Here is a 56410-nt window from a genome sequence, read left to right as displayed (position 1 = left end):
CTGCGCCGTTTTGGCGAGGGCCAGGACGAGCACGACCACGACGAGCACGCTCATGAGCACGCCAATACCGACGGGGAACACGACCACGATCATCGCCCCGGCAGCCTGGATGCCCACCTCTGGCTGCTGCCGGCCAATGCACGGGTGATCGCTGCCCGCATGGCCGCCGATCTGAGTCAGCTGGATGCGCCCAACGCACAGCGCTACGCCGCCAACCTGCAGGCTTTCGAACAGCGTCTGGATGCGCTCGACACGCGCATTCGCCCGCAAATGACGGCCCTGCACGGCAAGCCCTACTTCGTCTTCCACGAGGCTTTCGATTACTTCGAGGCCGCCTATGGCCTCAAGCATGCCGGTGTTTTCAGCGTGCTCACCGAAGTACAGCCCGGCGCCCAGCACGTCGCCGCCATGCGTGAGCGCCTGCAACAGGCTGGCCCTAGCTGCGTATTCAGCGAGCCGCCGCTGCGCCCACGCCTGGCCGAAACCCTCACGGCCGGCCTGCCGGTCAAACTGGCCGAACTCGACGCCCTGGGCGGCACCTTGCCGGTCGACGCCAACGGCTACGAACACCTGCTGCAGAACCTTGCCAACGGCCTGAGCGAGTGCCTGAATAGCCTGTAGACGCATTGGAGAGTCCAGCGGCAGACTCTGTGTAGGAGCGAATTCATTCGCGATTGAAGCGCCCCGGATTGCATCCAGAGCACGGGCTGGCCGGGCCTTTGTGGGAGGGGCTTAACCGCTACCCGCCCAGCTACGAACTGTAACCACCGCCTCGTTGCCGCTCGCAGGCGCAAACCACTAGGCTTGCGCTTTTGCCGCGAGCGCTCGCCATGCTGCCCACCGCACCTCGCCTGTCCAACGCCACGCTGGTGCTGCTGGCCTCGCTTTATTGCGCGCAAGGCCTGCCCTCCGGTCTGATCGCCCATTCGCTGCCGGTGCTGCTGCGTCAGCACGGCGTCGACCTGGCGCTGATCGGCCTGCTCAAACTGCTGGCGCTGCCCTGGTTATTGAAAGTGTTCTGGGCGCCCTGGATCGACCGTTTGGCCTCACGGCGTCTGGGCCACCACCGTGGCTGGATCCTGCCGCTACAAGGCGGTGTAATCGCCTGCGTCGCCGTGCTGGCGCTCTTGGCGCCGCAGACCCTGTTCGGCGCCGGCCTGTGGTGGCTACTCGGCCTGTTGCTGCTGATCAATCTGCTGGCCGCCACCCAGGACGTGGCCACCGATGGTCTTACCGTGCGCCTGCTGCCCGAGCGCTGGCGCGGCCTGGGCAACAGCCTGCAGGTGGGCGGCTACAAGGTCGGAATGATCGTCAGCGGCAGCGGCCTGCTGCTGGTGATCGACCCGCTGGGGTGGAACCTGGCGCTGGGTTTGTTGGCTGGCCTGATCCTGCTGATGACCGTGCCTATATGGTTTTTCCCCGAACGCCGCGTCTTGCCCTTCCAACCCATCCAGGCGGAACGCGCCTTCGGCCCGCGTCTGCTGCTCGACCACTATCGCGGCCTGCTGGCGCAGCCCGGCATGCTGTTGTGGCTGGCGGTGGTGCTCACCTTCAAGCTCGGCGACTCGCTGGGCTCGCCGATGATCAAGCCAATGCTGGTGGATCAGGGCTGGAGCACCGCAGCGCTCGGCCAACTGACCCTGATCAGCAGCCTGGCCGGCATTGGCGGCGCCTTGCTTGGCGGCCTGCTCTACGCCCGTATCGGCGTGCTGCGTGCGCTGATCCTGTTCGGCGCCCTGCAGGCCATCGGCATCGCCGCATTGGCCTTGCTGGTAGGGCAGGGCGCCAACACCGGCCTGGTCTATGCCGTGACCCTGTTCGAGCAAGTGGCCGACGGCATGTCCACCGTCGCCCTGTTCGCCGCCATGATGCGCATGTGCCGCCCCGAACACGAAGGCGCCGACTTCACCCTGCAGGCTTCGGCGCAGGTGCTGTTGTCCGGCGTCGTTGGCGCCAGCAGCGGGGTGCTGGCGAAGGTGCTGGGGTATGAGGGGTTGTTCGTTGGGGCAGGCGTGCTGGGGTTGTTGGTACTGCTGATCGTACTGGCGCATGCCCGGCGCGAAGCAGCTAATAAAAGCGTTCGGCTCCGGCCCTGATGCTTTTCGCACCTCGGCAAATTATCTCGATGATGGGGCGTTGCCGGTCGCCCTGGCGGAAGGCTCAACTGGAACTTCATTTCGCCACCTAGGCCGGGTTCTGTCCGTCGGCAACTTTGTGCTCTCTAGCCATTACACCTCTCCGCGTAGACGCCTCTCTCGCTCTTCGCGTTGTTCGCGTCTTCTTGCTGGGCTGAAGGGCGGATCGCCAATGGTAATCATCGGCGGTATGCGGATGTGTTGTGCCGCAGGCAGTTGAGCGACTCTGTTCAAAACGGAATACACCGACTCCGCACTGCGTTTGGTGTTGATTTTCAGGTGAGGCTTTTCGCCGTATGGCACTTTCGTTTTGATGATGTAGCTACGAAACCACGTGGTGCCGTATCGGCCCATATCTCGATAATGGTCAAGAGTCATCAGCTCAGTGATCTCCCGGTAAGGAACGAAAATACTGGCATGGGCTGTCAGGTCTTGCGCTTGGCCGATGGCCAGATGAAGCCCCTCAGCGTCGAAGTGGGCCTCGTAGGTGGTGTCGGGAAATATCCAGTTTGCGATTACCAGCGCAATGAGCGGATATCCCCCCAACAAGCAGAATAATGTGACCGTAAGCCCTGCAACGTCGACCCGCCATGACGCGATAAAAGCCAGAGGAAGTACTAACCAGCCCCATCTCAACACATGGGTCATGAACGTGGCAGAGTGGCGTTCGATCATCGAAACACCACCCGCGTCATCGACGGTGAAAATGCTATCCGGGAAAACCTTTATCAGTGCATTCATAGCGCTATGTGGCCGTGTGAGGTGGGGGCCAGAAAAACGTTGTGACCGCACTGGTTGTGGCTCTGAAATCGGTGATCTCTTGCGATGCGACTCTCGGTCGCTCCCCTTTGCAACTTACGCTTTTTGCAGGCCAGTTTGCGGCGCGTTGTCCGCTGCTTGGTTGATGAGAGCATTGGCTTCCGCCAGAAAATTCTCTGTGAGAGACACATTGCTCAGAAAGAAGCGTTGATTGTCTTCCTTCATGTCGATCGTCAGTGACTTGAAGAATGGATTGCGTCGAACGCGGATTTTCTTGATGTCACTGGCACGAAGCAGTTCGTTGCGACGGTAGGATTCGGATTCGTCATCATGTTGGATTCCGTTATCCGTGAATGAGATACGAACATATTGGTCGCGACGACCTAATGTGGACGCAATAACTAGTATGACGTTTGCGGTCAGCGATAGTCCGAGAGGCCAACCCAGCACGTACTCATCCAGATTGCCAAAAGGGAAAAATACAAGAAATAGCTGCGCGCTTGTGACGGCAGCACTGAACATTGTCCAAGACAGCACGCTGAGGTATTGGGCATGATTCCAGGTGGCTTGTTGCATGGTCTTTCCTTGACTCCGTTAAGTTTATGTACGGATTTGTACGTCCAGCCCACGTTCACGCTCCAAATCGATAAGGCGCGTAGTAGGACCGTTTGGCTGTAGGCGTTCTGTGACGATCTCTGGCCAGCGATTACGGGAGCGGCGCTTGGCGATGTTGTAGGTGAGCTCCTGCAGCCAGTTCATCGGGTAGAAAAGTAGGTGCCCCAGATAGAGAATCGCATCAGTCCACTCCAGGTAGTTCTTGCCCCCGTTGGCTGTTTTTTTCTCAGTAATTTTTTGCCGCCGGAAGGCAAGAAAACCAGTGGGGTTGGTATGGGCAGAAAGCATTTCCTTTACGTATGCATCGGAGTCGCTGCGCTGGCCGTTCTCATCGAACCAGGGACCATTGTCCATATAGGCGCGTAGCCATTCCCAAAGGCCTTTCTGCATTTGCAGGGTTTCGCCCATCGGTAGGCCAAGGCTTATCAGCAACGCGTTATCGGGCTCGCCGAGGCGTCGTACGAGAATTTCCAGTGAGGCATTTCGCATACCACCGGTATGTGGGCCAACCATAACAAACTCGCCTGCCAGCGCCTGTATACCGTCCCAAGGGCTGTGGTACAGATTGCCATTGTGATCGAAATAGACCTCTCGGGTGCGGCGGTTGAAGAGTATCGGCAAGGGGAGTGGACGGCGGGTTTCCCACAGGAACGGAATAACGAAAAGAGCGGCTGCTAAGATTACTCCTGTCAAAATGCCATCTGTATTTCCGCTCAGGATGAGGATGGAGCACATGAGAAGCGCCGTTATCCCACCAACTCCCCCCAGTGCTCCAGTTAACATTCCCCTGTCGGAGTCCCCGCCATTCTTGATGGCCAGATAATGCTCGGTATGTTCATCGGTAACGAACATTTCCCACGGTTTTTCTCCAGTGGGCTCGTCGGCTCGTAAGAGCGCGCTGCGGGACTGCTCGAAGCGAGTACGGGCTTGTTGGATCAGGTCGCTTACAGCCATGCGAGCTCCTTGATTTCCGGAGGATAGTCAGTCCTTGTTCCCTTAATGCAATGGAGTGCCTGTAGTGATGCTGCGCCTGATGTGATGGGGGGATGGCATGCAGTGCTATCGGCTCCCCGATCCCCGATGAACTGCATCGAAGTCATCGGCTTTGGGAGTGGCCGCTATGCCCTTGGCTTCCTGGCTGCGGTAATAAGCTTCGATGCTCAGGCTGGGATCAATCTTTGCCTGCAGGATGCAAGGCTGTTGCTGCCACTTGTAGTCACGGTTACGGGCCATGGTCTCGGCTCTGCCACGACGCTCCCAGGCACGATAGGGCATATCACGCCAGCGACGAGATGGGCGGTCCTGCAGTTGATCATGGGCGGCGGTAACCGGATCCAGGTGGCGGAACTGTTCGAGCAGGGGCAGATCCGGCAAGGGCTGGGTGACGTCCATGTAACGCTGCAGGCTGTCCCAAAATGCCAGGGATTCTTCGAGGTTCATGCCCAGCGACTGGAGCTTGCCGCCCAGTGCGACCTGAACATCGCAGTAACGGTGATGCAACCAGATGGCGAAACCGCTGTTGCCATGAGCGCCTGGACGAAATTCCAGGGTGGCGTCGAACTCGTAGAGTGGCGCCGAGAAGGGTTTGCGCCAAAAGCGACCTATCGTGAGCATACCGGTCTGACGATTGAAGCCACTGCCATCATGGGCAAAGAGGCGCAAATAAAGATCCTGCAGGTAATCCCAGCCGATCAGCCCCATAAAAACGCTGAATGCCATGGCTGCGCAGGCCAAAAATAAATTTGCTCCATGCTGGGACGTTTGGAATGTCAGTATTGATGCAGTAAGTGCAATAAAAAAGCCGATTCCTACTTGGGCCAGATAAGCTCTGGAGTTTGGTGTGTCTCGCCACATAAGCCAACTACTCACACCTATCATGCATATGGAAAGAAAAACCAGTGTTATTTCGGCTGTGATTTTTAATGACTCATTGCTAAAACTGGGTGTTGGAATGGTAAGCATCCAAAAAAACCACGGAGCAAATAAAATCGACCACCATTTTAAATATGGGATCAAGATCATCCACTTGCTGGAGTTTTCGAATTTCCAGCGTTTATGGTTGATATAAAGATCTTCCTCTCCCTTGCCATCGAGGAAGTTACGCATACCGGGTTGAAGTTGTGCATCGATATCCTGCCAGGGCTCCAGATGGGCATAGTGTCCCCAGCTCAGTGGTGTGCGAGTAGGGCCGTTGCGGTTGGCATCCTGCGGCCACTTGTGTGGCGGCTGGGCAGGGATAGCCGTGCTGCGGTAGGCGGACGGGGCGTAGTGATCTGATGGGGCAGGCGCATTCATTGGTCGGTGAAGTCTCGTTTGCTGATCAGCCAGTAAGCGGCTTCATCACGGGTTTCCAGATCGGCAGGCAAGCCTGGGGAGTAGGGCTGCCATTGACGTGGCGTGGGTTGCGGCAGGGTGATGCGGTTATAGCCGGGGAAGGGGTCGTTGGCATAGCACATGGCTTCCCCCAGGTGGAATTGAGCGCAGACCTTCAGGCCGTATTGGATGGTTTGCAGATTACGGCGTGGATCGCGTTGGGCGATCATCTGGTGCATGGCCGGCAACACGAACAGCAGGCGATTGTCTTTCAGCAGCACCGCTCCCAGCTTCTCCCTGTCGATCTTGATGGGGCGCTGGTTGTTCCAGCCTGAAAAATGGCTACGGGTGCGCAGGCGCTCCCAGGCAAGCAGGTTGAAATCCAGGCCATTACGAAACTGGCCGAGCAGTGGGCTGGCAATCTCCACTGCCCAATCTTCTGTGCTGAGTACGACACGCTGCTCCTGCTGGCTCACTTGTAGGCGCTGGCGGTCATCTTCGCTGGCTTGTTCTAGCCACTGCGCCATGCGTTCGATACGGACGACAGGAGCGCCCATGATACCGAGCAGTTGCTGGTAGGCCTGAAGAGGGTCATTCATTTGCTCCAGACGCTGCTGGCGACCAAACGGCCCGTGCTTGATAGCCTGCTCCAGCGGGCTGGCTGCCATCAGCACAGTGCCGACTACGCCGGCCAGCAGTAGGGTTACCCCAATACCGAGCAACCAGGGACTGGCGATAATGCCAATGGTATAGAGCGCCCATACTCCTGCGCCGCTGGCGGCCACCATATTTGCGATGGCAACTTCGTTATCGCCGTCACGAAAAGTACGGTAAGCGTCCCACGCGAATAGTGTAGCGGTGACAGCCATGGCGGCAGCGGAACCGATGCGCGATAAGTTGAGCCAATGGTTGCCCGTACGTTTCATCAGGTTTTTGGCCCAGAAACCCGAGGTGTTAAGTCGTCCGCGCTCCCAGAAAACATGCCAAGGATGAGCTCCTCGTTTTGCATCCGTTAATAGTTTCAGCGCAAGATTATTGGCGGCTAAGCCAAGGTCAATGAGCGCTCCACCTGCTCCGACTCGAAATCTCCATGCTTCACTATTAATTAACTCTTTCGTCCCAACTGTATTCGCATAAAGACTATACGCTGCACACACCGTCGCCAGTATTGGGATCGTTTTGCTATTGGCCAGCGCTTTGGCCGTATCTAGTCGTGGTGCAACGCTGCGCCACTGTCTGAAATCCTCCACCAATGGATCGTTGGCTTCGGCCACTACGATCATGACCTTGCCCAGATCCTTGCTGGCGAAGCCGAGACGCTCGGCTGCCTTGGCGCTACTGGTGGCCACCGTTCTGCCTCGATTGGTCAGATTGGCGTAGTAGTAGTTGTTTCGGGTCAGGGTGAGGCGCTCGGCCGCGGTGATACCGAAGCTGACACCGCCACCGTGTACGCCTAATACCACTTTATGTTCTAGCAGTGCCTTGCCTTGAGGCAGCAATTCCAGACCCTTGGCCTGGCTATGCAAGCGTTTGAGGGCATTGAAGGTTGGCAGGAAGCTGCGGTGCAGTTCGACTTGGGTGACGCTCGGGCTTTCTGTTATGCGCTTGATCGCCAGCATAGTGGCGGTCGCCACATGGTTGAGCACTTCGTCAGTCGCCGCTGCCATGTTCTGGGCGATATAAGCGCCGTTTAGGAAGCTGAGGGCGCTGAGGCCGAGGCGCTCGGGGCGTATTGGCTGGCCGCTGGAAAGGCGCTGTTCCAGGCGCTCCAAGGCTTTGGGAAGTTTATCGGCCTGGGGTAGCAGGTCGCGTGTCAGCGCATGGGTGGCTTGCACCAGTTGTTTGCTGAGTTTTTCTACATTTTTGGCGACCTTGGTGTCCGCCGGTTCGATGCAGCGAGGATCACAGCTCTTTGGCGAGCATGTCAGTACCTCCAGTAGCTCTACAAGTTGCACATACGGCTCCAGCAGACGTTCGTCTTTGCTATGCACGTAGTCCTGCCAGGCAGGTTGTAGCTGTTGCGTCAGGGCGAGTAAGCGCTCTTGTTGGCGGTAGAGTTGTTCGCGGGCTTGTTCCCGCTCATCGTGGAGGGTGGCCTTCTTGAGTGAGGCCAAATCGACATGATCGCGGAATTCCTTGAGCGAGCCGGCAGGCGTGAGCATTTCCTGGTATAGCACTTCGGCATAACGACCAAACGACTGATGGGGAACCAGGGCATTGAGTGTTTGCAGGAGCTCTGTGCATAGCTTGGTCTGAGCGACGGCATGGCGAAGGGCGAAGATCGGATCGTGCAGCATGATGCCAACCAGGCGTGGATAGCCGCGTAGCTGATATTCACTCAGTAGATCCTTGTTCTCAGGGAGCGGCGGCAGTGGCTCTGGTGCAGGCCCTTGAGTCTTGGCGGCCAATTCCTGATGGCGTTGTTGTAATTGGTTGACCAGTGAGTTGGCCGGTAGCTCGGTTAGGCCAGAGGTGTAGATTAGTGGATCTTCGAGGAGCGTCTCGAAATGCAACTCGCGAGCACAGAGCCCTTTGCTGAGGCGGGTGAGTGGGATGATGGGCATGGCTTGTGTGGCTTTCCACTGCTCAGGGCCGACCACAGCAGCCGACCATGCCGGCGCGACATTCTGGCAGCGCTGCTTGATGCGACTACTACTGGCTTCCAACCACTCGATGTACTCCCACGTCCAGGGCAATTCGCTGTAGGCCATTTCATACTGATCACCTACAAAGCGCCCTTGCAACAACATCGGCAGCAGCAACAGGTATTGCTTGGCACCTACAGGTTTACGCTCATCTGCTTCGCCCCCTGCTTTGGCGATTTTGCGCCAGTGCGGCACGTCTACTTCGAATAGCTGACCCTGACCGTCACTTTCCAGCTCGCGCCATAGTTTGCCTCGACAAAAAACATACAACCTGCCTGAGCGCAGCACAGCGCCTTTTGGCGCCTCTCCAAGCTTGTCGTAGCCTGGCAGTCGTCCCATGGGAACAACGGCGAGAAAGGTATTCTGTTGAATGTTTTCCTCTTCCTCGTGGCTACGCATCTGCTGCTCCACGGGAATGCGCAAGGTGCCACCGTCCTGGCGTGGCACATTCAATGCCATAGAGGCACGGCGTGAATTGTCGTAGTCTGTGCGTTTGCGAACACCTTGCTCGATAGGTTGATCCTTCAACTCGCTCATGCTTCTTCCTCCGGGTCGAGCAATTCAACTTGTCCGCCTTGCTCTGGGTCACCCCAGACGTCCACGATCAATTGTTGCGGCCCCGTAGCCCCTTTTTCAGTTGGAGCCGGCAACTGGTTGATATTGGCAATGCCGGTTTTCTCGCCTACTGGTGCGGTATCGGCAGGCTTGGGCAATGTCGGGGAGATGGGAGCCGCCCCCGAGCCACTGCCCGGCGCACCACCGGAGTTGATCTTGATCACCGGCCCCACCAGGGTCACGCCGCCGCCGTCGAGTTTGATGAAGCTGCCGCCGCCCTTGAGGGTCAGTTCGCTGCCGGCTTCGAGCACAACTTTCAGGCCGCTGGAAAGGTGGATTTCCTGGCCGGCCTGGATGAACTGGCCGTTACCGAGCTTGATGTGCTGGCTGTCGCCCACCGTGAGGTGGTCGTTGGCCTTGATCTCGGTCTTGCGGTCGGCGTGGGTGGTGCGGTGTTCTTCAGCCTTGAAGTGGCTGTAGGCGTTGGCTTCGACGGTGTCGTGGCGTTCATTACCGACGCGGATCTTCTGGTCGTGTTCGATGTTTTCGTCCCAGTCGCGCTGGGCGTGGACGTAGATCTGTTCGGCGCCCTTGCGGTCTTCGATGCGCAGTTCGTTGTAGCCGCCCCCGCCGGGGCTGCTCAGGGTCTTGAATACGCTGCGGGTCTTGTTCGCCGGCAGGTCGTAGGGCACGACGTGTTCGGCGTGATAGAGGCAGCCGGTCAGCAGCGGTTGGTCGGGGTCGCCTTCGAGGAAGGTGATCAACACTTCCATGCCGATACGCGGGATGGTGATGGCGCCGTATCGGTCACCGGCCCAGCTGGAGCTGACGCGTAGCCAACAGCTGGTTTTCTCGTCGGCCTGGCCTTCGCGATCCCAGAAGAATTGCACCTTCACTCGACCGTATTGGTCGCAGTGGATTTCCTCGCCCGCCGGGCCGGTAACGACGGCGCTCTGGCTGCCGAGGATGCGCGGCTTGGGGTGCTTTAGCGGTGGGCGATAAGGCACGTCCCACGGGGTGGCGGTAAAGCGGTTGCGATAACCCTGAGTAAAACCGTCGGTGGGCTGGGTGTCGCTGGTGACGGACTCTTCCAGCACCTGTGGCTGCTTGCCTTCGTGCTGTACGTCGGTGAGCAGCCAGAGCTGGTTCCACTCGCTGCGTGGGTGTTCGGTCAGGTCGAGGAAGTGGCCGCTGACCAGAGTCGGCGAGTCGCCGTCACCCTCGGCCAGTTCGAAGTCGTGGCGGTGGCGCTCCAGGGCGCGTTTGGCCAGGTGCTTGCCACGCTCGCGGTCGGTGTAGCGGCCGGGGTAGTCGTAGTCTTCCAGTTTGGGCTGGGCATCGCCTTCGGCCTTGGCTTCCAGTTGCAGGCGCGGCTTCTCGAAGTCGTAGTCGCGGCGGGTGACCTGGCTGGTGCGGGTTTCCAGGCGGGCGCCGAAGTGCTTGATCACCGGGTCGTCGGCGACCAGGCCGGTGTCCTGCTGGTAGGCCAGCGGCGCCAGGCGCGGGAACGGGGTCTGGTCGTCGCCGAAGGTGAGGATGTGGCCATCGGTGTTGTGCTGGAAGTGGTAGTGGATGCCTTCCTCTTCGCACAGGCGCTGGACGAAGTGCAGGTCAGTCTCGTCGTACTGCACGCAATACTCGCGCTCGGGGTAGATCGAGCCGAGTTGGAATTGGTAGGCGTCGGCCTGGATGCCGTGCTCTTCGAGCACCTGGCTGATGATCTTCTCCACCGTCAGGTGCTGGAAAATGCGCTGGTTGGTGCGGTGCACCAGGTAGGCGAGTTGTGGCACCAGGGTCAGGCGGTAGCGGGTGATGCGCTTGCCGGATTCGCCCTGGGCGATGCGGTGGATGATGCCGTGAATGCCGGCGCCGTTCTGGTCGAAGGCGAGGAAGGCGCGCTGATGCAGCAGGCTCTCCAGGTCGAGGTCAGGCCGCTCGCTGATCAGTTCCACCGCGAAGGCGTAAGGCTGACTGATCGCCTCGCGCCCGCTGAATTCGAGCACCTGCAGGTCGTGTTCGACGCCTTCGATGCTCAAGCTGAAATGGGTCTGGTTGGCCTGGGCGAACATTCGTTGTTCCTCTCGATCATTCCATGATGGGCGCGGGGCGCGCTCCAGGTTGTAACCGAATCGATCGCGCCGTGCTGGCAACGGTCGAGGTTTTCGGCAACTGGCCGGCGCAAGCTATGCGCGGTTTGCCGAAACGCAACGGCCAGGACGATGCCTGGCCGCTGCGGTGACGCGGAGGCGATCCCGGCTTACGCGGAGATCGGGGTACGCCAGTCGTCGGAGCCGGAAGTACCGGAGACTTCGTGGGTCCAGACGATTTTGCGATAGGTGAAGTAGACGTCTTCCAGGTGAGTGAAGTGCGCCATGTTCGGATCCTGGCAGTTCGGCATGCGCGACTGAACGTCGACGATCACGGCGTCTTCCAGTTCGATGGTGAAGTAGTGCTCCTGGGTACCGGTGGAGGAGGTGCGGTACCACTCCAGACGGCACTTGTTCAGACGCTCACCGGAGGTCAGGGCGTTGAAGATCAGCGGCGAGGACTTGTCGAAGACCTTGGTGATCATCAGCGGCTTGTGCACGCGCTGGCCGGTCGGTTGGCCGGACTGCGGGTCACGCGGGATGATGACCTGGTGGTTGTAGGCTTGAACCAGAATCTGGTCTTCATGACCTTCCTGGAAAATGTTGCCGACCGAGTCCTCGGTGAAGGTGCCAGCGGTGATCAGACCTTGTTTGGTGCCTTCGAGGGACAGATACGCGGGTGTTGGCATGAGTGCTCTCCTTGCCTGGGTCATGGATCGTGATCGATCCGGGAGCCTGGACTAAAGCGAGGGGCATGCCAGAAATATAAAATTGTTTATAAACAGTGACTTGGTGTGACCACGAAATGGTGAGTGGTCACGCTGAGTATCCGGTCACGTTATATTGCGCAACAAGTTGCGCAGTGTTGTGCAGGTTGTTGCGCAGTCTTCCGAAGGCCCCGGCTTTACTGGGCTGGAGCCTATCAGCAGGCCCTTTTCCCGTTGTTCCGTGCGCAAGAATCTGCCAGCTGCGTTCACTCCGCCCAGTGTCGGCCATGGCGTTCCAGCAGGTGCTGCAACTGCTCCGGGCCATCGCTGCCGGCCGGGTAGGGGCGTGGGCTCTGGTAGTGCTGGTGCCAGCCCTGGAGAATCGGGTCGACCCAGCGCCAGGCTGCTTCCACTTCGTCACGGCGCATGAACAGCGTCGAGTCGCCTTCGATCACGTCCAGCAACAGGCGTTCGTAGGCGTCCCAGCGGCGTTGCTGGTTGAAGGCGTTGGCCAGGTTCAGATCCAGTTCCACGGGCTTGAGGTGCATGCCCTTGCCGGGGTTTTTGGCCATCAGTTGCAGGCTGATGCGCTCTTCCGGCTGCAGGCGAATCAGCAACTGGTTGGCTTCCCCCTCGGCGAACAGGCGATGTGGCACGGGCTTGAACTGGATGAGGATTTCCGAGGTTTTGCGTGCCAGGCGCTTGCCGGTGCGCAGGTAGAAGGGCACGCCGGCCCAGCGCCAGTTGTCGATCTCCACCTGTACGGCGACGAAGGTTTCGGTGTCGCTGTCGTTATCGACGTTCTTCTCGAAGTAGTAGGCCGGCACGTCCTGTCCGCCGATCTTGCCGGCGGTGTACTGGCCGCGCACGGTCTTGTCCTGTACGTCCAGGCCAGAGATGGGTTTGAGCGCTTCGAGGATCTTCACCTTTTCGTTGCGCACTGCTTCGGCGTCGAAGCGCACCGGCGCTTCCATCGCCACCAGGCAGAGCAGCTGCAGCAGGTGGTTCTGGATCATGTCGCGCATGGCGCCGGCATGATCGTAGTAGCCGCCGCGGTTTTCCACACCGAGGGTTTCGCACACGCTGATCTGCACGTGGTCGATGTGACCGGCGCGCCATACAGGCTCGAACAGGGCATTGGCGAAGCGCAGGGCCATGAGGTTCTGCACGGTTTCCTTGCCCAGGTAGTGGTCGATACGGAATACCCGGGACTCGTCGAACACGGCGCCGATCGCGGCGTTGATCGCTTGCGCCGATTCCAGGGAATGGCCGATCGGCTTTTCCAGCACGATGCGCGACTGTGGTCCAGCCAGGCCGGCATTGGCCAGGTGCGAGGCAATATCCTGAAACAGACTGGGCGCGGTGGCGAGGTAGTACACACGCACCCGCTCGGCATTGCCGAGGTGGCGGGCGAGACGCGAGAAATCGGCACTCTGCGCTGCATCCATGCCGAAGTAGTCGAGGCGTTCGGCGAAGCTGCGCCAGGTCTCGGTGTCGAAATCGGCGCGTGCCACCTGGGCGCGGCAGCGACGTTCGGCCAGATCCTGGTAGGCCTCACGACTGTGGGCCGTGCGGGCGAGGGCGATGATGCGTGTTTCGCGATGCAGGCGTCCGTCGCGATGCAGGTGGTAGAGCGCCGGCAGCAGCTTGTGCAGGGCCAGATCGCCCGTGCCGCCAAAAACCAGCATGTCGCAGGGAATGCTCAATGGGGGGACTCCGACTCGGTTAAAACTGTGCGTCGGCATGCGCCGTGTAGTATAACTACAAGGTCACTACAACCGTCGTTTACCGATCATAACCGAGCCTCGCTCGATCAGGGGCCTGCGGTTGACCCTTTCTTCGAAGAGCCGAATGCCGTGAATCTGTTGCAACACATCGCCCAGTCGCGCCACCTGCTGCGCAAGTCCGAGCTCAAGGTGGCCGACCATGTCCTGCTCGATCCCGCATCGGTCATGCACAGCTCCATGGCCGAGCTGGCGCACAGTGTCGGCATCAGTGAGCCGACCATCGTGCGCTTCTGCCGTGCCATCGGTTGCAGCGGTTTCCAGGATCTCAAGCTGAAGCTGGCACAGAGCCTGGCGGCGGGCGCCAGCTTCGGGCAGTTCGCCATCCATGAGGATGATTCGGTCGCCGACTTCAGTCTGAAGATCTTCGACACCACCCTGCATACCCTGATGGAAGTGCGCGAGAAGCTCGATCCCGAGGCTCTGCAGCGGGCCATCGCTGCCTGCTCCAATGCGCAGCGCGTGGAGTTCTACGGCTTCGGTGCGTCCGGTGCGGTGGCGGCCGATGCCCAGCACAAGTTCTTCCGTCTGCTGCTCAATGCCGCGGCCTACTCCGACCCGCACATGCAGGCGATGAGTGCGGTCACCCTCAAGCCGGGTGATGTGGCCGTGTGCATTTCCCAGTCCGGTCGCTCCAAGGATCTGCTGATCAGCGCCAACCTGGTCCGCGAGTCCGGTGCCAGCCTGATCACCCTGTGCCCGAGCCAGACGCCGTTGGCCGAGCTGTCGACCGTCAACCTGGCCATCGACGTGCAGGAAGACACCGAAATCTACACCCCACTGACCTCGCGTATCGCCCACCTGGTGGTGATCGATGTGCTGGCCATGGGCGTGGCCATGGCGCGCGGGCCGAGCCTGGTCAACCACCTCAAGAGCGTCAAACGCAGCCTGCGCAGCCTGCGGCTGTCGCCCAAGTCGCTGCGTAGCAGCGAGGACTGACGCGCAGGCGAGCGTCACCGAGCCTTCATAGAGTCGCCGTCAAAGCGTCATCTACCCGGAGCAAGCTGAGGCCTCCAGTCCTCGTTCCGGGAGAACCGAGATGCCTCGTATCTTCGATGACGCGCAACTGAATACCCAGGCCGACGCCAAGACGCGTCGCAAGCTGCAGGATCAACGACGCATGGCCTATCGCCGGGCCATTGAGCACTATGCCGAGCAGTGTCGTCTGCAGCGCGAACTGGCCGACTTCCCCGACCTGGTGCCGGCCGGTTATCTGGTTGGCGAGGCACGCCTCCAACGCAGCGCGGCCTGAGTGCCATGGGCGCTGCAGCCAGGGTAATTGCCTGATTCTGCGGACTTGTTGCCCGGTTCTGCCGATCTGCCCGCTTGGCCAAGACAGCCAGGCGGCGGCCCTCTAGAGTGATGGTCTGGCCCCGTCCGTGCGGGGCGAACTTCGGCCTGGGTGCCGGAAGCAACCCATACCATCAGCATAAGGTGGGCAGACCATGATTACCCTGAACCTCAATGGCACCGACCATCAATTGGACGTGGCCGATGACATGCCGCTGCTCTGGGCCTTGCGCGATGTCGCCAATCTCACCGGCACCAAGTACGGCTGCGGCATGGCGCTGTGCGGCGCCTGCACGGTGAATGTCGAAGGCCAGCCGACCCGCTCTTGCGTGACGCCGGTTTCGGCCGTTGTCGGCAAGCGCGTGACCACCATCGAGTCCGTCGGCGACGATGCCGTAGGCAAGGTCGTTCAAGAAACCTGGCGTCAGCTCGATGTGGTGCAGTGCGGCTACTGCCAGTCCGGCCAGATCATGGCCGCCACGGCGCTGCTGAGCAGCAACAAGGCGCCGAGCGACGCCGATATCGATGCGGCCATGAGCGGCAATATCTGCCGCTGCGCCACCTATGTGCGGATTCGTGCCGCTATCCATCAAGCAGCCGAACAACTGGCCTGAGGAGGCGCATCATCATGGGCAAGATCGAAACCCCCGATAGCGCCGCTCGCGGCATCCTCAACGTCAGTCGCCGTGGCCTGCTCAAGGGCGCGGGTGGCTTGGCGCTGGGCATTTTCTTCGCACCGCTGATGCGTGGCAGCGAGGCTTTGGCAGCCGGCGCACCATTGGAGCCGAACGCCTTTGTGCGCATCGACCTCGATGGCACGGTGACCGTACTGGCCAAGCATCTGGAAATGGGCCAGGGCAGTTACACCGGCCTGGCCACCTTGCTGGCCGAAGAGCTGGATGCCGACTGGGACAAGGTGCGCGTCGAAGGCGCGCCGGCTGACGTGAAGCGCTACAACAACCTCGCCTTCGGCCCGATGCAGGGCACCGGCGGCAGCACGGCCATGGCCAACTCCTGGGAGCAGATGCGCAACGCCGGAGCCACGGCCAAGGCCATGCTGGTGGCTGCGGCGGCGCAGCGTTGGGCCGTGCCGGCCAGCGAGATCAGTGTCAGCCAGGGCGTGGTCAGCCACGCCGGCTCCGGGCGCAACGCCAGCTTCGGCGAGCTGGTCGAGGCGGCGGCCGCGCTACCGGTGCCCGAGCAGGTGCAGCTCAAGGAACCCAAGAACTTCAAGCTGATCGGCAAGCGCGAATTGCGCCGCAAGGACAGCCACGACAAGACCGATGGCAGCGCCGTCTTCACCCAGGACTTCAAACTGCCGGGCATGCTGGTGGCGATGGTCGCCTACCCGCCGCGTTTCGGTGGCGTGCCGCGCTCGGTCGACAGCAGCAAGGCCAAGGCCGTGCGTGATGTGGTCGAGGTGGTGGAGTTCCGCGATCTGCCGCATGGCCGTGCCGGCGTCGCCGTACTGGCGAAGAACACCTGGGCTGCGCGCCAGGGCCGCGACGCGCTGGTGATCGACTGGGACGAAAGCCAGGCCTTCACCCTCGGTAGCGAGGAAATCTTCGCCCAATACCGGGAGAGCGCCGCCAAGCCAGGCTTGCCAGCGGCCCGCCAGGGCGACGTCGATGCGGCGCTGGCCCAGGCCGCCAAGGTGGTCGAAGCCGAATACCAGTTCCCCTATCTGGCGCATGCGGCCATGGAGCCGATGAGCTGCCTGGTCAAGCTTTCCGATGATCGCTGCGAAATCTGGAACGGCGAGCAGTTCCAGACCGTGGATCAGGCACTGATCGGCGCCTACCTGGGCCTGCCGCCGGAGAAGGTGTCGCTGACCCAGCTCTACGCCGGGGGCAGCTTCGGTCGGCGTGCCTGCTCGGTGTCGGATTACCTGCTGGAAGCCGTGGCCATCACCAAGGCCGCGCGCGGCAAGGGCGTTAACGCGCCGGTGAAGATGGTCTGGGCGCGCGAGGACGATACCCGTGGCGGTTACTTCCGGCCGTTGTACCTGCATCGTGCGCGCATTGGCCTCGATCAGGCCGGCAATCTGCAGGCCTGGCACAGTCGTGTCGTCGGCCAGTCGATCATCGCCGGCACCTCGCTGGAGCCGTTCATGGTCAAGGAAGGCATCGATCACACCTCGGTGGAGGGGCTTTCCAACCTGTCCTACAGCGTGCCCAACCTGCAGGTCGAGCTGAGCACGCCGACCAACATCAAGGTGCCCGTGTTGTGGTGGCGCTCTGTCGGTCATACCCACACCGGCTATGTGGCCGAAACCATGATCGACGAGGCGGCTGTTGCGGCGGGCCAGGATCCTTACGCCTTCCGCGATGCGCTGCTGGAGAAGCATCCGCGTCACCGTGGGGTGCTCAAGCTGGCGGCCGAACAGGCGGGTTGGGACAAGCCGCTGGCAGCGGGGGCGGACGGCGAGAAGCGTGGGCGTGGCATCGCCGTGCACGAGTCGTTCGGCTCCTTCGTGGCGCAGGTTGCCGAGGTGACGGTGAAGGCCGATGGCAGCTATCGCCTGGATCGTGTGGTGTGCGCGGTGGATTGCGGCATTGCGATCAACCCGGACGTGATCAAGGCGCAGATGGAGGGCGGCATCGGCTTCGCCCTGGCAGCGGCGCGGCACAGTGCGATCACCCTGAAGGAAGGGCGGGTGGAGCAGTCCAACTTCCATGACTTCCAGGTGCTGCGCATGAACGAGATGCCCAAGGTCGACGTGCATATCGTGCCCTCGGCCGAGAAGCCGACCGGCGTGGGCGAGCCAGGCGTGCCGCCGCTGGCGCCGGCGCTGGCCAATGCGCTGTTCGCGGCCACCGGCGTGCGTCTGCGCAAGCTGCCGTTCCCGGCTCAGATCAAGGCCTGAGGCTGGCTGTAGCAAAAAAGCGCCCAGGCAATTGCCCGGGCGTTTTGGTTTGTGGGGGGCTGTGGGAGGCGCTTTAGCGGTGAGATTGCCGTACAGGTGTCGCGGCTAAAGCCCCTCCCACAGGAGCGCAGCCATTTTCCAAGGGGCGCTTTTATGTAGGAGCCGCTTCAGCGGCGAGCTTTGGCGATTGATCGCGGCTGAAGCCGCTCCTACGGAGTCGTGTCAGCAGGGTGGGCTTTAGCCCACCAGACCAGCCGTGGTGGGCTGAAGCGGAGCGCCGCCCGGCCCAACCTACGTGCCTGTGGCCTCGATGCAGCCCGGGGATCAGGACGCACTTAGCCTGGTCGCCGGCTCGATATCGCTGCAGTCCAACGGTGTTGGCGCATGGATCGACGCCCGGCGGTGCTTGAGCATGCCGCCGTCGCGTCGATTCAGAGCGGCTGTCATTTCGGCGAGTATGGCGGTGGCCACGCTTTCCGGGGTGTCGCCGCCGATGTCCAGGCCGATGGGGTAGTGCAGGCGATCCAGCGCCGGCATGGGCGTGGCCTGTGCGCCAATCTCGCCCAGCAGGCGCTCGGTGCGTTCACGTGGGCCGAGTTGGCCGACATACAGCGGCGCGCCCTGCAGCACACCGCCGAGCCAATGGCGATCCTGGCTGTAACTGTGGGTCATCACCGCCACCAGGGCGCCGTCGGTCAACGGCAGCAGGGCATACGGCTGGCGCGTATCCACAGCCAGCACCGCATCGGCTTCGGCGAAGCGTTCGGCACGGGCGAAGTGGCTGCGACCATCGACGACCGTGACATGCCAGTCGAGCAACTTGGCCATATGCACCAATGGCTGCGCGTCGTGGCCGGCGCCGAAGATCACCAGGCGCCGTTGTGGCGGCAGGTATTCGCAGAACACCTCCACCTCGCCACGGCCGTCATGGTAGGTGCGCAGCGTCGAATGGCCCTGCGCCAGGGTGGTGACGAGATCCTCGCGCACCCGCTGCTCCAGTGCGGTGTCCGGCAGTCGAGCAGCGTCCTGGCGTTGCGGATGCAGCATCAGGCGATCACCGACCTTGACCCGGGCATTGCGGTAGCTGGCGATGACCGTGGCCATGGCGCCGGCTTGGCCGCTTTCGCGCACCAGGCGCAGCAGGTCGAGTGCGGCCAGGGGTTGCTGCGCGCTGTGGCGTTCGAGCAGGACGTAGACGGTACCGTTGCAGCCGAGGCCGAAGGTCAGGGCTGCGTCCTGATCGTCATCGTCGTCCTGGGTGGCGGTGCTGTAGCGACGGATTACCGCCTCGCCGCCATCGGTCAACCACCAGGCCTTCTGCGCCACTTCCGATTCCAGGCAGCCGCCGCTGATGGTGCCGACCGTGCCGCCGTACAGCGGGATCAGCATGCGCGCACCGGGGCGGCGATAGGCCGAGCCGGCGACCTTGACCACCGTGGCGAGCACGGCTTCGCCGCGATCGCGGTCGACGCTGGCGATGGCACTGAGCAGGGCGCTGGTTCCCGACAGCATGGGTGTTCTCCGACAGGTGGATGGCGCGCCGCTGCGAGACGGCGCCCAGACTGCTTATCCTGCCTGTCCCGGTGGATAAGGGTTAGGCCGATTCTCCGAGATTCTTGCCCGATCCTGCGCCGATATGCTGGAAGCGCTCGCCCAGTCTGACGATGGTGGCGCGTTCGCTGCGGATGAAGTCGACGAAGGCCTGTGCTACGGGCGACAGGCGCCGGCCGCGAATATTGACCACGCACCAACTGCGTTGCAGCGGCAGTTCGGCGACCGGCAGTTCGCGCAGCAGGCCCTGCTGCAATTCCAGGCGCACGGCATGGCGCGGCAGCAAGGCCAGACCGAGGCCGGCCAGCACGGCTTCACGCTGGGATTCCATCGAACCGATTTCCATGATCTGCGGGAAATGCGCACGTTTCTGGTGGCAATACTCCTCGCAGGCGCGGCGGGTGCCCGAGCCACTTTCGCGCACCAGCAGCGGGTAGGTGGTCAGATCCTGCAGCTGTAAGGCGGTGTGCTCACACAGCGGATGATCGGGCGGCGCCACGGCGATGATGGGGTTCTCGAGAAAGGGCATGAAATCCAGTGCCATGTCCTGCGGCACCTGGCTCATGATCATCAGGTCGTCGCGACTCAGGGTCAGGCGGCGTACCACCAGTGCGTGATTGACCACCGTCAGGTTGAGGCTGACTTCCGGGAAAAGACGGCGAAATTCGGCGAACAGGTGCGGTACGAAGTATTTGGCGCTGGACTCCACGCACAGGTTGAGCTGGCCTTGCAGCGAGCCCTGCAGGTCGGACAGTTGCATATCCAGGCTTTCCAGGCGGCCGAATATATCGCTGCTGGCGCGGCGCAGCGCCTCGGCGGCTTCGGTCAGGTAGAGCTTCTTGCCGACGTATTCGAACAGCGGCTGGCCGACCAGCTCTTCGAGTTGGCGAATCTGCAGACTCACGGCCGGCTGGGTCAGCGCCATCTCGTCGGCGGCGCGGCTGTAGGAGCCGTGTTCGCATACGGCGCGGAACACCTGAAGTTGGCGCAGGGTCATGCGTAGCAGGGTTTTACGCACGTTTTCATCCTCTTTCGGTCAGTGCATAAGTAATTACTTATGCACGATCAAATAATTATTCATTTTTGTTAATTCGTATAGCCGGATAGGGTTTCACCACGTTTTGCAACCAACTGTTGCAGCGGCCCTTGCAGCTCTGCGCTGAGGATTGGATCGTGATAAGAAAAATACTGATCGCCAACCGTGGTGAGATTGCCGTCCGCATCGTGCGGGCCTGCGCCGAAATGGGCATCCGCTCGGTGGCCATCTATTCCGACGCCGACCGCCATGCCCTGCACGTCAAGCGTGCCGACGAAGCGCACAGCATCGGTGATGACCCGCTGGCCGGCTATCTGAACCCGCGCAAGCTGGTCAATCTGGCCGTGGAAACCGGCTGCGATGCATTGCATCCGGGCTATGGCTTTCTCTCCGAAAACGCCGAACTGGCGGAAATCTGCGCCGAGCGCGGGATCAAGTTCATCGGCCCGAGCGCCGAAGTGATCCGTCGCATGGGCGACAAGACCGAAGCCCGCCGCAGCATGATGGCCGCCGGCGTGCCTTGCACCCCCGGCACCGAAGGCAACGTCGCCGATCTGGCCGAGGCCCTGGGAGAAGCCGAGCGCATCGGTTATCCGGTGATGCTCAAGGCCACCTCTGGTGGCGGCGGTCGCGGCATTCGTCGTTGCAACAGCCGCGAGGAGCTGGAACAGGCCTACCCGCGCGTCATCTCCGAGGCGACCAAGGCTTTCGGCAGCGCTGAAGTCTTCCTGGAAAAATGCATCGTCAATCCGAAGCACATCGAGGCACAGATCCTCGCCGACAGCTTCGGCAACACCGTGCACCTGTACGAGCGTGACTGCTCGATCCAGCGCCGCAACCAGAAACTGATCGAGATCGCCCCCAGCCCGCAGCTCACCCCTGAGCAGCGCGCCTACATCGGCGACCTGGCCGTGCGCGCCGCGCAGGCCGTGGGCTACGAGAACGCCGGCACCGTGGAGTTCCTGCTCGCCGAGGGCGAGGTGTACTTCATGGAGATGAACACCCGGGTGCAGGTAGAGCACACCATCACCGAGGAAATCACCGGCATCGACGTCGTTCGCGAGCAGATCCGCATCGCCTCGGGTTTGCCGCTGTCGGTCAAGCAGGAAGACATCATCCATCGCGGTTATGCCCTGCAGTTCCGCATCAACGCCGAGGATCCGAAGAACAACTTCCTACCCTCGTTCGGCAAGATCACCCGCTACTACGCGCCCGGCGGCCCCGGCGTGCGCACCGATACGGCGATCTACACCGGCTATACCATTCCGCCCTACTACGACTCGATGTGCCTGAAGCTGATCGTCTGGGCACTGACCTGGGAAGAAGCGCTGGATCGCGGCCTGCGCGCCCTGGATGACATGCGTGTGCAGGGCGTGAAGACCACCGCCCCGTACTACCAGGAAATCCTGCGCAACGGCGAATTCCGTAGCGGCCAGTTCAACACCAGCTTCGTCGAAAGCCATCCGGAACTGACCCAGTACTCGATCAAGCGCAACCCGTCGCACCTGGCCATCGCCATCGCTACCGCCATTGCCGCCCACGCCGGCCTGTAGGGGACACCATGAACAAGAAGATCACGATCACCGATACCATCCTGCGCGACGCGCACCAGTCCCTGCTGGCCACCCGCATGCGCACCGAGGACATGCTGCCGATCTGCGAGAAGCTCGATCGCGTCGGCTACTGGTCGCTGGAAGTCTGGGGCGGCGCTACCTTCGACGCCTGCGTGCGCTTCCTCAAGGAAGACCCGTGGGAGCGCCTGCGCCAGCTCAAGGCTGCGCTGCCCAACACCCGCCTGCAGATGCTCCTGCGCGGGCAGAACCTGCTGGGCTACCGTCACTACAGCGACGATGTGGTACGTGCCTTCGTCGCCAAGGCGGCGGTCAACGGCATCGACGTGTTCCGCATCTTCGATGCGATGAACGACGTGCGTAACCTTCGCGTGGCCATCGAAGCGGTCAAGGCCGCCGGCAAGCATGCCCAGGGCACCATCGCTTACACCACCAGCCCGGTGCACACCATCGAGGCCTTCGTCGAACAGGCCAAGCAGATGGCCGCCATGGGCGTCGACTCCATCGCCATCAAGGACATGGCTGGCCTGCTCACGCCTTACGCCACCGGCGATCTGGTCAAGGCGCTGAAGGATGCCCTGCCGCTGGACGTGGTGGTGCACTCGCACGACACCGCCGGGGTGGCCAGCATGTGCCAGCTCAAGGCTGTGGAAAACGGCGCCGACCGTATCGACACCGCCATCTCCAGCATGGCCTGGGGCACCAGCCACCCGGGTACCGAATCGATGGTCGCCGCGCTGCGCGGCACGCCGTTCGACACCGGCCTGGATCTGGAGCTGCTGCAGGAGATCGGCCTGTACTTCCATGCGGTACGCAAGAAGTACCACCAGTTCGAAAGCGAATTCACCGGCGTCGACACCCGCGTACAGGTCAACCAGGTTCCGGGCGGGATGATTTCCAACCTGGCCAACCAGTTGAAGGAGCAGGGCGCGCTTAATCGTATGAGCGAAGTGCTGGAAGAGATTCCGCGCGTGCGTGCCGACCTCGGCTTCCCGCCGCTGGTCACGCCGACCTCGCAGATCGTCGGCACCCAGGCGTTCTTCAACGTGCTGGCCGGCGAGCGCTACAAGACCATCACCAACGAGGTGAAGCTGTATCTGCAAGGCCGCTACGGCAAGGCGCCGGGCAAGGTCGACGAGGAGCTGCGCAAGCACGCCATCGGCAACGAAGAAGTCATCGACGTGCGCCCGGCCGACCTGCTCAAGCCGGAAATGGCCAAGCTGCGCGAGGAAATCGGCGCCCTGGCCAAGTCCGAAGAGGACGTGCTGACCTTCGCCATGTTTCCGGACATCGGCCGCAAATTCCTCGAGGAGCGCGCCGCCGGCACGCTGACCCCGGAGGTGCTGCTGCCGATCCCGCAGGGTGGCGCGGCAGCCCCGGTGGGTGGCGAAGGCGTGCCGACCGAGTTCGTGGTCGATGTGCACGGCGAGAGCTACCGCGTCGACATCACCGGTGTCGGCGTCAAGGGCGACGGCAAGCGCCACTTCTACCTGTCCATCGATGGCATGCCGGAAGAAGTGGTGTTCGAGGCGCTCAACGAATACGTCGCTGGCGGTGCCAGTGGTAAACGCAAGCAGGCCAGCGCGCCGGGCGATGTCTCCACCACCATGCCAGGCAACATCGTTGATGTGCTGGTCAAGGAAGGGGACGTGGTCAAGGCCGGTCAGGCCGTGCTGATAACCGAAGCGATGAAGATGGAAACCGAAGTGCAGGCGCCGATCGCCGGTACCGTCAAGGCCGTGCATGTGGCCAAGGGCGACCGTGTGAACCCAGGCGAAGTGCTGGTGGAAATCGAAGGTTAACCTCAGGAGCCCGGCCTGTTGGATGGGCAAGTTTGACGGGGCGTAATCCGGGCTCCTTTTTTATTCAGGGGCGTCTCGTACGAGGCGCTCCAGGGTTGAGACCCAGGAGCCACAAGGCTCCTTTTTTTACCCGCTTTCTACGGCCATGCCCCAGGTGCGCGAGCACAGCGCGGGCGATCAGCACCGCCTGGCGCGGGGCATGGTCTTTTCCTTCTGGTCGGCCGGAGCCTTGCGCTCCGGCCGACGCATTTCAGCTCTGCGCGAAGCGCGCGCGTGGCGTGGCCATCGGCGTCTTGTCGCCATCGAGCGGCAGGAAGCTGCCCAGCTCGGCGTCATAGGCCTTGATCTGGCTGGTTTCGATGTCATACACCCAGCCATGGATGAACAGTTGGCCGCGCGCCAGCTTGGCCGCCACCGACGGGTGGGTGCACAGGTGGTTGAGCTGAGCGACCACGTTCTCTTCGGTCAGCACGGCCAGGGCTTCCTGGTCGCTGCTGCAGTTGCAGTTCTCCGCCACCACGGTGCGTGCTACCTCGGCATGCCGCAGCCAGGCCTTGACCGTGGGCATGGTTTCCAGCGACGCCGGGTTGAGCACTGCCTTCATCGCGCCGCAGTCGGAGTGGCCGCAGACCACGATGTGCTGCACGCCCAGGGCCATCACCGCGTATTCGATGGCGGTGGAAACGCCGCCCATCATTTGCCCGTAGGCCGGCACCACGTTACCGACGTTGCGGTTGACGAACAGGTCGCCCGGCGAACTCTGCGTGATCAGCTCGGGCACCACGCGCGAGTCGGCGCAGGTGATGAACATGGCGCGGGGGTTTTGCGCGGTCGCCAGCTTCTTGAACAGCTCTTCCTGCTGCGGGAACACCTCGTTGCGAAAGCGTTTGAAGCCTTCGACGATGTTGTGCAGGGCCTGCTCGGCGGTTTCCTCGCCCTCGTGGGTCTGAAGCGGAATGACTTTGTGCTTGTAAGGCATGCGCTAAACCTCGTTGTTATCGAAAAATACGCTGCTAGAACGACAGCCGCAGCGGGGTGCGAGTCACACGCAAGTGTCGCCTTCCATACGCTGAGCGACAACCGGCGGACTCGTTTCGATGCCGCAAGGCAGACCCAGATAACCCGGCGTAGGGTCAGAGCAGGCTCAATTGCGCACCGGGCGGGCAGAACTGTGAACAATCCAGCACCACGCGCTCGCGTTTATCCAGGCCGAGCTTTCGTCGGGCCAGGCGAAAGCGCTGTTGCAGCAGATCGGCGAACTGGCCTTCGCCGCGCATGCGACTGCCGAAGCGGCTGTCGTAATTCTTGCCGCCACGGCTTTGGCGAATCAGGCTCATGACGTGCTCGGCGCGCTCGGGAAAATGCACCTGCAGCCATTCCTCGAACAGCCCGGCGATTTCCAGCGGCAGACGCAGCAGCACGTAGCCGGCCGAGTGAGCGCCGGCATCGGCAGCGGCTTCGAGCAGGGCCTCCAGTTCCATGTCGTTGATCATGGGGATCATCGGCGCGCACATCACGCTCACCGGCACGCCGGCTTCGTGCAGCGTGCGCATGGCACGCAGGCGTGCCGCTGGGGCAGCGGTGCGTGGCTCCATGATGCGTTTGAGATCGTCGTCCAGGGTCGTCAGGCTGAAGGCCACGCTGACCAGATTGTGATGGGCTAGCTCGCTGAGCAGGTCGAGGTCGCGCAGGATCAGCGAGCCCTTGGTGATGATGCTCAGCGGGTGCTTGTAGCGCAGCAGGATTTCCAGGGCCTGGCGGGTCAGGCGCTGTTCGCGCTCGATCGGCTGGTAGGCGTCGGTGTTGATGCCCAGGGCGATGGGCTGCGGCACGTAGCCGGGTTTCTGCAGTTGTTCTTCCAGGCGTTCGGCCAGGTTGGTCTTGGCGATCAGGCGGGTCTCGAAGTCGATGCCGGGCGACATGTCCCAATAGGCATGGGTCGGTCTGGCGAAGCAGTAGATGCAGCCGTGCTCGCAGCCACGGTAGGGGTTTACCGAGCGGTCGAAACCGACGTCCGGCGAGCTGTTGCGAGTGATCGCCGTCTTGGCCTGCTCCTTGCGCACCTCGGTGGCGCGGCTCGGCGGGGTTTCGTCCTGATACCAGCCGTCATCTTCCTGCTGCGAGCGGGTGGGCGCATAGCGGTTGTGCGGATTGCTGGCGGTGCCGCGACCGCGCGGTGGAATGGGTGCAGGCATGGGGTTGATCCAATAATTACTGTATATATAGACAGTATATCGGTTGCCGAGTCTGCGCCAGTGCTGGGCGTCGCTCAGTCTTCTTCTTCGACGGGAGGCGGCGGTGGTGTGAAGGGCTCGACCACGTACAGGCGGCCATGAAGGCGGCAATCCTCTAGCGTGCCGTTGGCGTCGCGTAGGGTCACGAGGAAGGTGCTGCCTTGCGAGTCATCGGCATCAATCACCCCGGTTTGCAGGTTGACCGCCTTGTTGAGGTACCACTCGAAATAGTCGTCTGCCCAGTCGCTGCCGCCATGCCAGCGCACGATCAGCCCGCCCTCGCGCCAGTGCACGGAGGCAAAGGAATGACCATCCGGCCAGCGGTAGCCGACCATGCAGAAGTGGTTGCGGGTGGTGTAGGCCTTTTGCGACTGCAGCAGAACGCGCAGTTCAGGTTCCGGGTTCTGGTAGGGCGGGGTCGTGGCGGTATCGAAGCGGGCGGTCATCCCGGCGTAGATCGAGGGGCCGAAATCAGTGGCGCTGGCGACCGGCGCGGCACCGAGCAGGGCCGCGCCGATCAGGTGTGCGAGAGGGCGCATAAACATCCTTGTGAGCGTGATTGACGCTCTGCACGCTAGCGCATCCCCGTTGGCTTCAGGAAGCAGTCTTGGCGTCGATCACTTCACATTCCGGACGACGTGCATAACGCTGCGCCAGCACCGCACAGACCATCAGCTGGATCTGATGGAACAGCATCAGCGGCAGGATCAGCACACCGATGCTGCTGCCGGCGAACAGCACCTGGGCCATGGGCACGCCGGTGGCCAGGCTCTTCTTCGAGCCGCAGAAGAGAATGGTGATGCGGTCTTCCAGGTTGAACCCCAGCCATTTGCCGAGCAGGTGGGTGAGTACCAGCGCCAGGGCCAGCAGCACGCAGCAGGCGAGTATCACAGCCAGCAGGGTGATCAGCGGCACCTGCTGCCACAGGCCGCCGATTACCGCCGCGCTGAAGGCGGTGTAGACCACCAGCAGGATCGAGCTCTGGTCGACGTACTTCAGCCAGGTCTTGTTCTTGTTCACCCAGCCGCCGATCCAGCGCTGGGCGATCTGCCCGAGCACGAAGGGCAGCAGCAGTTGCAGGCTGATCTTGCCGATGGCATCGAGGGTTGAGCCGTTGTCGCCATGCACGCCCATCAGGAAGGCCACCAGCAGCGGCGTGACGAAGATACCGAGCAGGCTGGACGCCGCCGCGCTGCAGATCGCCGCCGGGATATTGCCGCGTGCCAGCGAGGTGAAGGCGATGGCCGATTGCACCGTGGCCGGCAGGGCGCACAGGTAGAGCATGCCCATGAACAGCTCGGTGCCCAGCAGCGGCTCCAGCAGCGGGCGCAGCAGCAGGCCGAGCAGCGGGAAGACGATAAAGGTGCAGGAGAACACCAACAGGTGCAGACGCCAGTGGCCGGCACCGGCGACGATCGCCTGGCGCGACAGCTTGGCGCCGTGCAGGAAGAACAGCAGGGCGATCGCCAGGTCGGTGATCCATTCGAAGACTGTGGCGATCTGGCCGCTGGCCGGTAGCAGCGTGGCGGTCAGCACCACGGCGAGCAGGGTGAGGGTGAAGTTGTCGGGCAGCAGGCGGGAGCGGGCCATGAGCGATATCCGGTTATTGTCAGACGGGCCCGGCCACTCTAGCCTGAGCGGCATCGACCGACTAACGCCATCAGGCCAGAGAATGTCGCTTAACGGACAAAGCCCGCTCCCCGAACGCGCGGTACCGCGCCTGCCGCACCTGCCCAGGCCGCTCTATGCGCGCAACGAGTCCCTGGCCCTGGCGGTCAGCACGCCGCGCCACAGCCACCCCTGGGTGCAGCTTTCCTATGCGCTGGAAGGCGTGCTGCACGTGCACAGCGCCGCCGGTCGTTTCGTCGCGCCGCCGCAGCGGGCCATCTGGATTCCCGCCGACCTTGAGCACGAAGTGATCAGCTCGCCGGGCACCGAGATGCGTAGCCTGTACATCGACTGCGCCGTCAGTGCCTGGGCGCCATCGCGTTGCCGGGTGCTGGCCATCGACAGCCTGACCCGTGAGCTGATCCGCCGCTTTTGCGAGCTACCGGTGGAATACGACGAGCAGGGCGCCGAGGGGCGTCTGGCGCAGGTGCTGCTGGATCAGTTGCGTGCTGCCCAGGAAGTGGGGCTGTCCCTGCCGCTGCCGCAGGATGCACGCCTGCTGCGCCTGTGCCGGGCCTTGCAGGGGCAGCCGGACGACAATCGCAGCCTCACACAGTGGAGCCAGGTGCTCGGCGCTTCGGAAAAGACCCTGAGCCGCCTGTTCCTGCGCGAAACCGGCCTGACCTTCCGCGCCTGGCGCCAGCGCCTGCGCCTGCTGCACGCGCTGGAACCGCTGCAGCGCGGCGAGCGAGTCACCGACGTGGCGCTGGCCTGCGGCTACGACTCCACCTCGGCTTTTATCGCCGCCTTTCGCCAACAGTTTGGTGAGACGCCGGGGGAGTTCTTTCGTGGTTGATGTGGCTAGCGATCAGTAGGGTGGGGTTAGCCGCCTACCAGAGCGCGGGTAAAGGCTGCCGGAGTGATTGCGGCGTAACCCACCATCGGTGCAGGCAGGAAACTCCGCTTGGTGGGTTACGCGGCGCGTGGATTTCTTCACCGTTGCAAGATCAGCGCTTGGCGCCGCTAACCCACCCTACGGTTTCCGAAACCTAACGCAGCTCTACCGGCAGCGCCCGGCCGCCGTCCTGCTGCCAGGTGCCACGCAGTGAGCCGTCTGCCTGCAGATACAGATCGAAAGTAGCCGGCGTGTCGCCGCCTTCCTGTAGGCGCAGGCGGCCGTCGCGCAAGTCGTTACGGCTGAGCTCGATACGCGTGGCGTACTTGTCATAGAAGTAGCTACTGGACTGTGGGCGGCTGTTCCGGTCGGTGCCAACGACGAGGGTGATGGGATAGCGACCGCCGATCTTGCCCCAGTACACGCCGCCGGCCTTTAGGTCGCCCGGATGGCGACAGTCGCTGCGTTGCTCCAGCAGCAGGCAGCGTCCGTAGGGGGTGAGGCCTGCTTCAAGCTCGGCGTAGGGCACGCTGTTGGCGAATTCGCCGAGGTCATCCAGAGCTTGTGCTACGTGTGGGGCGCAATTTTCGCCGGTCAGCGTCAGCTTTTGTTTGTCGAGTTGCAGGCGGTTGTAGCGCAGGTCGGCTTTGCTGCGATTGGGCAAACACCGACGATACATGTCCCGCTGCTCTTCGCTACGTTCGTCGTGGTCGTCAGGGGAGAGCGACACCAGCTCGTCGGTATATCCACCGGGTACCGGTGTGCCTGCTAGATAGTCTTCGATGCGCTTGCGTCGCTCCTGCCCGAGGCGTTTGCCCAGCCGTTGCAGTCCCGCCGACGTGAGAAGTTGGCTTAGGCCAATGGGCTGGCCGCTGGCCAGGTCGAACAGGTAAGTGACATGGTGCATGCTGGTATAGGCGTTGGTGTACTCGCGGCTGATGGTCAGGGACAGAAAGCCAGGTTGCTCCGTATCGATCCGGTAATCCAGGCTGTTCGTGCCCGTGATTCCACCGTCCTCTGGCCAGATACGCTCGAAAGGCGAACGCTCGAAGCGCCCCGGCAAGCCTTCCAGTTCCATGGCGTGCAAGTAGGTGTTGATGCGCCGCACCGCCAGGCTGTCGCCTTGCAGCGCGGGGAAACGATAGTTCGCCCAGCCGCTGTGTTTGGCTTCCAGGATTTCGACGCGTAGCTCAGCGGCTACCGGCAATGCGGCGCTGAGCAGGAAGAGGAAAAGGAAACGCATAAGGCCCTCCATGGCCGGAAGTCGAATTATTCGCTCGGCTTCTTCAGCTTCGGATTGGGAAAGAACTGCACCGCCTGCACATTCGGATTGGCCACCTTGGGTTTCAGCCCACTGACGTTGACCCGAGTCGGCAATTCCTTGGGCACCGAATTGCCATTGGCATCAAGGGTGTCGGCGTAGCCACATTTGACGCATTCGCGGTGTGGCACGCCGTCGACGTTCCACATCTTGATGCTGTCGGTTTCGCTGCACGCCGGGCACACGGCACCGGCGATAAAGCGCTTGGGAGTGATGTCGCTCATGCGGCCTCCTGGCTCAGGCCGAGGTGGCGCAGCAGGGCGTCGATGCTCGGTTCGCGGCCACGGAAGTCGACGAACAGCACCATCGGTGCCTGCGAGCCGCCACGGGCCAGCACGGCTTCGCGGAAGGCGCGGCCGGTTTCCGGGTTGAGCACGCCTTCTTCCTCGAACTTGGAGAAGGCATCGGCGCTGAGCACTTCGGCCCACTTGTAGCTGTAGTAACCCGCCGCATAGCCGCCGGCGAAGATATGCGCGAAGCCGTTGGCGAAGCGGTTGTAGGCCGGCGGACGCAGCACCGACACCTCGCTGCGGATCGCCTCGATCACATCCAGCACGCTGCGGCCGTCGCCGTGGGTGGCGTGCAGTTCGAAGTCGAACAGCGAGAACTCCAGCTGGCGCACCATCATCAGGCCGGACTGGAAGTTCTTCGCCGCCAGCATCTTGTCCAGCATGGCCTGTGGCAGCGCCTCGCCGGTTTCATAGTGGCCGGAGATCAGTGCCAGGCCTTCCGGCTCCCAGCACCAGTTCTCCATGAACTGGCTGGGCAGCTCGACCGCGTCCCAGGCGACACCGTTGATGCCCGATGCGCCGGCATGCTCGACGCGGGTCAGCAGGTGGTGCAGGCCATGGCCGAATTCGTGGAACAGGGTGGTGACCTCATCGTGGGTCAGCAGCGCCGGTTTGCCGCCGACTGGCGGGGTGAAGTTGCACACCAGGTTGGCTACCGGGGCGATCAGCTTGCCATTGGCGTCGCGGCGCTTGTCGCGCGCGCCGTCCATCCACGCGCCGCCGCGCTTGTTGGCGCGGGCGTAGAGGTCGAAGAAGAAGCGGCCGACGTGCTGGCCGTTCTCCTGAATCTCGAACAGGCGCACGTCCGGGTGCCAGGTGTCGAAGTCTTTCAGCTCGCGGATCTCGATGCCGTAGAGCTTCTGCACGATGGCGAACAGGCCGGTGAGCACCTTGTCCACCGGGAACCAGGCGCGCACTTCTTCCTGGGAGATGCTGTAGCGCTGCTGGCGCAGGCGCTCGCTGTAGTAGCCGACGTCCCAGCTTTGCAGGTCATCCAGGCCTTGCTCGGCGGCGAAGGCTTTCAGCTCGGCCAGATCCTGCTCGGCGAAGGGCTTGCTGCGCACCGCCAGGTCACGCAGGAAGCTCAGCACCTGGTCGGTGGATTCGGCCATCTTGCTGGCCAGGCTCAGTTCGCTGTAGTTGGCGAAGCCGAGCAGGCGCGCCAGTTCCTGGCGCAGGTCGAGAATCTCGCTCATCAGCGGGCCGTTGTCGTTCTGCCCGGCATTCGGCCCCTGGTCGGAGGCGCGGGTGCAGTAGGCGGCGTACACCTCTTCGCGCAGGGCGCGGTCGTCGGCGTAGGTCATCACCGCGTAGTAGCTGGGGAATTCCAGGGTGATCAGCCAGCCGTCCAGGCTCTTGGCTTGGGCGGCCTGCTGCATCTGCGCCTTGGCCGAGTCGGTCAGGCCGTTCAGGCTTGCTTCGTCGCTGATGTGCTTGGTCCACGCCTGGGTCGCGTCGAGTAACTGGTTGGAGAATTTGCTGGTCAGCTCGGACAGGCGCATCTGGATTTCGCCGTAGCGCTTCTGCTGCTCGACCGGCAGGTCGATACCGCTCAGGCGGAAGTCACGCAGGGCGTGCTCGAGGATGGTCTTCTGCGCCACATCGAAGCCTTCGGCTGCCGGGCTCTTGGCCAGCGCGTCATAGGCCTCGAACAGCGGCTTGTTCTGGCCCATCTCCGTCCAGTATTCCGACAGTTTGGGCAGGCAGGCCTCATAGGCCGCGCGCAGTTCAGGGCTGTTGCACACCGCGTTGAGGTGGCTCACCGGGCTCCAGGCACGGCCCAGGCGCGCGCCGAGTTCGTCCAGCGCCAGCACCAGGCCGTCCCAGCTCGGATTGGCCTGCTGTTGTTCGAGCAGTTTGGCGATGGCGGCGCGGCTGTCGGCCAGGATCTGGTCGACGGCGGGTTCGACGTGTTCCGGTTTGATCTGCGAATAGGGCGGCAGGTCGAAGTCTTGCAGCAGGGGATTGTTCGCGGTCACGACGAGGCACCTGTGGCGAAGGAAGGAGGGCAACAGCCGGCAAATACCGGGGCGATTGCAGTCGATATGGGGGCCATCTTAATTACAATCAAGCTTTCCCGCAGCCCAGGAGCCTCTATCGTGGCGATTCGCAAATACCAGCAACACCTCCCGCAACTGGGCGCGCGCGTCTTCGTCGACGCTTCCGCCGTGGTCATCGGCGATGTGGTGCTGGGCGAGGACAGCTCGGTCTGGCCGCTGACCGTGATCCGTGGCGACATGCACCGCATCCGTATCGGTGCGCGCACCAGCGTGCAGGACGGCAGCGTGCTGCACATCACTCATGCCGGGCCGTTCAATCCGGACGGCTTCCCGCTGATCATCGGTGACGAAGTGACCGTCGGGCACAAGGTCACCCTGCATGGCTGCATCCTGGGTAACCGCATCCTGGTCGGCATGGGCAGCATCGTCATGGACGGCGCGGTCGTTGAGGATGAGGTGATCATCGGCGCCGGTTCGCTGGTGCCGCCGGGCAAGCGCCTGGAGAGCGGCTACCTGTACGTCGGCAGCCCGGTGAAACAGGCGCGCCCGCTGACCGAAAAGGAGCGCAATTTCTTCAGCTACACCGCCGGCAACTACGTGAAGCTCAAGGATCAGCATCTGGCCGAGGGTTACGACCAATGAGCGACACACTGATCATTCGTCCCATCGAGGCTGCAGATTTCGACCAGGTCTGGCCGATCATCGAAGGCGTGGTGCAGGCGCAGGAAACCTACGCCTTCGACCCGAACATGGATCGCGACACGGCCTGGAAGCTCTGGGTGGAATTGCCACGCGCCACCTTCGTCGCCGAGCAGGATGGGCAGATTCTTGGCACCTACTACATCAAGGCCAACGCCGCCGGGCCGGGCGACCATGTGTGCAACTGCGGATATATAACCGCCCCCGCTGCGCGCGGTCAGGGTATCGCTGGCAGGCTCTGCGCCCATTCGCTGGAGATTGCGCGCGAACTGGGTTTCAGCGCCATGCAGTTCAACAGCGTAGTGGCCACCAATACGGTGGCCGTGGCGCTGTGGCAGAAGCATGGCTTCGAGATAGTCGGCACCCTGCCCAAGGCCTACCGCCACGCGCGGCATGGGTTGGTGGATTGCCATGTGATGTTTCGCAGTCTAGTGGATTGAAGGGGCGGCAAACCGTGCCGATGAGTAGCCTGGCGCCGAACATCGACGCAGTACACCGTAGGGCGGGCTCAGGAGCGAAGCGAACAGCCCGCCGGCCCATGCCAATGGTTTGTACCATGCCCTTCAGGGAATAAACCCTCCCTGTTACCTCCACCATATGGGTACCCATACGGCGTACTGCTTCGCGAGTACACCCTACGGCGCTTCATATAGTCTTCAGGTGTCGTCTGCTGGCGGGCGATACCGCACAGTTCTGCCATTTCGAACTATTGCCCTGCCGGGAGGGTCGGTACTCTCGCGTTCTCGACGGATCTGAACCTCGACAAGGAGTGCCCATGAGCCAAGCCAATCCCTTCGAACCTTTGCCGACAATGGCGACGACCCCCGGTTTGCGTGAGTGGCCCGCGTTGCCCCGTCAGTTCGCATGGGTCGCCGCGCTGGTATGGCTGATCGGCATTGCCAGCACGCTGGTCACCTGGTCTCTATACGACGACCTCGATTACGCCGACCTGTTGCGCCAGATGGCACCGTTCTGGCTGGGACATTTGCTGCTGTCGACGTTGGCCGCATATTGGGCGACATCGATCTACCTGGAGCGGCAGGGCTTGGCGGGCTACCCGCAACCCGCGTTGCTGATGCTGGCTTATGGTTTGGCCTGGCTCGTGGTTTCCTGGGCTCTGGGTTATGCCCTGAGCTTTCTATATATGTGGCTGTACGAGAAAACCGGTTCTTACGGTGCCGGACGCGTGCTCAGTGATGCTCTGTGGTGGCTGGTCGGCCTGGTGCGTTTCGCCGTCGAGGCGCTGTTGACGTTATGGCTGGTGCTGCATCTGTTTCGTCGTAAAGCCAGGCCGGCAGAGGCTGCTTTGCGGGTGTCGGCGACGACCCTGGCCCGGTGTTTCGCCTTGGGCCTGGTGGTGATCAGCCTGCAGTTGAATGCGCTGGTGGTGCGTCTGTTCGGGGGCATGCTGGCGAGCGAGCTGGCCGATGGCTGGTCATTGTTGAGTGCTCTGGTCAGCACCGGCTTGTTCATGCTGGTGACATTCTTCGCGGCGCGTTCGGCGTTACCGGTGCAGGTGCGGGGCTTCAACGGTGGGCGGCTGGCGCTGGCTTGTCTGATCACCTTTGCCCTGTGGTTCGGCAGCGCCGTGCCGGGCGCGATCATCGTACTGGCCACGCTTTGGTTTGGCTTCGCCGGTAGCCTCGTGTTGCTGGGGCTGTTCGCCGTGCTGCAACTGGCGCTGCTTTGGCCGTTCACGCGCCTGGGGTTGCGCTGGGCTTATCGGGCGCAGGCCGCCTGAGCGTGAAGCAGGTGGCAAAGGCGGGTATCCTGCGCGACCGTTCCGGTTACGAATAGGCGCCCGTCATGCAGCATTCCACCCTCCTTTTCGACCTCGATGGCACGCTCACCGACCCGCGTGAGGGCATCACTCGCTCGGTGCAGTACGCCCTGGCCAAGTTGGGCATCGATGAGCCGGATCTGACCGCGCTGGAGCACTTCATCGGCCCGCCCTTGCTGCAGTGCTTCATGAGCACCTACGGGCTGGATGAGGCCACGGGGTGGCAGGCGGTCAATCACTACCGCGAGCGTTTCCGCGTGACCGGGCTGTATGAGAATCGCGTGTTCGAGGGCGTGCCGGCCTTGCTCGACGCGCTGCAGGCGCAGGGTCGCACGCTGTATATCGCCACCAGCAAGCCGACGGTGTTCGCCGCGGAGATCGCCCGGCACTTCGGCTTCGACCGTTACTTCACGCGGATCTACGGCAGTGAGCTGGACGGCACGCGCACCAACAAGGTGGAGTTGCTGGCGCATCTGCTGGAATCAGAAGGGCTGGCGCCCGAGGCGACCTTGATGATCGGTGACCGCAAGCACGATCTGATCGGTGCGCGCAGCAACGGTTTGCAGGCGGTGGCGGTGGGCTATGGCTTTGGCAGCCGCGAGGAGTTGCTCGGCGAGGCGCCGGCCTATCACGTCGAGACGCTGGCAGAACTGCACCAGGCACTGGCCGGTTGAAGGCGCTGTAGGAGCGAGGAGATAAACCTTGTGGGAGGCGCTTCAGCGGCGAGCTTTTGTCGCGGCTAAAGCCCCTCCTACAGGTGGCGGATTTCAGTCGTTCTTCTGGTAGACGATCTTTTTGCTGCCGCCTTCGCAGCTGCCGACCACCATGCTCGGGTCGGTGACTTCGTCTTTGGACACGATCTCCAGGGTGTAGCTGGGGACGTTGTTGGCCTGGATCTTCACTTCGATTTCCTGCTTGAGTTCTTCGCAGGGTTTGGTCGCGGCCAGTGCGCTACCGGCGAGTAGCATCAGGGCCAGGGCGGGGATCAGTCGTTGCATCGCTTGTACCTCCGGTGTTGGGCGAAACCTGAGTAGGTTGGACTGGCAATCTGCCCAGCAGTTCTAGTCGTTTTGCAGCAGGCTTTCCAACCTGGCCTGACGATCTGCGTCCGGGAGCCGACCAAGCTGCGTTACGGCAGCGTAGAACGCGTTCCAATCCCGTCCGTGCTTCTCGAACAACGCAGCAAAAGCCGGCACCCACTGGTCGTACAGGCCGAAGGGCAGCAGCTTGGCGTTGTTCAGCGGGCTGTCGATCCAGGCGTCATAACGGCCCTGGCCGCCCCATTCACGCTGACGCAGCGCCCGATAGTCACGGCGCAGGCGCTCGAATTCGGCCCGCTTGGCCGCGCGCATGTCCTGTTCTGGCAGGCCACTGGCATAGAGTTGGCGCAAGCGCTCGCGGCTGGCCAGTACCAGCTCGACGAACTGCTGGCGCTGGCGATCATCGCTGGCCGGAGGTGTTTCACCTCGCGCCACATGCCACTGACGCAGCCCCTCGCGCTCGACGAAGGTGGCGAAGGATTCGTTGAAGGCGGTGTCGCCGGCCAGGTAGTACTGCTGGTGTGCCAGCTCATGGAAGATCACCGCCACCAGGCGCTCGTCGTTCCAGCGCAGCATGCTGCTGAGCAGCGGGTCGTCGAACCAGCCCAGCGTGGAATAGGCTTCCACGCCGCCGATATAGGTATCCAGGCCCTGTTGACGCAATAGCGCCGCCGCGCCTCGTGCCCGCCCTTGCTGGTAGTAGCCGCGATAGGCGACGCAGCCGGCGATCGGGAAGCAGTGCAGCTTGGGGTCGAGGGAGAACTCCGGGGTGGCGAAGACGTTCCAGACCACGAAGGGTCGATGCAGGTCGGCGTAGAGGCGATAGCTGCGGTTGTCCGGCAGGTGCAGGTGGGCGCTGGCGAAGTCCCGCGCGGTTTGCGACAGGCGCAGTCGTTCGGCCAGCTTCGGGTCGGTGGCAGGGTCGGCGAGCAGGCGCTCGACAGGTTCGCGCGCATGCAGCAGTTGCCACTGGCCCTGGCCGAGATGGGCGTAATAATCCAGGGTCGAGCAGCCGCTTAACAGCAGGGCCAGCAGGGGAACCGCCAGGCGGCGCAGGAAGTCGATAGGGGAGACGTCAGGCATGCACTCACGCTAGCCGATCCGCTCGGCTCGCGCATCGTCTTTTGCGTGCTTCGTCTCGGTTTCGCCGGCCTCCCGGTGTAGGCTGGTGTCTGAACCCTGATCGGAGGTCGCCATGCGCGCCCTGCTATTCGCTCCTGCCCTGATGGTGCTCACTGCCTGCGCTTCGCCCCTGCCCAAACCCGACCCGCAGCAGGCCTGGGTCGAGCTGTATTCCACCGCCGATACCTTGCTGATGGCTGACCGCCTGGATGACAAGCGCTGGCCGGATGGTCGCTACTTCCAGGTCACCCCTGGCGAGCATGAATTGCAGACGCGTTTCCAGTTCGAGGTGCGCAGCGGCGCTACTTTGGGCATGCAGAGCGAGCCGCTGCGCATGACCTGCGAGATCACTCTGCATTACAAGGACTTCGCCCCCGGCCAGCGTTATCGCATCGAGGCCCGGCCGTGGCTGATGAAGGCGCAGGCCTGGCTCTACGATGAACAGCGCAACGTGCTGGCGCGGGGTGAAGTGGAGCGCTGCGGCACGGCGATCTGAGTCACGCGCCGTCGTCATTGATTCAGCTGTCGAGCACGACTTCCAGGGTGATCTTGGCGTTGAGCAGCTTGGAGACCGGGCAGCCGGTCTTGGCGGTTTCCACGGCCTGCTCGAAGGCAGTGCGGTCGGCGCCGGGAATTTTCGCCTGCAGTGACAGGTGCACGGCGCTGATTTCGAAACCGCCGTCGACCTTGTCCAGAGTCACTTCGGCCTTGGTGTCGATGCTTTCGGCGGTCATGCCGGCCTCGCCCAGTTCCTTCGACAGGGCCATGGAGAAGCAGCCTGCGTGAGCCGCGCCGATCAGCTCCTCGGGATTGGTGCCGGGGGCGTTCTCGAAGCGTGTGTTGAAGCCGTAAGGATTGTCCTTGAGGGCGCCGCTCTGGGTGGAGATGGTGCCCTTGCCGTCCTTGATGCCGCCTTGCCAGTGGGCCGATGCTGTCTTCTTCATGCGCGTTCTCCCATTGCTTGATGGCGGGCCGCCCGGCTGGCAGCCCTTGTGCATTGAGAGGGTGCTGGCGCGCACAAGTTCGACGGTTTAGGCGTTTTGCAGCTCGGCGAGGATGTCGAAGGCGTGTAGGCGGTCGGCGAAATCGTACATGTCGCAGGTGAATATCAGCTCGTCCGCTTCGGTCTGCTCCAGCAGCTGTTCCAGACGGCTGCGCACGGTCTGTGGCCCGCCGATGGCGGCCAGGCCGAGGAACTCGCTGACCGCCTGGCGCTCGTGTGGCAGCCACAGGCCTTCCATGCTCGCCACCGGCTTGCGTTGCACCAGGCTCTGGCCACGGATCAGCGCCAGGTCGAGGGTGGAGAGCTTGATGGAGGCCAATCGGCTCATGGGGAGTCTCCTCGTTGCGGGCCGTCCACTGTACGGTTTTGTGCCTTGGGCACCAAGTCGAACGGCTGAAAAGCCCATTGCAGAGCTGTTTTAGCTGGCAGCGCAGGGCGGCCTTACACAAGCGGTTACCAGCCGTTGGCCGCATCAGGGGTGCATTCTCGTCTTGAGCGGTTAGACTTCACGGTTCCCGTCATGTGCCCACGAGGTGCAGGTCGGCTCCACAAAAACAGAAAAAGGAGATTCCCCCATGAAAGGCAAATCCTTGGCATGGGCTCTGTCTGCCGTACTCGCAGGCACCACCCTCGGTGGTATGGCACAGGCTGACGAGAAGTTCGTCACCATCGGCACCGGCGGTCAGACCGGCGTCTATTACGTCGCTGGCCAGTCCATCTGCCGTTTCCTCAACCGTGGCTCGGCTGAGCACGGCATCAAGTGCAACGCACCAGCCAGTGGCGGTGGCGTGGCCAACGTGAATGGCATTCGCAGCGGCGAATTCAACTTCGGCATCATGCAGTCCGACCACCAGTTCAAGGCACTCAAGGGTGCGGCGCCGTTCGAGGCCGAAGGCCCGATGGAGGACATCCGCGCGGTGTTCTCGCTGCAGAGCGAGGTGTTCACCATCCTGTCTCGCCGCGATGCCAACATCAAAAGCTTCGATGACCTCAAGGGCAAGCGCGTCAACATCGGCAACCCCGGTTCCGGTCAGCGTGACACCCTGGAAGAGATCATGGCCGTCAAAGGCTGGGATCGTTCCGCCTTCGCCCTGGCTGCCGAGCTGAAGCCGGCCGAGCAGGCCAGCGCCCTGGGTGACAACAACATCGACGCCATGACCTACTTCGTCGGTCATCCCAACGGTGCGATTCAGGAAGCCACCACCACCACCGACGCCGTTCTGGTACCGGTAACCGGCGCCGAGATCGACAAGCTGCTGGCCGAGAAGACCTACTACACCAAGGCGGACATCCCTGGTGGCCTGTACAAGGGTAACGACCAGCCGACTCCGTCCATCGGCGGCAAGGCCGTGCTGTCCACCAGCGCCAAGGCTGACCCGGAAGTGGTCTACCAACTGGTCAAGTCGGTCTTCGACAACATCGACCGCTTCAAGCGTCTGCACCCGGCATTCGCTGATCTGAAGGAAACCGACATGATCAAGGTCGGTCTGACCGCGCCGCTGCATGAAGGCGCCGTGCGTTACTACAAGGAACGCGGCTGGATGTAAGCCGTGCGGCCCGCCAGCCCCGGTTGGCGGGCACATTGTCCGATTCGCTTCTAGCGTTAGAGAAACCCGCGTGGCGCAGGCCTGCGGGTTTCGCCGTTTTCCGATTCATTCGAATGCAGGTTTCACTCCATGCATGACAAGCAACTGTCCACCGAAGATCTGATCGCCCAGGATGTCGGCGCCCGTATGCCTGCGGGGCCGATGGCGCGTGTCATCGCCGGGCTGGCGCTGCTCTGGTCGCTGTTCCAGTTGTGGATTGCGTCGCCGCTGCCCTTCATCTTCGGCTTCGGCGTGCTCAACGATACCCAGACCCGTGCCATTCACCTGGCCTTCGCCTTGCTGCTGGCGTTTCTCGCCTATCCGGCGTTCAAGCGCTCGCCACGTGACCGCGTGCCGCTGCTGGACATCGCCCTCGGCCTGGTCGCCGCAGCCAGCGCTGCCTATCTGTTCATCTTCTATCAGCAACTGGCGCTACGCCCTGGCAGCCTGACCACGGAAGACCTGATCACCGCCTGTATCGGCATCCCGCTGTTGCTCGAAGCGACCCGCCGCGCGCTTGGTCCGCCGCTGGCGATCATCGCCCTGGTGTTCCTCATCTACAGCCTGGCCGGCCCCTACATGCCGGGCCTGCTGGCGCATCGCGGGGTGAGTTTCCACGCGTTGGCCAACCACCAATGGATCACCACCGAAGGGGTATTCGGTATCGCCCTCGGCGTATCGACCAGCTTCGTGTTCCTCTTCGTGCTGTTCGGTGCGCTGCTCGAGCGCGCTGGCGCCGGGCATTACTTCATCCAGCTGGCTTTCAGCCTGCTCGGCCATTTCCGTGGTGGCCCGGCCAAGGCGGCGGTGCTGGCCTCCGGTCTGACCGGGATGATTTCCGGCTCGTCCATCGCCAACGTGGTGACTACCGGCACCTTCACCATCCCGATGATGAAGCGCACCGGGTTTTCCTCGGAGAAGGCCGGCGCGGTCGAGGTGGCCTCGTCGGTCAACGGTCAGATCATGCCGCCAGTGATGGGCGCTGCGGCCTTCCTGATGGTCGAGTACATCGGCATGCCCTATGTCGAGATCATCAAGCACGCCTTCCTGCCGGCTGCGATTTCCTATATCGCACTGCTCTACATCGTCCATCTGGAAGCGCTCAAGCTCGGCCTGCAACCCATCGGCAGCGCCCAGCCCAAGCCCTGGCTGCGCCGCCTGACCGGCTTCGCCTTCGGTGCGGCGCTGATCAGCGGTATTTCCCTGGCGGTGTATTACGGCCTGGGTTGGCTCAAGCCGGCGCTGGGCGACTATGCCTTGCCGGGCATCGGCGCCTTGCTGGCCGTGGTCTATCTCGGTCTGCTGAAAATCGCCGCCAGCGTGCCGGTGCTGCCAGCCGAAGACCCCAATGCGCCGCTCGAAGAGTTGCCCGAGACGCGCGCCGTGCTGCTTTCCGGCCTGCACTTTCTGCTGCCGGTGGTGGTGCTGGTCTGGTGCCTGATGATCGAGCGCCTGTCGCCCGGTCTGTCGGCGTTCTGGGGCAGCGTGATGCTGGTGATCATTCTGCTCACCCAGCGCCCGCTGCTGAGCTGGATGCGCCAGGATGGCAGCCACGACCACGGCACCTTCAAGGATGGCGTGGTCGACCTGCGTGAAGGCCTGATCGCCGGTGCGCGCAACATGATCGGTATCGGCATCGCCACGGCGGCGGCCGGCATCATCGTCGGTGCGGTGTCGCAGACTGGCGTCGGCCTGGTGCTGGCCGATCTGGTCGAGCTGCTGTCGATGGGCAACCTGCTGCTGATGTTGATGCTGGTGGCGGTGTTCAGCCTGATCCTCGGCATGGGCCTGCCCACCACCGCCAACTACATTGTGGTATCCAGCCTGCTGGCGCCGGTAGTGGTGGCGTTGGGGCAGCAGAACGGGTTGATCGTGCCGTTGATCGCAGTGCACCTGTTCGTCTTCTACTTCGGCATCATGGCCGACGTCACCCCGCCGGTGGGGCTGGCCTCGTTCGCTGCGGCGGCGGTGTCCAAGGGCGACCCGATCAAGACCGGTCTGGTGGCGTTCTTCTACAGCCTGCGTACCGCCGCGCTGCCGTTCCTGTTCATCTTCAACACCGACCTGCTGCTGATCGACGTGGACTTCTGGCACGGCGTGCTGATCTTCATCGTGGCGACCGTCGCCATGCTGATCTTCGCTGCCGGCACCCAGGGCTTCTTCCTGGTGCGCAGCCGCTGGTACGAAAGTGTGCTGTTGCTGTTGGTGGCCTTCAGCCTGTTCCGTCCGGGCTTCTGGATGGACATACTCCACGACCCCTACCGCGACATCCCGCCGGCGCAACTGGCGCAGGCGCTCGACAGCGTCGAGGATGGCAGCTCATTGCGCGTGTGGGTGCGCGGTGAAGACAAGGTGGGCGATCCGCGCGAGTTCGTCGTGCTGCTGCCGGTACCGGCGGGGGTCGATGGCCAGGCGCGCCTCGACAAGCTGGGGCTGATGACCTACGAAGACGGCGACAAGATCCTGATCGACAGCGTTGCCTTTGGCAGCCCGGCCGCCGAAGCCGGCCTTGAGTTCGATCAGCAGATCCTCAGCGTTCGCGCGCCGACCGAGCGTTGGCCCAAGGAGTGGATGTGGCTGCCAGCCTTGCTGCTGTTCTGCCTGATCGTCTGGCTGCAGCGTCGTCGCAAGGAGAGCTGACGCGCCGCGTGTCACTGACAAGGCAGCCTTCGGGCTGCCTTGTTCGTTTCTGCGCTCAGCTCAGCCGTCGCGTAGCACTTTCATCTCGGCATCGTCGGCGGCGAAGCCGCGTTCGAGTTTGAACTTGAGGCTCAGGTCGGTGCGCGAGTCGGCGAACTTCAAGGCTTCGGCCAGGCTGATGCGCCCGGCTTCGAGCAGGCTGAACAGGTGCTGGTCGAAGGTCTGCAGGCCTTGTTCGGCGGCGCGGGCGATGGCTTCGCGTAGTTCCTCCAGCTCGTCGCGCTGGATCAGGTCGCGGATATAGGGCGTGCCGAGCATCAGCTCCACGGCCACCACGCGCTTCTGCGCGATGCCCGGCACCAGGCGCTGACCGACCACGGCCAGCAGGTTGTGCGCGACATCGGCCAGCACCTGTTTGCGCGCCTCGTCGGGGAAGAAGCGGGCGATGCGTTCGATGGCGTGGCTGCTGCTGGTGGCGTGCAGCGTGGCCACGCACAGGTGACCGGTCTCGGCGTAATGCAGGGCGTGCTGCATGGTGGCGGCGTCGCGGATCTCGCCGAGCATGATCACGTCCGGTGCCTCGCGCAGCACGTTACGCAGGGCATCGGCGAAGCTGTGGGTATCCAGGCCCACTTCGCGCTGGTCGATGATCGAGCGCTGGTGGCTGTGGAGAAATTCGATGGGGTCTTCGATGCAGACGATATGCCCGCTGCGGTGGCGGTTACGGAAGTCCAGCATCGCCGCCAGGGTGGTGGACTTGCCCGAACCGGCGGCACCGGTGACCAGAATCAGCCCGCGATCCTGCAGTGCCAGCTTCTCCAGCATCTTCGGCAGGCCGAGCGCCTCGAAGCCGGGAATCTGGCTCTTGATCAGGCGCACCACCATGGCCACTTCGCCGCGCTGGTAGTAGACGTTGACCCGATAACGCCCGGCGCCCTGCAGGCTGACAGCCAGGTTCATTTCCAGATCGCGCTCGAACTCGGCGATCTGCTTCTGGCTCATCAGTTGGTAGGCCAATTGCTGCACTTCACCGGCCTTGAGCACACGCTGGCCGACCGGCTGGCTGTGGCCTTCGACCTTCATGTGTGGCGGCGCGCCGACGCTGAAGAACAGGTCGGAGCCGCCGTGCTGGTGCATCAGTTGCAGATAGGGGAAGACGTCGAGGGTGTCACTGGCATCGCTCATCGGCATGACCCTGTTGAAGATCGAATGCCGGCAAGCATAGTCATCGCCAAGGGCCTTCGTGCTGAGCGTGATCAATGGTCAGCGCGGTACCTACGAAAACGGGGCCTCATGGGCCCCGTTGTCTGGTCAGCTATCGGCCTTACTGGCCGGGAATGTCCTTGCGCAGCTTGACCGGGTCTTCCTTGCGCCCGCGCAGCACGCGCATGCGGATGTTCAGCGCTTCCACGCCGAGCGAGAAGGCCATGGCGAAGTAGACGTAACCCTTGGGCACGTGCACCTCGAAGGCTTCGGCGATGAGCACGGTGCCGACCACCACCAGGAAGGACAGCGCCAGCATCTTCAGCGACGGGTGCTTGTCGATGAAACTGCTGATGGTGCCGGCCGCCAGCATCATCACCAGTACGGCGACGATGATCGCCGCGACCATCACCGGTACGTGGGAGACCATGCCGACGGCGGTGATCACCGAGTCCAGGCTGAACACGATGTCGATGATGGCGATCTGGATGATGGTGCCGATGAAGTTGCGCGCAGCGCCGTTGCCTGCGGTTTGCTCGGCTTCTTCTTCGCCTTCGAGGCTGTGGTACATCTCGGTGCTGCTCTTCCACAGTAGGAACAGGCCGCCGAAGAAGAGGATCAGGTCACGCCCGGAAATGCCCTGGCCGAACAGATTGAACAGGTCGTTGGTCAGGCGCATGATCCAGGTGATCGACAGCAGCAGGCCGATGCGCGTGACCATCGCCAGGGCCAGGCCGAAGAAGCGCGTGCGCGCCTGCATGTGCGGCGGCATACGCCCGACCAGAATGGCGATCATGATGATGTTGTCGATGCCGAGGACGATCTCCAGGGCTGCCAGGGTGAAGAAGGCGACCCAGATTTCCGGGTTGGTGAGCCATTCCATATTCGATTCTCGTAAACGCTGAGGGGAGCCACGCACGGCTGGGCGGCGCATGTTACACGGCTGCTGACGGTTCTTGAATTTTGCGGGTTGGCGGCAGCGACGAGCGGCCGCACGCCAGCGGGGATGAGTGTCAGAAGCGCCTGGGCGTGACCTGTCTTGTTGTTGTCGGTTGCCGCTGCGTTGTGGCGCAGGGCCGCATCATCCTAGATGTGGCCGCTTTCGCACAGCTTTCAGTCGCGGCGCCGTATCAGGGCGCCAGAGCGGCCATCACCAGCAGCAGGCTGCCCGCCGCCAGCAGGGTCTGCAGGGTGATGATGCCGGCCATCAACTGGCTGTCGCCGCCGAGCTGGCGGGTTAGCACGTAGGCAGTGGGCGCAGTGGGCAGGGCGAAGAACAGCACCAGCACGGCGCTTTCCATGGGCGGCAGGCTCAGCCCCCAGGCCACGCCGCAGGCCAGCAGCGGCATGGCCAGCAGGCGCAGGGCGCTGTTCCAGCCCAGCGCGGGAATCTCGCCGCCCAGTTGTTCGGGCTTGAGCGCCGCGCCGACGCAGAGCAGGCCCAGCGGCAGGCTGGCGGCGGCCAGCAGGCTGAGCAAACGGTCGCTGCCGCCGGGCAGGCCGATGCCGGTCAGGTTGAACAGGGCGCCGCCGACACAGGCGAGGATCAGCGGATTCTTGATGATCGGCAGCAACAGGCTGCGCGCGCTGACGCCGCGCTCGGCGGTCAGCGACCACACCGACAACACGTTCACCGTCGGCACCATCAACGCCAGCATCAACGCGGCCAGGGTCAGCCCCGGTTGGCCGAACAGGCTGCCGACGGCTGCCAGGCCGAGATAGGTGTTGAAACGCAGGATGCCCTGGCTAAAAGCGCCGAAGCGCCCGGCTGGCCAGCCGCGTAGACGACGCACCAGCAGCAGGGCGACCCAGGCGAGACCCAGGCCGAGCAGTACGGCCAGGGCCAGACGCGGCAGAGCCGGGTTGTTCAGCGGCGCCTTGGCCAGGCTGGAGAACAGCAGGGCGGGGAACAGGATGAAATAGTTGAGGCGCTCGGCGCCGGGCCAGAAGGCCTCGCTGGGAAACTCGCGTGAGCGCAGCCAGTAGCCGGCAACTATCATGGCGAACAACGGCCACAGGGCCAGCAACAGATCGATCACGGGAACCCCCGGTGGTGGTGAACGCCTATCTTGGGCAGCGGGGCGGGGCAATGCAAGACGGAGGCGGAATGAGCGAGCGTCATGAAGGGGGCTGCCAGTGCGGCGCCTTGCGTTATCGCATCGAGGCGTCGTTGCACGACAGTGCGCATTGCCACTGTTCGATCTGCCGGCGCAGCACGGGCGGCATTCTCACCACCTGGGTCACGGTGCCGCGCCAGGCGTTCCAGTGGTTACGCGGCACGCCGAAGGCGTTCGCCTCGTCGGCCAGTTGCACGCGCTATTTCTGCGGCGACTGTGGCGCGCATCTGGCTCTGTTCACCTCGCTCAGCCCGGATACCTTGGACGTGACCGTGGCCACGCTGGATGAGTCTGAGCAGGCGCCGGCGGATCGGCATATCTGGGTCGGTAGCCGACTGCCCTGGCTGACGGTCGATCCGCTGCTGCCGGAAGAGAACGAAGAGATCATTTTTTAGTCGCTTGATCCGTAGCCCGGATGCAATCCGGGCACTGGGCAGAATGACTTCCCGGATCACTCACGAGGTTAGGGCAATTGCAGCCCGCCGCTGGCCTTGTGCAGCGCGCGCAGGTGTTCGCCTAGGGCCACCAGATTGGCCTCGTTGGCTTCCAGCTCTGCCAGGCGCTCGGGCAGCAGCAGGCTGCGTACCTCGCCATCCAGCTCGTCGCTGAGCTGGCGCAGTTGCTGCTGGCGCTCGCGGCTGCTCGCCTCCAGGTGCTCCCATTCCTGCTGCTGGGGCAGCCCGTAACCGCCTTCGAGCAACTCAGCCGGGCGACTGAGAAAGCCACTGTTGGCGAGTATCTGCTCCAGCGCGACGCCCGCCTTGTTCAGGCTCGGATCGCTTGCCGCGCGGCCGGTCAGGTAGCGGCGCTTGAGTTCGTCCTGAGCCAGCAGCAACTGGCGGCGCAGGGCAGCCTGTTCCAGCAGCAGCAGGGCGGCACTGGCGCGCAGGTCGGCCTGGGCGAACCACTGCTGGCGCTGCTGCGCGGGTTGCTCCAGCCAGGTTTCCACGCTGTCCTGAGTAATCGGCAGGCGCTGACGCAGTACGGCGAACATGGCCAGGTAGCGGTCGCGGAAGGAGTCGAAGCGGTAGCCTAGGCGCAGGGCTTCGCGTGGGTCATCCAGCACCGAGGTGTCGGCCAGGCCGCGCGCCGCCAACAGTTCCAACAGGCCGTTGGGCATGATGCTGTCGAGGGCTTGCAGGCGTGGATTGCCGGTACCGCTGCGCAGCAGCTTGAGCGTCTCGACCGCACAGTTGTTGGAAATGAAGTAGTAGTCGCCGTCGTAGCTCCAGTGCTGCTCGGCCGATCGCGCCACCAGCGCCTCCAGCTCGTCACGCGACAGGCGCAGCGGCACCGAGGCCAAGCTGCGCAGCTCGACCTTGGTGTATTCGTCGATCACCTGCTCCAGCGGTAGGACGAACAGGCGCGAGGGGTAGGCGCCGGTCAGGCCGTCCCAGCTCGACAGTTGCACATCGCCGACGAAGGCGCGGTAGGACAGCACCAGATGCTGGTCGAGATCCAATCGGCAATCCGGGCCACGTGGCCGCCCGGGAGCGCAAATCACCAGGCGCAACATGCTGTGGCCCCAGCGGCTCATCCAGGCGTCGTTGGCTTCGGCCAACAGGTAGTCCACCGCGTAGACCCGCTCGGGGTCGATGCGCTCCAGCGGTTGGCGAGCGAAGTCGCGCCCGGCATTGAGATAGGCGTAGCCCTCGGCACAGGGCTGGCCCGGCGGCGCCCAGTCGAAATGTTCGCGGAAATAACCCGCCAGCGACGGGCGGCGGCAGGCATAGCTGGGGTCGAGCAGGAAGTATTCGAGGTTGACCGCGACGAACTCCAGCGGGTTGCTCAGCTCGTAGCTGTCCGGGCTGCGGGCGACCTGGCCGTTGTCATGATCGCGGGCGCCGCGTTGGCCGACTCGTTGTGGCCAGCCGGCCAGGTCGAGCAGGCGTGGATCGTCGCTGAGGGTGAAGCGGCGTTCGGTCTGCCCGCGGCACTCGCCCGGCAGGCCGACCAGCCCTGTGGATTGGGCGCGTTGCCGGCATTGGCTGATCTGCCGGCGCTGCGCGGCAGGCCAGAGCCGGGCGCGGTCATACAGGTGGGTCAGTTCATGGAGCAGCGTGGCAAGCAGTTCACGACGTTGGCTGCCGTGTGCTCGCCCTGTCAGGTTGTGCGCTGCCGAGCCGTCGACCAGCGCGGGTAGCAGGCTGGCGTTGAGCTCGATACCGGTGGTGCGACCAACCTGGCCGTATACAGCGACGTCGAGGCCTTCCTGCCAGCGTACTGGCACCGTGCGGTTGAGGCGTTCGACGAAGACTGGCGGTAAGGCCGCCCGCGCTTCGTCGAGCAGGGCCTGGCTGGCCTGGCGCTCGGCCTCGTTCAGGCCGTGGCTATCCAGTTCCAGCCTGAGTGCCGCCTGGGCATGGGCCGTAGCCAGGGTCAGCAGCGCTGCCCAGCACCAGGCGGCGAGGCGAATCACAGCGCGAGAATGGCTTCGGCCAGTTGCAGGTCGGTGGCTGTCTGGGCTTCGGGCAGTTGCTGGCGCAGGGTCTGCAGCGCCGCTTCGAGCTGGGCACCGCGAATTTCACCGGAGCTGGCGACGAAGCTGGCCGCGTCCTCGCGGGCCTGGGTCACCACCTTCATGTCGCGTATCGAGGTGGTGGTGTCCGAGGTGAAGTTGATGCTGCGATCCAGGGCACGCACCACGATGTTGCTGGTGGCGACCACGGTTTGCGCCTGGGTGAAGGCGCTGAACAGGGCGCAGACGGTGGCGGCGGCGATAAGCGAGCGACGCATGGGATGACTCCGGAGAACGACGATTGAGAGCTTGGACGAAGCGGTCGATGGGCAGTTCCGTGGCGCCGTGTGCTTCGTCAACGGGCGCTAAGGCTAGCGGAATCGCCGTGCAGGGCCAAGCCGATGTCGATCAGCTTCCGGGCCGCGCCAGAATGGCTTCGGCGAGTTGCGCATCGCTGGCATCCGGGTGACGTGGCCGCAGCACTTGCAGAGCTGCTTCGAGGCGTGCGCCACGCAGGCTGCCGGCGCTGGCAACGAAACTGGCGGCATCGTCACGCGCGGCGCGTACCACCTTGGCATCGCGCAGGGAGCTGGTTGCGTCGGAGAGGCTGTCGACCGTACCGGCAGCGGCGCCCAGCAGGGTGTCGGTGGTGGCCACCAGGCTGCTGGCATGCGCGCCGCTTGCCAGGCCCAGAGTCGTCAAAAGGGCGATCAGGGATTTCTTCAGGTGCATGAGGCTGTACTCCGGGAAACGGGCCCCAGTGGCCCGCGGCCGCAGCTTAGCCCAGTACGGCAGGTGGCTGCATTGCTGGCGCTGCGCCAGAGCGGCACAGGAATGCATCGCGGTGTTCGCTCTAGACAGGAAGTGGCGAGCATCGCCGAGCGAGCGGACAGGATTTACGGGCAGATACAAAGAGGGACGAAGACGCGTATCCAATCCAGCAGTGATGGTCACTGTACTGGCGGATGGCGAAATTGCAGGGCGCAGATAAAACGAAAGCCCCACCGCAGCAGAGACGGTGGAGCTCTCAGAAGATCCCAGATGGGATGGAGCAAAGCGGTGTATCAGCGCCAGAACGGCTTTTGCAGTTCGCTGTAACGCTGATTTTCGCTGATGCCAGCGTCTGCCAGCAGGCGAGCATCCAGTCGAGCCAGTTGACGGCGGCTGACGATGCGGCGCTGCCACAGGGTGAGAGTGGCGATCAGGCGAAGCGGCCAGGGGGATTTGTCACTGGCAACACTGTGAGTTTGGAGCAGGGCGGAACTGAGGGTACGTTCCATGGTGGTCTTCCTTCCGCTTGTGGCGGGGTGTGTTTGCTGTCGATGGGCAAATTATCCCGAGCGGGCGCTGAACCCAGTAGTCACAGATGGAGAAAATTGTTGTGCTATTAGATAGGTTGCTTTGTAACTGTGTTGCCATTAATTGGACTATCTGTACTGGTGATAAGTGAAAAGACTGGGTGCAACCGTTATTGGCAGTGTTTTTAACTGGGTGCAACCCATAAAATATGGTCTTTCGAGCAGTACAGTTTGAAATTGATCGGTTGTTGTTTTTGACCTGTGAATCAATTTTTTCTGAGATATCGGGCACAAAAAACCCGGCTCTAGGCCGGGTTTCCTGTCGGGGTGGTCAGCGTTTATTCGACGGCCTTGACCATGTCCTCGATCACCTTCTTGGCGTCGCCGAAGACCATCATGGTTTTGTCCATGTAGAACAGTTCGTTGTCCAGGCCGGCGTAACCGCTGGCCATCGAGCGCTTGTTGACGATCACGGTCTTGGCTTTGTAGGCCTCGAGGATCGGCATGCCGGCGATCGGCGACTTCGGATCGTTCTTCGCGGCCGGGTTGACCACGTCGTTGGCGCCGAGCACCAGCACCACGTCGGTCTGGCCGAACTCGGAGTTGATGTCTTCCATCTCGAACACCTGCTCGTACGGCACTTCGGCCTCGGCCAGCAGCACGTTCATGTGGCCGGGCATACGGCCGGCGACCGGGTGGATCGCATACTTCACGGTGACGCCGCGGTGGGTCAGCTTCTCGGCCAGTTCCATCAGTGCGTGCTGGGCGCGGGCCACGGCCAGGCCGTAACCGGGGACGATGACCACGGTATCGGCATTGGTCAGCAGGAAGGCGGCGTCGTCGGAAGAACCCGACTTGACGTTGCGCTCCTGTTGCGCGCCCGCCGGGCCGCCAGCATCGGCATTGGCGCCGAAGCCACCGAGGATGACGTTGAAGAACGAGCGGTTCATCGCCTTGCACATGATGTACGAGAGGATGGCGCCCGAAGAGCCCACCAGCGAGCCGGCGACGATCAGCATCGAGTTGTTCAGCGAGAAGCCGATACCGGCCGCCGCCCAGCCCGAGTAGCTGTTGAGCATCGACACCACTACCGGCATGTCGGCACCCCCGATAGGGATGATGATCAGCACGCCGATGATGAAGGCCAGTGCGACCACGATGGCGAAGGCGCGGATGTCACCGGTGAAGGTGAAATACAGACCCAGTGCCACAATGGCCAGACCGACCACCAGGTTGACCATGTGCTGGCCCTTGAAGACCACCGGGGCGCCCTGGAACAGACGGAACTTGTACTTGCCGGACAGCTTGCCGAAGGCGATGACCGAACCGGAGAAGGTGATAGCGCCGATGGCGGCACCGAGGAACAGCTCCAGGCGGTTGCCGGAAGGGATGGCATCACCCAGTGCGGCGACGATACCCAGCGACTGCGGCTCGACGACAGCGGCAATGGCGATGAACACGGCAGCCAGGCCGATCATGCTGTGCATGAAAGCGACCAGTTCCGGCATCTTGGTCATCTCGACGCGCTTGGCCATGATCGAGCCCGCGGTACCACCGACCAGCAGACCGACGATGACGAAGCCGATGCCCTGCACGGCCAGTTCGGCGCCGAGCTTGTAGATCAGGCCGACAGTGGTGGCCACTGCCAGTGCCATGCCGACCATGCCGAACAGGTTGCCGCGTCGCGACGTGGTCGGGTGCGACAGACCCTTGAGCGCCTGGATGAAGCACACCGAGGCGACGAGGTAGAGAACAGTGATCAGGTTCATGCTCATGGTCAGTGTTTCTCCACAGGCGCTTTCGGCGCTTTCTTCTTGAACATTTCCAGCATGCGTCGGGTAACCAGGAAGCCACCGAACACGTTCACCGCCGCCAGCGCCACGGCCAGGGTGCCCATGGCCTTGCCCAGCGGAGTGACGGTGAGCGCGGCGGCCAGCATGGCGCCGACGATGACGATGGCGGAAATGGCGTTGGTCACGGCCATCAGTGGGGTGTGCAGGGCCGGTGTGACGTTCCACACCACGTGATAGCCGACATAGATGGCCAGCACGAAGATGATCAGGTTGTAGATACCGTCGGAAATCAGATCCATGTCCCTACTCCTTAGCCGTTCTTGCGCACGACTTCGCCGGCATTGCACATCAGGCAGGCCGCGACGATGTCGTCTTCGAGGTTGAGCTGGAACTGGCCTTCCTTGTCGATCACGAGCTTGAGGAAGTCCAGCAGGTTGCGTGCGTACAGTGCCGAGGCGTCTGCCGGTACCAGTGCGGCCAGATTGGTGTGGCCGACGAAGGTGACGCCGTGCTTGATCACCACCTGATCGGCTTCGGTCAGCGGGCAGTTGCCACCTTGGGCCGCCGCCAGGTCGATGACCACGGAGCCGGGCTTCATCTCTCGCACGGTCGCCTCATGCAGCAGGGTCGGTGCCTTGCGGCCCGGAATCAGCGCAGTGGTGATGACGATATCGGCCTGTTTGGCGCGTTCGTGCACGGCCTTGGCCTGGCGCTCCATCCAGGACTGCGGCATCGGTCGGGCATAGCCGCCCACGCCCTGAGCGCATTCGCGCTCCTCATCGGTCTCGAAGGGAACGTCGACGAACTTGGCGCCGAGCGACTCGATCTGCTCCTTAACCGCAGGACGCACATCGGAAGCTTCGATCACTGCACCCAGGCGCTTGGCCGTGGCGATGGCCTGCAGGCCGGCAACGCCAGCGCCGAGAATCAGCACGCGCGCGGCCTTCACGGTACCGGCAGCGGTCATCAGCATCGGCATGAAGCGCGGGTAGTGGTTGGCGGCGAGCATGACGGCCTTGTAGCCGGCGATGTTGGCCTGCGAGCTCAGCACGTCCAGGCTCTGCGCGCGGGAGGTACGTGGTGCGGCTTCCAGGGCAAAGGCAGTGATGCCACGGGCATTCATGCGCGCAATGGTGTCGTTGCAGAACGGGTTGAGCATGCCGACCAGCACAGCGCCGGTTTTCATGTGCGCCAGTTCTGCATCGGTCGGTGCGACCACCTTCAGCACCAGATCCGCGCCGAGTGCGGCGGAGTCGTTGCCAATGGTGGCGCCAGCAGCTTCATAGGCGCTGTCCGGGATGCTGGCACTAATACCTGCACCGGCCTGGACGGTCACCTGGTGGCCCTGGCCAACCAGCTTCTTGACGGTCTCGGGCGTCGCGGCTACCCGCGTCTCCCCAGCATGGGTTTCGAGAGGAACACCAATGTGCACTTCTAATCTCCTGCGTGATCTTTTTGGTGAACCGGTGCACTGCGCTGGCGCACTGGCGATTGGGGATCAGCACAAAACCTGCCGGATGATGGCGGGCGCGGCGATTGTGCAATCGAATGCAGACCCTTACAAGAAGTTATGGAGTAAAAAAAATGGATTACTACAAGTAATGGGTCTATGAGAGATTTTTATACTGCGTGCAGGCCGCGTCATTTCTGAGGGAGAGGCTGGTTTCACAGGCCTTAGCGCGTTTTTATCATTCATCAGGCGAATGACCGTTGGTCGCATCGGCACAAGTGTGAAGAGTTGCGAACGGGAGCGTTCGAAATAGTGGAATGCCCCGAAAGTACTGGGTTGGCGCGGATTGACTGGAAGATGGCGTTGTAGTGTGACCCTTGCGTCGCTACTAGTCGCATGATGGTCTGTTTTTTGTTGTCTGTTTTGGTTTTGGTCGCGCCTGCCTGTTATTTCACTCGCTACGATAGGCCGCTGCCTGCAGCAGCAGCCAGTCACGAAAGGCCTTGAGTGCCGTGGATTCGGCCTTCCGCTCCGGCACCATCAGGTAGTAGGCGCGGTCGTTGTGGGGAACGGCGCGATCGAGCGCGACGACCAGGCTGCCGTCTTGCAGCTCGCGCTGAATCAGAAACGGCGGGATCAGAGCGACGCCCATCTCGTGCTGTGCTGCCTGTGCCAGCATGGAGAACAGTTCCAGGCGCGGGCCGGTCATATCGCGCGCAACGCTCATGCCTTGGGCGGCGAACCATTGGCGCCAGGCATAGGGGCGAGTGGTTTGCTGCAGCAGAGGAAGTGTTGCGATGCGTTCGGCATCGACCGGGGTATCGCCCAGCAGTGTTGGGCTGCAAACCGGTAGCAGGTGTTCATGCATGAGGAAGTGCGCTTCGGTACCTGACCACTCGGCATCGCCGTAATAAATAGCCGCATCGAAGTGAGTGTCGGCGAACAGGAAGGGGCGTGTACGGTTGGTCAGATGCACTGTCACTTCCGGGTGCAACTGCTGGAAAGTCCGCAAGCGCGGCAGCAGCCACTGCGTACCAAAGGTCGGTACGACAGCCAGTTCGATACTGCTGGTGCCCTGGTTGCCCATCAGCGCCAGGGTATCTCGCTCTACTGCATCGAGCTGCGCGGCCACCTTGCGGCTGTAGGCGACGCCCGCTTCGGTCAATACGACGCCGCGCCGTGAACGGCGGAATAGCTCGACATTGAGAAAGCTTTCCAGCCCGCCGATCTGCCGGCAGATCGCGCTTTGCGTCAGGCTCAGTTCATCAGCTGCCTTGGTGAAGCTCTGGTGGCGAGCGGCCGACTCGAAGGCTACCAGGGCGGCGGTGCTGGGGATCTTGCGGCGCATTTGTGCGAAAGCCTCATTCAGCGATGTTCTATTCAGGCAGTTAAGCTATCTCGAAGTGATAAAAAAGCACAGGTCTGTGCGAATTCTGCGTTTGTCCTGTCTCCACAGTGGGCCTAGGATCAATGCCATTCCTGGGTCGACTGGCTCGACCGCTCATTCACCTGTTTCGAGGGTTCTCGCGATGGCCAAGGCAAGCTTCAACTGGATCGACCCGCTGCTGCTGGATCAGCAACTGACGGAAGAAGAGCGCATGGTGCGTGACAGTGCGCAACAGTTCGCTGACGACAAGCTGGCGCCGCGCGTGCTGGAAGCCTTCCGTCACGAGCAGACCGATCCGAAGATCTTCCGCGAGATGGGCGAAACCGGCCTGCTTGGCGCCACCATCCCCGAAGCCTACGGTGGCAGTGGTCTGAACTACGTGTGCTATGGCCTGATCGCCCGTGAGGTGGAGCGTATCGATTCCGGCTACCGCTCGATGATGAGCGTGCAGTCCTCCCTGGTGATGGTGCCGATCAACGAGTTCGGTAACGAGGCGACCAAGCAGAAGTACCTGCCCAAACTGGCCAGCGGCGAGTACATCGGCTGCTTCGGTCTGACCGAGCCGAACCACGGTTCCGATCCCGGTTCCATGGTCACGCGTGCCAAGAAGGTCGAAGGCGGCTATCGCCTGACCGGCAGCAAGATGTGGATCACCAACAGCCCCATTGCCGATGTATTCGTGGTCTGGGCCAAGGACGATGCCGGCGAGATTCGAGGCTTCGTCCTGGAAAAAGGCTGGCAAGGCCTCTCCGCTCCGGCGATTCACGGCAAGGTTGGCTTGCGTGCGTCGATCACTGGTGAAATCGTCATGGACAACGTGTTCTGCCCTGAAGAGAACGCCTTCCCGGACGTCCGCGGCCTGCGTGGCCCGTTCACCTGCCTGAACTCGGCCCGTTACGGCATCAGTTGGGGCGCATTGGGCGCCGCTGAGTTCTGCTGGCACACCGCACGTCAGTATGTGCTCGACCGCAATCAATTCGGTCGCCCTCTGGCGGCCAACCAGCTGATCCAGAAGAAGCTGGCCGACATGCAGACCGAGATTACCCTGGCCCTGCAAGGTTGCCTGCGTCTCGGTCGGATGAAGGACGAGGGTACCGCTGCTGTGGAGATCACCTCGATCATGAAGCGCAACAGCTGTGGCAAGGCATTGGATGTCGCACGCATGGCGCGCGATATGCTCGGCGGCAATGGCATCAGCGACGAATTCGGTATCGCCCGGCATCTGGTCAACCTCGAGGTGGTCAACACCTACGAGGGCACCCACGACGTGCACGCGCTCATCCTGGGTCGTGCGCAGACCGGTATCCAGGCGTTCTTCTAAGTCGTTACGTCTCTCATTGATCCAGGGTGCGCCTGACGCACCCTGCGGAGAATCTCCATGTCCGGTGCCTTGTCCCATATCCGTGTGCTCGATCTTTCTCGCGTACTCGCCGGCCCCTGGTGTGGGCAGATCCTCGGCGATCTCGGTGCCGATGTGATCAAGGTCGAGCGGCCGGGAACCGGTGACGACACTCGGCACTGGGGGCCTCCTTATATAAAGGACGCCGAGGGTAACGATTCGCGCGAGGCGGCTTACTTCCAGAGCGCCAACCGCAACAAGCAGTCACTGACCTTGGATTTCACCCAGCCCGAGGGGCAGCGCCTGGTGCGTGAACTGGTCGCCCAATGCGATGTGCTGCTGGAAAACTTCAAGGTGGGTGGTCTGGCCGCCTATGGCCTCGACTACGAGTCGCTGAAGGCGATCAATCCGCGCCTGATCTACTGCTCCATTACAGGGTTCGGTCAGACCGGCCCATACGCCAAGCGTGCCGGCTACGATTTCATGATCCAGGGGCTGGGTGGCTTGATGAGTCTGACTGGTCGGCCGGAAGGGGAGGAGGGCGCCGGGCCGGTGAAGGTCGGGGTGGCGCTGACCGATATTCTCACCGGCCTGTACGCGACCGTGGGGGTATTGGCTGCGTTGAATCAGCGTGAGCAGTCCGGCGTTGGTCAGCATATCGATGTGGCCTTGCTCGATGTGCAGGTCGCCTGCCTGGCCAATCAGGCCATGAATTACCTGGCAACCGGTGTATCGCCCAAGCGTCTGGGTAATGCGCATCCTAATATCGTCCCCTACCAGGACTTCCCCAGCGCGGATGGCAATTTCATCCTGGCCGTGGGGAATGATGGGCAGTTCCGCAAGTTCTGCGAGGTGGCGGGTATCGCCGGTCTTGCCGATGATCCGCGCTATGCCACCAACAAGGCGCGCGTGGCCAATCGGGCCGAATTGATCCCGCAACTTCGTCAGGTCACCGTCTTCAAGACAACGGCGCAGTGGGTGGAGCTGTTGGAGCAGGCTGGAGTGCCCTGCGGGCCGATCAATGATCTGCAGCAGGTGTTTGCCGATCCTCAGGTGTTGGCGCGTGGTCTGCGTCTCGATCTGCCCAACGGTCTGGGCAGTGATACGCCTCAGGTCGCCAGCCCGCTACGCCTGTCTGCGACACCTGTAGTCTATCGCTCGGCACCGCCGCTGCTGGGTGAACACACCGATGCCCTGCTGCAGCGCTTGCTGGGGGTGAGCGAAGAGGCAATTGTCGAGTTACGTACGGCAGGGGTGATCTGAGCGTTTTGCCCTCTATATATAGGAGGCGGGAAGACGGCTGATCCGATATGCGCAACTTTTTGCATATCAGGGGTTTACAGCTCGTTCTGGTGATGTAGAATGCGCGCCACTTCAGCGATGAAGCGCTTCAAAAACTTCTTGTTAATCAATAAGTTAAGTTGAATGAAG

The 56410-nt window shown here is 62.7% G+C and carries 51 protein-coding genes and 1 pseudogene (1 of these 52 cut by a window edge); 20 read left to right on the top strand and 32 right to left on the bottom strand.

Annotated elements, in window-relative coordinates; genetic code table 11:
• Both znuA and VC352_RS23550 read left to right on the top strand, forming a co-directional pair.
• On the top strand, positions 1-621 hold the 3' portion of the coding sequence (gene znuA, locus VC352_RS23555; protein WP_322981929.1) for a zinc ABC transporter substrate-binding protein ZnuA. The gene continues 312 nt to the left of window position 1, outside the view; only the last 621 of its 933 coding nucleotides appear in the window; the start codon falls outside the window, past its left edge; its stop codon occupies positions 619-621.
• 209 nt (positions 622-830) lie between these two features.
• Positions 831-2096 (top strand): MFS transporter, encoded by a 1266-nt coding sequence (locus tag VC352_RS23550; protein ID WP_322981928.1) that lies wholly within the window; start codon positions 831-833, stop codon positions 2094-2096.
• A 132-nt stretch (positions 2097-2228) separates the two neighbouring features.
• Here VC352_RS23550 and VC352_RS23545 read toward each other — a convergent pair whose 3' ends face one another.
• The 8 genes from VC352_RS23545 to zwf form a co-directional block, all read right to left on the bottom strand.
• The gene (locus VC352_RS23545; RefSeq protein ID WP_322981927.1) at positions 2229-2876 is read right to left on the bottom strand and encodes a hypothetical protein; all 648 of its coding nucleotides are present in this window, start codon (positions 2874-2876) and stop codon (positions 2229-2231) included.
• A 114-nt stretch (positions 2877-2990) separates the two neighbouring features.
• The gene (locus VC352_RS23540) at positions 2991-3470 is read right to left on the bottom strand and encodes a hypothetical protein (RefSeq protein WP_322981926.1); all 480 of its coding nucleotides are present in this window, start codon (positions 3468-3470) and stop codon (positions 2991-2993) included.
• A 24-nt stretch (positions 3471-3494) separates the two neighbouring features.
• A complete protein-coding gene (locus VC352_RS23535) occupies positions 3495-4463 on the bottom strand; it encodes a hypothetical protein (protein WP_322981925.1) in 969 nt (322 codons plus the stop codon).
• A gap of 105 nt (positions 4464-4568) precedes the next feature.
• A complete protein-coding gene (locus tag VC352_RS23530; RefSeq protein ID WP_322981924.1) occupies positions 4569-5804 on the bottom strand; it encodes a hypothetical protein in 1236 nt (411 codons plus the stop codon).
• Positions 5801-9004 carry a hypothetical protein gene (locus tag VC352_RS23525; RefSeq protein ID WP_322981923.1) on the bottom strand — a complete coding sequence of 1068 codons (3204 nt, stop codon included), beginning with the start codon at positions 9002-9004 and terminating at the stop codon, positions 5801-5803. Before VC352_RS23525 ends, VC352_RS23530 begins: the two co-directional genes overlap by 4 nt.
• Complete coding sequence (gene tssI / locus VC352_RS23520) at positions 9001-11091, bottom strand: type VI secretion system tip protein TssI/VgrG (RefSeq protein ID WP_322981922.1); 2091 nt, start codon at positions 11089-11091, stop codon at positions 9001-9003. The genes VC352_RS23525 and tssI overlap by 4 nt, the downstream gene beginning before the upstream one ends.
• A gap of 188 nt (positions 11092-11279) precedes the next feature.
• Positions 11280-11798 carry an Hcp family type VI secretion system effector gene (locus VC352_RS23515; protein ID WP_003241180.1) on the bottom strand — a complete coding sequence of 173 codons (519 nt, stop codon included), beginning with the start codon at positions 11796-11798 and terminating at the stop codon, positions 11280-11282.
• Between the two features lie 284 nt (positions 11799-12082).
• Complete coding sequence (gene zwf / locus VC352_RS23510; RefSeq protein ID WP_322981921.1) at positions 12083-13561, bottom strand: glucose-6-phosphate dehydrogenase; 1479 nt, start codon at positions 13559-13561, stop codon at positions 12083-12085.
• A gap of 111 nt (positions 13562-13672) precedes the next feature.
• Between zwf and hexR the strand changes: the two genes are divergently transcribed.
• The 4 genes from hexR to VC352_RS23490 all read left to right on the top strand — a co-directional run bounded on the left by hexR (position 13673) and on the right by VC352_RS23490 (position 17756).
• The gene (gene hexR / locus VC352_RS23505) at positions 13673-14539 is read left to right on the top strand and encodes a transcriptional regulator HexR (protein WP_322981920.1); all 867 of its coding nucleotides are present in this window, start codon (positions 13673-13675) and stop codon (positions 14537-14539) included.
• A gap of 100 nt (positions 14540-14639) precedes the next feature.
• Positions 14640-14852 carry a PA3496 family putative envelope integrity protein gene (locus VC352_RS23500; RefSeq protein WP_322981919.1) on the top strand — a complete coding sequence of 71 codons (213 nt, stop codon included), beginning with the start codon at positions 14640-14642 and terminating at the stop codon, positions 14850-14852.
• 193 nt (positions 14853-15045) lie between these two features.
• Positions 15046-15504: a (2Fe-2S)-binding protein gene (locus VC352_RS23495; RefSeq protein WP_322981918.1), complete on the top strand. Its 459-nt coding sequence runs from the start codon at positions 15046-15048 to the stop codon at positions 15502-15504.
• A gap of 14 nt (positions 15505-15518) precedes the next feature.
• Positions 15519-17756: a xanthine dehydrogenase family protein molybdopterin-binding subunit gene (locus tag VC352_RS23490; RefSeq protein ID WP_322981917.1), complete on the top strand. Its 2238-nt coding sequence runs from the start codon at positions 15519-15521 to the stop codon at positions 17754-17756.
• 324 nt (positions 17757-18080) lie between these two features.
• Here the strand turns inward: VC352_RS23490 and VC352_RS23485 are convergent, their stop codons facing one another.
• Positions 18081-19268 carry an XdhC family protein gene (locus VC352_RS23485; RefSeq protein ID WP_322981916.1) on the bottom strand — a complete coding sequence of 396 codons (1188 nt, stop codon included), beginning with the start codon at positions 19266-19268 and terminating at the stop codon, positions 18081-18083.
• A gap of 82 nt (positions 19269-19350) precedes the next feature.
• Positions 19351-20325, bottom strand: coding sequence for a LysR family transcriptional regulator (locus VC352_RS23480; RefSeq protein WP_322981915.1), 975 nt, complete (start codon positions 20323-20325; stop codon positions 19351-19353).
• Positions 20326-20480: 155 nt separating this feature from the next.
• Here VC352_RS23480 and VC352_RS23475 point away from each other — a divergent pair, with 155 nt between their 5' ends.
• A complete protein-coding gene (locus VC352_RS23475; protein ID WP_322981914.1) occupies positions 20481-21896 on the top strand; it encodes an acetyl-CoA carboxylase biotin carboxylase subunit in 1416 nt (471 codons plus the stop codon).
• An 8-nt stretch (positions 21897-21904) separates the two neighbouring features.
• On the top strand, positions 21905-23716 hold the full coding sequence (gene oadA / locus VC352_RS23470; RefSeq protein ID WP_322981913.1) for a sodium-extruding oxaloacetate decarboxylase subunit alpha: 1812 nt from the start codon (positions 21905-21907) through the stop codon (positions 23714-23716).
• Between the two features lie 250 nt (positions 23717-23966).
• On the opposite strand, the gene VC352_RS23465 is transcribed toward oadA, so the two are convergent.
• The 4 genes from VC352_RS23465 to VC352_RS23450 all read right to left on the bottom strand — a co-directional run bounded on the left by VC352_RS23465 (position 23967) and on the right by VC352_RS23450 (position 27540).
• On the bottom strand, positions 23967-24695 hold the full coding sequence (locus VC352_RS23465; protein WP_322981912.1) for a carbonic anhydrase: 729 nt from the start codon (positions 24693-24695) through the stop codon (positions 23967-23969).
• Positions 24696-24849: 154 nt separating this feature from the next.
• Positions 24850-25911 (bottom strand): PA0069 family radical SAM protein, encoded by a 1062-nt coding sequence (locus VC352_RS23460; RefSeq protein ID WP_322981911.1) that lies wholly within the window; start codon positions 25909-25911, stop codon positions 24850-24852.
• Positions 25912-25985: 74 nt separating this feature from the next.
• A complete protein-coding gene (locus VC352_RS23455) occupies positions 25986-26489 on the bottom strand; it encodes a hypothetical protein (RefSeq protein WP_322981910.1) in 504 nt (167 codons plus the stop codon).
• A gap of 55 nt (positions 26490-26544) precedes the next feature.
• The gene (locus tag VC352_RS23450; RefSeq protein ID WP_322981909.1) at positions 26545-27540 is read right to left on the bottom strand and encodes a bile acid:sodium symporter family protein; all 996 of its coding nucleotides are present in this window, start codon (positions 27538-27540) and stop codon (positions 26545-26547) included.
• 82 nt (positions 27541-27622) lie between these two features.
• On the opposite strand from VC352_RS23450, the gene VC352_RS23445 reads away from it, so the two are divergent.
• Positions 27623-28414 (top strand): helix-turn-helix transcriptional regulator, encoded by a 792-nt coding sequence (locus VC352_RS23445; RefSeq protein ID WP_322981908.1) that lies wholly within the window; start codon positions 27623-27625, stop codon positions 28412-28414.
• Positions 28415-28607: 193 nt separating this feature from the next.
• Here VC352_RS23445 and VC352_RS23440 read toward each other — a convergent pair whose 3' ends face one another.
• The 3 genes from VC352_RS23440 to prlC are packed head-to-tail and all read right to left on the bottom strand — an operon-like array spanning position 28608 to position 32043.
• A complete protein-coding gene (locus VC352_RS23440; protein ID WP_322981907.1) occupies positions 28608-29696 on the bottom strand; it encodes a hypothetical protein in 1089 nt (362 codons plus the stop codon).
• A 26-nt stretch (positions 29697-29722) separates the two neighbouring features.
• Complete coding sequence (locus tag VC352_RS23435) at positions 29723-29998, bottom strand: YheV family putative zinc ribbon protein (protein ID WP_322981906.1); 276 nt, start codon at positions 29996-29998, stop codon at positions 29723-29725.
• Positions 29995-32043 (bottom strand): oligopeptidase A, encoded by a 2049-nt coding sequence (gene prlC, locus VC352_RS23430; protein WP_322981905.1) that lies wholly within the window; start codon positions 32041-32043, stop codon positions 29995-29997. The genes VC352_RS23435 and prlC overlap by 4 nt, the downstream gene beginning before the upstream one ends.
• Positions 32044-32163: 120 nt before the next feature.
• On the opposite strand from prlC, the gene VC352_RS23425 reads away from it, so the two are divergent.
• The 4 genes from VC352_RS23425 (at position 32164) to VC352_RS23410 (ending at position 35217) form a co-directional block, all read left to right on the top strand.
• Positions 32164-32706 carry a gamma carbonic anhydrase family protein gene (locus tag VC352_RS23425; protein ID WP_322981904.1) on the top strand — a complete coding sequence of 181 codons (543 nt, stop codon included), beginning with the start codon at positions 32164-32166 and terminating at the stop codon, positions 32704-32706.
• Positions 32703-33203, top strand: coding sequence for a GNAT family N-acetyltransferase (locus VC352_RS23420; RefSeq protein WP_322981903.1), 501 nt, complete (start codon positions 32703-32705; stop codon positions 33201-33203). The genes VC352_RS23425 and VC352_RS23420 overlap by 4 nt, the downstream gene beginning before the upstream one ends.
• Positions 33204-33538: 335 nt before the next feature.
• Positions 33539-34504, top strand: a complete 966-nt coding sequence (locus VC352_RS23415; protein WP_322981902.1) for a hypothetical protein — start codon at positions 33539-33541, stop codon at positions 34502-34504.
• Positions 34505-34569: 65 nt separating this feature from the next.
• Positions 34570-35217, top strand: a complete 648-nt coding sequence (locus tag VC352_RS23410; RefSeq protein WP_322981901.1) for an HAD family hydrolase — start codon at positions 34570-34572, stop codon at positions 35215-35217.
• A 93-nt stretch (positions 35218-35310) separates the two neighbouring features.
• Here the strand turns inward: VC352_RS23410 and VC352_RS23405 are convergent, their stop codons facing one another.
• Positions 35311-35541, bottom strand: coding sequence for a DUF1161 domain-containing protein (locus VC352_RS23405; protein WP_322981900.1), 231 nt, complete (start codon positions 35539-35541; stop codon positions 35311-35313).
• Positions 35542-35604: 63 nt separating this feature from the next.
• On the bottom strand, positions 35605-36666 hold the full coding sequence (locus tag VC352_RS23400) for an aminopeptidase (RefSeq protein ID WP_322981899.1): 1062 nt from the start codon (positions 36664-36666) through the stop codon (positions 35605-35607).
• A 112-nt stretch (positions 36667-36778) separates the two neighbouring features.
• On the opposite strand from VC352_RS23400, the gene VC352_RS23395 reads away from it, so the two are divergent.
• The gene (locus tag VC352_RS23395) at positions 36779-37201 is read left to right on the top strand and encodes a hypothetical protein (RefSeq protein ID WP_322981898.1); all 423 of its coding nucleotides are present in this window, start codon (positions 36779-36781) and stop codon (positions 37199-37201) included.
• Positions 37202-37223: 22 nt separating this feature from the next.
• On the opposite strand, the gene VC352_RS23390 is transcribed toward VC352_RS23395, so the two are convergent.
• Together VC352_RS23390 and VC352_RS23385 are read right to left on the bottom strand one after the other, a co-directional pair.
• Positions 37224-37649, bottom strand: coding sequence for an OsmC family protein (locus VC352_RS23390; protein WP_322981897.1), 426 nt, complete (start codon positions 37647-37649; stop codon positions 37224-37226).
• Between the two features lie 87 nt (positions 37650-37736).
• Positions 37737-37997, bottom strand: a pseudogene (locus VC352_RS23385) (LLM class flavin-dependent oxidoreductase); the annotation flags it as partial.
• 286 nt (positions 37998-38283) lie between these two features.
• Between VC352_RS23385 and VC352_RS23380 the strand changes: the two are divergent.
• Both VC352_RS23380 and VC352_RS23375 read left to right on the top strand, forming a co-directional pair.
• A complete protein-coding gene (locus tag VC352_RS23380; RefSeq protein WP_322981896.1) occupies positions 38284-39255 on the top strand; it encodes a TAXI family TRAP transporter solute-binding subunit in 972 nt (323 codons plus the stop codon).
• Positions 39256-39384: 129 nt separating this feature from the next.
• Positions 39385-41934: a TRAP transporter permease gene (locus tag VC352_RS23375; RefSeq protein WP_322981895.1), complete on the top strand. Its 2550-nt coding sequence runs from the start codon at positions 39385-39387 to the stop codon at positions 41932-41934.
• Between the two features lie 60 nt (positions 41935-41994).
• Here the strand turns inward: VC352_RS23375 and VC352_RS23370 are convergent, their stop codons facing one another.
• The 3 genes from VC352_RS23370 to VC352_RS23360 form a co-directional block, all read right to left on the bottom strand.
• Positions 41995-43119: a PilT/PilU family type 4a pilus ATPase gene (locus VC352_RS23370; protein ID WP_416340231.1), complete on the bottom strand. Its 1125-nt coding sequence runs from the start codon at positions 43117-43119 to the stop codon at positions 41995-41997.
• Positions 43120-43258: 139 nt separating this feature from the next.
• Positions 43259-44020, bottom strand: coding sequence for a TerC family protein (locus tag VC352_RS23365; RefSeq protein WP_322981893.1), 762 nt, complete (start codon positions 44018-44020; stop codon positions 43259-43261).
• Positions 44021-44267: 247 nt separating this feature from the next.
• A complete protein-coding gene (locus VC352_RS23360) occupies positions 44268-45137 on the bottom strand; it encodes an AEC family transporter (protein WP_322981947.1) in 870 nt (289 codons plus the stop codon).
• 107 nt (positions 45138-45244) lie between these two features.
• On the opposite strand from VC352_RS23360, the gene VC352_RS23355 reads away from it, so the two are divergent.
• Positions 45245-45649, top strand: coding sequence for a GFA family protein (locus tag VC352_RS23355; protein WP_322981892.1), 405 nt, complete (start codon positions 45245-45247; stop codon positions 45647-45649).
• A 68-nt stretch (positions 45650-45717) separates the two neighbouring features.
• Here the strand turns inward: VC352_RS23355 and VC352_RS23350 are convergent, their stop codons facing one another.
• From VC352_RS23350 to VC352_RS23320, 7 genes are all read right to left on the bottom strand, one after another.
• Positions 45718-47673 (bottom strand): DUF4105 domain-containing protein, encoded by a 1956-nt coding sequence (locus tag VC352_RS23350; RefSeq protein ID WP_322981891.1) that lies wholly within the window; start codon positions 47671-47673, stop codon positions 45718-45720.
• Positions 47670-47990: a DUF2388 domain-containing protein gene (locus VC352_RS23345; protein WP_322981890.1), complete on the bottom strand. Its 321-nt coding sequence runs from the start codon at positions 47988-47990 to the stop codon at positions 47670-47672. Before VC352_RS23345 ends, VC352_RS23350 begins: the two co-directional genes overlap by 4 nt.
• 130 nt (positions 47991-48120) lie before the next feature.
• The gene (locus VC352_RS23340) at positions 48121-48444 is read right to left on the bottom strand and encodes a DUF2388 domain-containing protein (protein ID WP_322981889.1); all 324 of its coding nucleotides are present in this window, start codon (positions 48442-48444) and stop codon (positions 48121-48123) included.
• 332 nt (positions 48445-48776) lie between these two features.
• Positions 48777-48992 carry a DUF1127 domain-containing protein gene (locus VC352_RS23335; RefSeq protein ID WP_322981888.1) on the bottom strand — a complete coding sequence of 72 codons (216 nt, stop codon included), beginning with the start codon at positions 48990-48992 and terminating at the stop codon, positions 48777-48779.
• A 356-nt stretch (positions 48993-49348) separates the two neighbouring features.
• Positions 49349-50785, bottom strand: coding sequence for an NAD(P)(+) transhydrogenase (Re/Si-specific) subunit beta (locus VC352_RS23330; protein WP_322981887.1), 1437 nt, complete (start codon positions 50783-50785; stop codon positions 49349-49351).
• Positions 50786-50787: 2 nt separating this feature from the next.
• Positions 50788-51102: an NAD(P) transhydrogenase subunit alpha gene (locus tag VC352_RS23325; protein WP_037054628.1), complete on the bottom strand. Its 315-nt coding sequence runs from the start codon at positions 51100-51102 to the stop codon at positions 50788-50790.
• 11 nt (positions 51103-51113) lie between these two features.
• Positions 51114-52235 (bottom strand): Re/Si-specific NAD(P)(+) transhydrogenase subunit alpha, encoded by a 1122-nt coding sequence (locus VC352_RS23320; RefSeq protein WP_322981886.1) that lies wholly within the window; start codon positions 52233-52235, stop codon positions 51114-51116.
• On the opposite strand from VC352_RS23320, the gene VC352_RS23315 reads away from it, so the two are divergent.
• On the top strand, positions 52228-52416 hold the full coding sequence (locus tag VC352_RS23315; protein ID WP_322981885.1) for a hypothetical protein: 189 nt from the start codon (positions 52228-52230) through the stop codon (positions 52414-52416). The genes VC352_RS23320 and VC352_RS23315 overlap by 8 nt on opposite strands.
• Positions 52417-52704: 288 nt before the next feature.
• Here VC352_RS23315 and VC352_RS23310 read toward each other — a convergent pair whose 3' ends face one another.
• The gene (locus VC352_RS23310; protein WP_322981884.1) at positions 52705-53601 is read right to left on the bottom strand and encodes a LysR family transcriptional regulator; all 897 of its coding nucleotides are present in this window, start codon (positions 53599-53601) and stop codon (positions 52705-52707) included.
• A gap of 181 nt (positions 53602-53782) precedes the next feature.
• Here VC352_RS23310 and VC352_RS23305 point away from each other — a divergent pair, with 181 nt between their 5' ends.
• Positions 53783-54961, top strand: a complete 1179-nt coding sequence (locus VC352_RS23305) for an acyl-CoA dehydrogenase (protein ID WP_322981883.1) — start codon at positions 53783-53785, stop codon at positions 54959-54961.
• Positions 54962-55018: 57 nt separating this feature from the next.
• Positions 55019-56242 carry a CaiB/BaiF CoA-transferase family protein gene (locus tag VC352_RS23300; RefSeq protein ID WP_322981882.1) on the top strand — a complete coding sequence of 408 codons (1224 nt, stop codon included), beginning with the start codon at positions 55019-55021 and terminating at the stop codon, positions 56240-56242.
• Positions 56243-56410: the final 168 nt, after the last annotated feature.

The organism is Pseudomonas sp. C11, assembly GCF_034683865.1.
Lineage (GTDB): Bacteria > Pseudomonadota > Gammaproteobacteria > Pseudomonadales > Pseudomonadaceae > Aquipseudomonas.
This window is presented reverse-complemented; position numbering and strand designations above follow the sequence as displayed.

Excerpts from the sequence above, each read along its gene's own strand:
- VC352_RS23340 (WP_322981889.1), bottom strand. The coding sequence starts at position 48,444 with ATGCACCTGAAGAAATCCCTGATCGCCCTTTTGACGACTCTGGGCCTG.
- VC352_RS23550 (WP_322981928.1), top strand. The coding sequence starts at position 831 with ATGCTGCCCACCGCACCTCGCCTGTCCAACGCCACGCTGGTGCTGCTG.
- VC352_RS23395 (WP_322981898.1), top strand. The coding sequence starts at position 36,779 with ATGCGCGCCCTGCTATTCGCTCCTGCCCTGATGGTGCTCACTGCCTGC.
- VC352_RS23330 (WP_322981887.1), bottom strand. The coding sequence starts at position 50,785 with ATGAGCATGAACCTGATCACTGTTCTCTACCTCGTCGCCTCGGTGTGC.
- VC352_RS23530 (WP_322981924.1), bottom strand. The coding sequence starts at position 5,804 with ATGAATGCGCCTGCCCCATCAGATCACTACGCCCCGTCCGCCTACCGC.
- VC352_RS23515 (WP_003241180.1), bottom strand. The coding sequence starts at position 11,798 with ATGCCAACACCCGCGTATCTGTCCCTCGAAGGCACCAAACAAGGTCTG.
- VC352_RS23360 (WP_322981947.1), bottom strand. The coding sequence starts at position 45,137 with ATGATAGTTGCCGGCTACTGGCTGCGCTCACGCGAGTTTCCCAGCGAG.
- VC352_RS23390 (WP_322981897.1), bottom strand. The coding sequence starts at position 37,649 with ATGAAGAAGACAGCATCGGCCCACTGGCAAGGCGGCATCAAGGACGGC.
- VC352_RS23325 (WP_037054628.1), bottom strand. The coding sequence starts at position 51,102 with ATGGATCTGATTTCCGACGGTATCTACAACCTGATCATCTTCGTGCTG.
- VC352_RS23310 (WP_322981884.1), bottom strand. The coding sequence starts at position 53,601 with ATGCGCCGCAAGATCCCCAGCACCGCCGCCCTGGTAGCCTTCGAGTCG.
- VC352_RS23405 (WP_322981900.1), bottom strand. The coding sequence starts at position 35,541 with ATGCAACGACTGATCCCCGCCCTGGCCCTGATGCTACTCGCCGGTAGC.
- oadA (WP_322981913.1), top strand. The coding sequence starts at position 21,905 with ATGAACAAGAAGATCACGATCACCGATACCATCCTGCGCGACGCGCAC.
- zwf (WP_322981921.1), bottom strand. The coding sequence starts at position 13,561 with ATGCCGACGCACAGTTTTAACCGAGTCGGAGTCCCCCCATTGAGCATT.
- VC352_RS23540 (WP_322981926.1), bottom strand. The coding sequence starts at position 3,470 with ATGCAACAAGCCACCTGGAATCATGCCCAATACCTCAGCGTGCTGTCT.
- VC352_RS23460 (WP_322981911.1), bottom strand. The coding sequence starts at position 25,911 with ATGCCTGCACCCATTCCACCGCGCGGTCGCGGCACCGCCAGCAATCCG.
- VC352_RS23525 (WP_322981923.1), bottom strand. The coding sequence starts at position 9,004 with ATGAGCGAGTTGAAGGATCAACCTATCGAGCAAGGTGTTCGCAAACGC.
- VC352_RS23370 (WP_416340231.1), bottom strand. The coding sequence starts at position 43,119 with ATGAGCGATGCCAGTGACACCCTCGACGTCTTCCCCTATCTGCAACTG.
- VC352_RS23440 (WP_322981907.1), bottom strand. The coding sequence starts at position 29,696 with ATGCGTTTCCTTTTCCTCTTCCTGCTCAGCGCCGCATTGCCGGTAGCC.
- VC352_RS23335 (WP_322981888.1), bottom strand. The coding sequence starts at position 48,992 with ATGGAACGTACCCTCAGTTCCGCCCTGCTCCAAACTCACAGTGTTGCC.
- VC352_RS23300 (WP_322981882.1), top strand. The coding sequence starts at position 55,019 with ATGTCCGGTGCCTTGTCCCATATCCGTGTGCTCGATCTTTCTCGCGTA.
- VC352_RS23535 (WP_322981925.1), bottom strand. The coding sequence starts at position 4,463 with ATGGCTGTAAGCGACCTGATCCAACAAGCCCGTACTCGCTTCGAGCAG.
- VC352_RS23355 (WP_322981892.1), top strand. The coding sequence starts at position 45,245 with ATGAGCGAGCGTCATGAAGGGGGCTGCCAGTGCGGCGCCTTGCGTTAT.
- VC352_RS23495 (WP_322981918.1), top strand. The coding sequence starts at position 15,046 with ATGATTACCCTGAACCTCAATGGCACCGACCATCAATTGGACGTGGCC.
- VC352_RS23415 (WP_322981902.1), top strand. The coding sequence starts at position 33,539 with ATGAGCCAAGCCAATCCCTTCGAACCTTTGCCGACAATGGCGACGACC.
- tssI (WP_322981922.1), bottom strand. The coding sequence starts at position 11,091 with ATGTTCGCCCAGGCCAACCAGACCCATTTCAGCTTGAGCATCGAAGGC.
- VC352_RS23545 (WP_322981927.1), bottom strand. The coding sequence starts at position 2,876 with ATGAATGCACTGATAAAGGTTTTCCCGGATAGCATTTTCACCGTCGAT.
- VC352_RS23490 (WP_322981917.1), top strand. The coding sequence starts at position 15,519 with ATGGGCAAGATCGAAACCCCCGATAGCGCCGCTCGCGGCATCCTCAAC.
- VC352_RS23485 (WP_322981916.1), bottom strand. The coding sequence starts at position 19,268 with ATGCTGTCGGGAACCAGCGCCCTGCTCAGTGCCATCGCCAGCGTCGAC.
- VC352_RS23410 (WP_322981901.1), top strand. The coding sequence starts at position 34,570 with ATGCAGCATTCCACCCTCCTTTTCGACCTCGATGGCACGCTCACCGAC.
- VC352_RS23465 (WP_322981912.1), bottom strand. The coding sequence starts at position 24,695 with ATGCCTTACAAGCACAAAGTCATTCCGCTTCAGACCCACGAGGGCGAG.
- VC352_RS23365 (WP_322981893.1), bottom strand. The coding sequence starts at position 44,020 with ATGGAATGGCTCACCAACCCGGAAATCTGGGTCGCCTTCTTCACCCTG.
- VC352_RS23345 (WP_322981890.1), bottom strand. The coding sequence starts at position 47,990 with ATGCGTCGCTCGCTTATCGCCGCCGCCACCGTCTGCGCCCTGTTCAGC.
- VC352_RS23305 (WP_322981883.1), top strand. The coding sequence starts at position 53,783 with ATGGCCAAGGCAAGCTTCAACTGGATCGACCCGCTGCTGCTGGATCAG.
- VC352_RS23400 (WP_322981899.1), bottom strand. The coding sequence starts at position 36,666 with ATGCCTGACGTCTCCCCTATCGACTTCCTGCGCCGCCTGGCGGTTCCC.
- VC352_RS23435 (WP_322981906.1), bottom strand. The coding sequence starts at position 29,998 with ATGAGCGACATCACTCCCAAGCGCTTTATCGCCGGTGCCGTGTGCCCG.
- VC352_RS23500 (WP_322981919.1), top strand. The coding sequence starts at position 14,640 with ATGCCTCGTATCTTCGATGACGCGCAACTGAATACCCAGGCCGACGCC.
- VC352_RS23375 (WP_322981895.1), top strand. The coding sequence starts at position 39,385 with ATGCATGACAAGCAACTGTCCACCGAAGATCTGATCGCCCAGGATGTC.
- VC352_RS23380 (WP_322981896.1), top strand. The coding sequence starts at position 38,284 with ATGAAAGGCAAATCCTTGGCATGGGCTCTGTCTGCCGTACTCGCAGGC.
- VC352_RS23450 (WP_322981909.1), bottom strand. The coding sequence starts at position 27,540 with ATGGCCCGCTCCCGCCTGCTGCCCGACAACTTCACCCTCACCCTGCTC.
- VC352_RS23420 (WP_322981903.1), top strand. The coding sequence starts at position 32,703 with ATGAGCGACACACTGATCATTCGTCCCATCGAGGCTGCAGATTTCGAC.
- VC352_RS23315 (WP_322981885.1), top strand. The coding sequence starts at position 52,228 with ATGTGCACTTCTAATCTCCTGCGTGATCTTTTTGGTGAACCGGTGCAC.
- VC352_RS23445 (WP_322981908.1), top strand. The coding sequence starts at position 27,623 with ATGTCGCTTAACGGACAAAGCCCGCTCCCCGAACGCGCGGTACCGCGC.
- VC352_RS23455 (WP_322981910.1), bottom strand. The coding sequence starts at position 26,489 with ATGCGCCCTCTCGCACACCTGATCGGCGCGGCCCTGCTCGGTGCCGCG.